We start from the raw sequence: 57,671 nt of genomic DNA on the forward strand, positions 1-57,671 counted from the left end.
CTGTAAAAAATAAGCCCACAGGCGCATCAAAAAGTTGAAAATTATGGAGTTGCTGTTGAGCCATTTTACTTTTTTCATTTTTTTGAATGTTGAGTAATCCATACAGCCCCCAACCATTTTCGCGACGACGGTCAATATAGGGTGAAATCCAGTTTTCAGGATAATAAGCGAAAGTTTCTTGGTATTGTGCTGCTTTTTCAGGATGTTGAAAAAGCTCAAGTTGCGCATGACAAACACGTTCAACTATTTCGTCGCGCTTTTTCCCAGTGACCACATACACTTTCCATGGTTGTGTGTTGGTCCCTGATGGTGCTCGGCTGGCGACGTGTAAAATATCTTTAAGGGTTTGTACCTCAACCATTTGGTTTGTAAAGGCACGAACTGAATGGCGTGAGCGAATTGCTTGATCGACAAGATCGGACATCTGCTGCGTCATAATTATCCTACTTTTTATGCAAAGACCTAGTTTTGACCACTTATTTGGCAGCATGTGGTTATCAATCAAACTAAGACTTTAGTTATAAGAAAAAAATATAGATATCACCGAAAACTCAGTCTATATTTAAGAATATATGAAGAATTGTTACTTAATTATTGCAAAAACATTTTTAAATTGTAATTTCATAATTCAAAGCAGATGAAGTGTGATGCTTATTCCAGTTTAGAAGGTTTCTAATTAGACTTTAGTTGCAAAAGTAATAAAAGATCATATCCAAAAACATCGAAATGTGCGATTTTTCATCTTTATAAGATTGTTCTATACATAAAGAGACCGAAATGGAATGGTTTTTGTATAGTAAATTTTACTGAAATGGAATTTTTGACTTACCACTAACTATGTAATAAAGGAAGCTTGCGTATGCGTTTAGCCCTCACTAAAAAGCCATTTGTCGCTCAAAGCCTAGCACTTAGTGTTGCCGCGTTGATGATGACAACGACTCATGCAGCAACGAAAGAACAACAAGAGCTTGCTCAATTGCGCGCTGAAGTTGCTGAGTTAAAAGCTTTAATGCAACAGCAGCAACAAGTTCAACAACAACAAGCCGTTCAGATTCAACAAGTCAAAGCACAGCCAGCACCACCTGCGAAGCCTGAGTCAGCATTGTCTTCATTTAAATCTAAGTCAGGTGCTGACATTAACCTATATGGTTTTGTTCGTGGCGATGCAAACTACATTATTGAGGGTGCGGATGATGACTTCAATAAAGTGTCTAGTTCAGATGGTCAAACCAAAGACAAGCTTCGCGCAACTGCTAAAACTACGCGTTTAGGTTTGGATTTCAATACCAATGTTGGTGGTGATAATAAGCTTGGCGGTAAGGTTGAAGTTGACTTTGCTGGAACAAATGAAGCACTACGTATTCGCCATGCGTATTTAACCTATAACAACTGGTTATTTGGTCAAACCACTTCTAATTTCCTGTCTAACCATGCACCAGAAATGATTGATTTTGGGACCAACGTGGGTGGGGGTACGGCACGTATTCCACAAGTTCGTTATGGCTTTAATTTAGCGCCTGCAACTAAATTATTCCTTGCTGCTGAAGAAGGTAATAGTTCTGCAACAGCTCGAAATGCGACTAATACAGCAAACGTTACTTCAGATGTAAAATATAGCTTACCTGTATTAACTGCAAAATTAACGCAAGGTTTTGCAGATGGTAAAGCAAATGCATCTGTTCGCGGCTTAGTAGAGCAATATAAGTCTGATGCATCAGGCGATGATAAAACAGGTTGGGGTGTGGCAGCTGGTGTAAATTATCAAGTGATTGACCCGCTAAAACTAAGTGCAGATGTATCTTATGTACAAGGTAATAGTAATTACCTATATGGAAGTAATACAGCATTCTACGTAGATCCAGCAAATGGTAACATCGAGCAAAATGAAGCATTTGGTGTGCAGGTCGGTGGTACATATAAGTTCAACGAAAAATTACGTTCGACTTTAGCTTATGGCGCACTGTTTGCGGATGATGGTACGGATTACGCAACTTTAAATCCAGCAGCAAATGAAGAAGTTTACCAAGCATGGATTAACTTTATCTATTCACCAGTTAAGCCATTGGACTTAGGTGTTGAATATATCAATGGTAAACGCGATACCTTTGCAGGAAATAGCTACAAAGACAACCGTGTTGGTTTTATGGCGAAATATAACTTCTAAAATCGAAAACTGTAGTAACAAAACAGGAGCTTTAAGCTTCTGTTTTGTTTTTTAGAAAGCATAGAAAATTTATATAGGCTAAATAATGAGTGAAAATAGATTTTAGTATTAAGACAGAAAAAGAATAAGGGAAATAGTTAAAAATTATTGTAAAAAAATAAAGATTATCTATAAAAAATCTGCATAATGTCGGTCTTTCACTCGTATTGTGCTTTTATTGGTTAATTTTAAGCCAGTATGGGGCGATTTTTGTGACTTAAGTCAAAAAATCGTATCTGTGTCCAAAAATTATTGGGCATTACGTTCTTTCAGTTTACTCATCGGTAGAGCTGAATATGTTATGCATCAGATCGCTTAGTTGTTACCAATTTACCCATTGCCTGAATTTTCATACGCAAGACTGAGTTTGACTCAGATTTACGAAATCTATCTTGAAGTATCAATGGATTCAGTGGCTTATTTATTAGCCAGATAACAACTCTAAGCATCAGCTTTATGGACAATTGTCATGGAATTTACATTTAACGCATTTTATACCTTGATTGCTGCTGTCATTGTTTTGTTACTTGGTCGCTTCTTGGTTAATAAAATTGATTTCTTGAAACGCTACAACATTCCTGAGCCTGTAGCAGGTGGTTTGGTTGCTGCAATTATCTCTTTGCTTGTACATAGTCTTTGGGGCTATAGCATTACTACAAGTAGCGAATTACAGACCAGTTTTATGCTGATTTTCTTCGCTTCAATTGGTTTAAGTGCAAACTTCTCCAAATTACGTGAAGGTGGGATCGGTCTTATTATTTTCTTAATGGCTGTTGCTTCCTTTATTGTGGTACAAAATTTCGTGGGCATTAGCCTTGCAACCCTATTAGGTATTGATCCATTGATTGGTTTAATTGCGGGTTCAATTACCTTAACTGGTGGTCACGGTACTGCGGGTGCTTGGGGTGAAATTTTAGAAGTTAAGCATGGTATTCAAGGTGCACTTGCATTAGGTATGGCGAGTGCAACTTTTGGTCTAATTATTGGTGGTTTAATTGGTGGCCCCTTAGCAAAACTACTTATTAACCGCTATGAATTAGCGACACCACGTACCAATGAGCAGATTGAAAGAAGTGATAATACGCCTTTACCAGAGATTAGCTCAACGGAATATGTACCATTTGAATATCCGCATCGGGTTCGTCTTATCACAGCTGATAATGCAATTACCACATTAGGTTTGTTCGCAGGCTGTTTGGCTTTTGCTGACTTTATGACAGGTCAGATGAAAGGCACAATGCTTGAGTTGCCAACATTCGTTTGGGCGCTTGCTGGTGGTGTGATTTTACGTAATGTATTGGAAGGGATTTTTAAAGTCCAAATCTTTGATCGCGCGATTGATGTATTTGGTAATGCATCATTATCACTTTACCTTGCGATGGCATTATTATCATTGAAATTATGGCAGTTGGCTGACTTGGCTGGTCCACTGGTTGTTATTTTGGGTGCGCAAACAATTACTATGGCATTGTATGCGGGCTTCGTAACTTTCCGTGTAATGGGGAAAAACTACGATGCTGCTGTATTGTCTGCAGGACACTGTGGTTTTGGTATGGGTGCAACACCAACAGCAGTGGCAAACATGCAAGCCATTACCAACATGTATGGTCCTTCTCATAAGGCATTCTTAATTGTTCCTTTATGTGGCGCCTTCTTTGTAGACTTGATTAACGTTGCTATTATTCAGTCTATTTTGCAGTTTTTTAGCTAATTGAATTTGCGATTTGCCCTAGGAAACTAGGGCTTTTTTGCTTTTTAGTCTTTCACAATAATTAGGAAGTCGAGATGAATGATCAGTTAAATGAAACATTACTCGGGTGGGTGAATACACTGAATGGACCTCTGTGGGACTTTTTAGTGGTTTTTCTGGTTGCCGTTGGTTTGTTTTACACGCTAATTACGGGTGCGGTGCAGGTTCGCTTATTTTTACACAGCATCAAGGTGATGAAATCAAGCCGTAAGGAATGTGATGATGACCATGGTATTACGCCTTTTCAGGCTTTTGTAACGGGGCTTGCAAGCCGTGTTGGTGTGGGTAATGTCGCTGGTGTTGCGATCGCAATTGCGATTGGTGGACCGGGTGCAGTTTTTTGGATGTGGGTGACTGCATTTTTAGGCATGAGCTCAGCTTTTGTTGAATCATCTTTAGCACAATTGTTTAAAGTACGCGACCAAGAGAATAAACAGTTCCGTGGAGGCCCTGCTTATTATATTACTCAAGGTCTGAAGCAAAAGTGGTTGGGCGTAGTTTTTGCTGTAGCATTAATTTCAACCTATGGTTTTGTGTTTAATGCAGTACAAGCCAATGCCATTACTGGTGCAACAGCACATGCATGGGGTTGGGACAAAGCCAATTTGGCTTTTGAACTGGGTGGCATTCATATTGTGGTGTCTTGGGTTGGGCTCGGTTTAGTCTTGCTAACTGCAGTGATTATCTTTGGTGGGATTAAGCGTATTGCGAAGGTTGCTGAAAGCTTTGTTCCATTTATGGCTATATTGTATTTAGTTGTTGCACTTTATATTGCCATTATTAACTATGCTATTTTGCCCGACATCTTTCAGCTTATTTTCTCGAAAGCATTTGAGTTTGAGGCGGCAGCAGGTGGATTCTTCGGTGCGATGGTTTCTATGGCAATGATGATGGGGATTAAACGTGGTTTATTCTCAAATGAAGCAGGTATGGGTTCAGCACCAAATGCGGCAGCTGCATCAGATGTGAAACATCCCGTAAACCAAGGTTTAGTACAAATGCTCGGTGTATTTGTGGATACGTTTGTGGTGTGTTCATGTACAGCAATTATTATTTTGGCGTCTGGTCTGTATCACGATGCTGGGTTTGAAGGTGTTGCATTAACACAAATGGCGCTAGAGAGCCAAATTGGTTCATGGGGTGATGACTTCCTTGCAACGATTTTATTCTTATTCGCTTTTTCATCAGTCATTGGTAACTACGCCTATGCAGAAGGCAATGTGCAATTTATTAACAACAACGCCAAAGTGATGTTTGTGTTCCGTATCTTTGTTTTGATTATGGTCTATCTTGGTTCAGTGATGAGTGTGCCCCTTATTTGGAACACTGCGGATTTGTTCATGGGCATCATGGCCACCATTAACTTGTTTGCCATTTTGTTATTAACACCATTCTTATTGATGTTGTTAAAGGACTATATCGGTCAGCTCAAACAAGGAGTGAAAGAGCCAGTGTTTAAATTAGACAACCATCCTAAATTTAAAGATAAAGTCAAATCAGACATTTGGTAATTCGCCAGAAAGCCTCTACTTAAAGTAGGGGCTTTTTTATGCACTAATAGTCGTACATTAATGAATCTTCAATGGAGTTCGTGCATACGTCGTTTTTTGAGCTCTAGTGAAATTACAATGAAAGTTCTTTCTCTTTTTAAAGGAGAGGGCTAGGGAGAGGATTTATAGGAAGAATCTGCCCTCATTCTAAGCTTTTCACCAAGAGAGAAAGTGACGTTCAATACTTATTTTATTGTCAATGAGTGATCATTTTTTGACTATTTTAAGAGCTCTAATGAGTCAAAATTTATGACCAAACTGAGTCCAATAGGTGACTAGACTACAAAAAGATAGGCACTTTAGGTTTAAATATGTGGATCAGGAGCTGAATACACATACCAGATGATACTAAAAGAGTGAAAAGAATTATAATAAGAGAATGCACGCTTTTACGAAAAACAACAGTCAGACGGCTACGGATTTTCATACACTATGTTGCTTAAAATTTTCTTCTTCCTTAGCGTTGGTGAATTATGTTGAAATTAAAAATTAGCCTGTGGTCGCTTACATTGCTTGTCTTGGTTGGTTGCCAAAGTATGCCAAAAGCAGACCAAGACCTGTCAAATCAGCTTGGTGCAACACATAATAATTCCAACGAAGCTCAGGAAAGAACCGATCGTATTAATTTTAAACAGCTTAAAAAAGAGCAAAATCGGCCAATTATTGCTCTTGTCCTTGGTAGTGGCGGTGCACGTGGTTACGCACATATTGGTGCAATACAAGTACTGGAGCAGTCAGGTATACATCCTGATTTTATCGTGGGAACCAGTGCGGGTAGTATAGTGGGCTCCCTCTATGCCAGTGGTAAAAACGCAAACGAACTGCGTGAAATTGCACTCAATATGAAAGCCAATGATGTACGTGATATTCGTTTGGGTATGAAAGGTTTTTTTGATGGTCAAAAAGTTGAGGACTATGTTAATGAACAGGTCAAAGATGTTCCTCTTCAACGTTTACCAACACCGATGTATGTGGTTGCAACACAACTAAAAGAAGGTAAAAAAGTCGTTTTTAATTATGGAAATACAGGGCAAGCAGTGCGTGCATCGGTGTCCATTCCGAGCATGTTTATCCCGACTAAAATTGGTGAAGATGAGTATGTTGATGGCGGTTTAGTGAGCCCAGTTCCTGTCGATGTAGCGCGTAAATTAGGTGCAGATATTATTATTGCTGTAGATATTTTAGCGCAGCCGATGTATACCGAAACGTCGAATGTATGGGGACTATTTAACCAAAATATCAATATTATGCAAAAGAACCTTGCGCAAATAGAGCTGAAAAATGCCGATATTGTGATTCAGCCAGACTTACGTGAGAAAGTGCATATTTTTGATGTGAGTGGGCGTGAAATGACGATGAAAGCAGGACAGGATGCAACTGTTGCTCAATTGCAACAGATTCAAAAGGTGTTCGCTCAAAAAAATTATAAACAGAAACTGAATATTCAAGCGATTCAGGCACGCATGCAGTAGTAGATATATATTTTGGCAAATGAATAGGTGAAATTAAGGGCTGTGCTCTTGTATATAGCGATGTTCATGCGACTGAATGTGAATTGTACAGTCAAATATATGTGATAGAAAACTGGTTGAAGTACCAAGAAGGCTTATAGATTCAATACCTTAGTCTTCTTTATATATATTTTTTTGAATGATGGGAGAATCGCTATAAATAATAATGATGGTTTTGTTACCAAATTTAGTCTGTAAAACCGATATAATAAGCGCCACATATCCTATTATCTTCCGAATTAGAGAACGCGATGTCCCCATTAGATCAAATTGCTGCGGCTGCAGATGACCAGTCTGAACTCACTATGTCGGTCTTAATGACACCAGATATGGCGAATTTTTCAGGAAATGTGCATGGTGGCACCATTTTGAAACTGTTAGACCAAGTTGCGTATGCGTGTGCAAGTCGTTTTTCTGGCAGTTATGTAGTGACCTTATCGGTGGATAAAGTGAACTTTAAAGAGCCGATTCATGTAGGTGAGTTGGTTACTTTCTTGGCAAGTGTGAACCATGTGGGGCGGACTTCGATGGAAATCGGTATTCGTGTTGAAGCGCAGAATATTCAAAAGCGTACAGTACGTCATACCAACAGTTGTTACTTTACTATGGTGGCGGTCGATGAAAATGGTAAGCCAAAACAAATTCCTGCATTGAACTTGGATAATGACTGGAAGCGTTGTCGTTTTGAAGCGGCTGAGCAACGTAAAGTTGCGCGCTTACAAGAAAACCATCATCCTTCGTGCAGTATTTATAAAAAAACATCGCATAGTTAAATGCATTGAAAAGGTCTCCTATATAGGAGACCTTTTTTTATGTCTAAAATTTATTTATTAAAGAAATTAGCACAAGTGCATTTTTAAGTATAAAATGAAACGATACGTAGCGTATCGTTTTGGTGTGATATGAATGTTGAGAAAGGTTCTAAACGAAAACAATGCATTTTAAATGCTGTACTGGCAGCTTTGTCAGAGGCAGATTATTCACAGTTCACTATAGAAGATATTGCTGCACGTGCAGGGGTTGGAAAATCCACCATTTACCGATGGTGGAAGCACAAATCTGATTTGGTTTTTGAAGCATTTAAATTGCATACCGAATCCGTCTTTGAATTGGATTTTGAGCAGAGTTTAGAGCACAACTTAGTACAACAATTATCTAAACTGGCAGTGGCCTTGAATCATCCAGTGGGGCGAGCACTGTTGGTGGTCATGGCAGAGCATCGCGAAGCTGCAGGGTTATTTTTCCAAGAGTATTTACTGCCACGCCGTGTCCAAACCCGTAAATTAATTCAGTGTGCAATTGAGCGTGGTGAAGTACGCGCAGATTATCCTTTTGAGTTGATGCTCGATACTTTGTATGGACCGATTCACTATCAAATTATTTTTTTTAACCGTATGCCTGATGATGCCTATATTCACAATTTGGTTCGGTTGGTAATTGCACCTGCACAGCGACATGTGCTTTTAGAGGAATAGATAATGCCTCAGCAGTCGCTTTGGAATAGAAATTTTATACTTTGTGTATGTAATAACCTGTTCTTGTTCACGTATTACTTTGCATTACTCACGATCTTGCCCGTTTATATCATGCAAGAACTCGGTGGGACGGTGAAGCAAGCAGGTCTCGCTTTAACCCTATTTTTGGTGTCCTCTATTGCAGTGCGACCGTTTTCAGGGTTGATTGTGGAGCGGCTCGGGAAGGCTTTTTCCTTTCGTGCTTCGGCATCACTTTTTGTCTGCTTTGCCTTTAGCTATCTTTGGGTGGACAGCATGTGGAGCTTGCTTGCTATTCGTTTTATACATGGTATTTGGTTTAGTATTTTAACAACTGTAACTGTACCCATTGCTCATGATTTTATACCCGAACAACGCAAAGGTGAGGGGATGGGTTATTTTGTCATGTCTACCAATTTGGCTGTGGTTTTTGGGCCACTTATTGCTCTGAGCGTTGTGCAGTACAGTAGTTTTAATGATTTATTTGTTCTACTGACTGTGCTGATTAGTCTTGGTTTGATTTTTAGTTGGTTGATTCCAATTACTGAATCTGTTTCTCTTCAAGTGTCCGGAACTAAAGAACGAGTAGGTTTGAGCTGGTATGACATTATTGAACTCAAGGCAGTGCCGATTGGTTTAATTGCATTACTCACGGCCTTTGCATATTCGAGCATTATGAGTTTCATTGCTACATATACTGAGTCCAAAGCTTTATTGGCTTATACCAGTTTATTTTTCGTGGTTTTTGCTGTGTCGATGATTTTGGTACGACCGTGGGTTGGCAAGATTTATGACAGCCGTGGCGCCAGTGCTGTGATTTATCCTTCATTTTTGTGTTTTGCATTGGGTTTAGTGTTGGTCAGCATCGTCAATAGTCCATGGATGTTATGGTTATCTGCTGTATTGATTGGTATGGGATACGGCTCGTTATTTCCTTGTTTTCAAACGGTTGCCATTCAGTCGGTACCGAAACAACGTATGGGACATGCTATTTCGACTTTTTTTACTTTGTTTGATTTGGGAATGGCTGTTGGCTCGGTTGTGATAGGTTTGGTGATTGCGCATTTAGGCTTCCAAACTACATATTTAATCTGTGCAGCCATTGTGCTGCTGACGTTATGTATCTACAAATTTAAAGTGGCTAAAACGACACGACGGGTGTCAGAAGCATAGTTGGAGCGTTTTATGGAATTGCGTCATTTACGTTATTTTGTTGCTGTTGCAGAAGAACTCAATTTTACTAAAGCAGCACAGCGCATGTGTACGGTTCAGCCTTCGCTTAGCCAGCAAATTAAGGATTTGGAACATGAGGTTGGCGCGCAGCTATTGATTCGAACCAATCGTAAGGTCGAACTTACGGAAGAAGGAAAAGCATTTTTAAAACAAGCTTTACTGAGCTTGGAGTATGCAGAAAAGGCAATTTATGATGCACGCCAAATTGCCAATATGAGTAAAGATCACTTACATATTGGCTTTGTACCTGTTGCTGAAATGAAAGTGTTTCCTTACATCATGCCAAACATTCGCGCGCATTTTCCGGACTTAAAAATTAGCTTTCATAGCCTGACAGATTCAGCCCAGCTTGATGCTTTGAAAAAAGGTGAAATTGATATTGCATTTACGCGTTATCCAGATGAGTCTGGAGAGTTTGAGCATGTTCAAGTTTTTCAGGAGCCTTTAGCTCTGATTATGCCGAAAGATTCTCCTTTTGCTGAACAGCGCAGTATTAGCATTAAGCACTTTAATGATCGTTACTTTGTGATCAGTGATGAAACCGCTTCACCACAGTTATATAAGTTGATCCAAGACTTTTTTAAACAGTCGAAACTGAATGTCAATATTGTCCAGCACTCGACCAATATTTTGCTGAATGTGAATTTGGTCGGGATGGGGGTTGGGTGGAGTATTGTACCTGCGTATGTGATTCCACTTTTGGGCGATAAAATTGTAGCGAAGAACACAATTGAACCTTTACCGATGATTGGACTCTATGCGAATTACCGTAAACAGCAGAAAAACCCTGCGATTGATCTCATTTTAAAAATATTAAAAGAGCAATTTTATATGGACATGTTCTGACCAGAATTCTTTTGAATATTGGAGCTTGGGGAAAGGGTCATTAGGTAAATCAACATTTCAAGTGTATGAGGTTTATAAAGATCTGGCTAAAGGGTTGATATAGCAGAACCAGAAGGTATAAATGTTCAAGATGCCTTATTGCGAATACACAGTGCGATTTCTAATTTTGTCTCTTTAACTGAGTCCATGATGATATCGTGGTTTAATTTTCCTGATTTACCATCTATGCCTAAGGCAACACCAAATTGTGTTTAGTTTAAGCATGATGAAAATTTATTTTTATAATGTCGTAAATAATGGTGAGACTAAAAAGGACTTAAAGCATAATAAAAAACACTGATAACACGTCCAAAAAATGTACTCTTGGTAAAGGCAGGAAAGGGATTGGGATAAAACAGTGAATAAAATCAGTCGTATTATTATGTCGTTGTTTTTTTTACTTAAAAATATACACATACAGTTGTGCTGTATGATGTTTAAAACATACTCAAAGCGCCATCTAAGAGGCTCAAAATAATGAAGCTGTATAGCAACGTTCATTCTCGCGGCATTACGGTATTGCCGTTTTTAAAAGAGTTAGATATTGAAGATCAGGTCGAAATTATTCATATCGAATATGCAGATTTAGCGGATGCTGAATATTTGGCTTTGAACCCAATGGGGAAAGTCCCATTTTTAGTGGATCAGGGTTCGGTGATTTCAGAAACTCCTGCTATTTTTGCTTATTTGGCAGATAAATATCTCGAAAAAGGTTTCGCGCCTGCTTTCAATGACCCCAAGCGTGGTGAATATTTGAAATGGTTATTCTTTTGTCATGGACCACTCACTGAGTTTATGGACGTGAAAAGTTTAGGCATTTCTGAACAACAGCTAGAGACTAGAAAAAGAAGTTTGGGTTTTGGTACAGAAGCATCTATTTATCGGTTTATAAAAGTAGGTTTAGCTCAGGCGAAGCCATATTTGTTGGGCAATCAAATTAGTGCCGCAGATTTGTTTTTGGCCTATTGGTTAATCTATGCCATTTCTTTCAAAATTGTCCCATATTTCGATGAATTTAAACCTTTTATCCAGTTGATTCAAAGTCGCGATGCGGTACAGGGAGTTGAATGGGTACAAGCGATTTAAGTCCAATAAACTTAGTACTATAAAACCGTGCCTTAGTGCTCATGCCAGTCTTAAGCAATAGACTGGCATTTTATTTTTAAACGTATGATACTATTTGATGCGCAGAAACGTCACTTGTACTTGCTCAAGGTAAAAATATTTAAAAATAAGGTTTGCGATTTATGAATCAATACAAGGGATTTGGTGACTTGTGTAGTCGGGTGAATGTGCCACAAGCCACTTTTCTTGCGAACTCAATATATATTCTGATGGGGCATTCGGGCTTAACCAAAGTAGTAGTTGAGCTATAAATATTTGATCTAGAGTATAGAAAATTCTGTTTTAAAGAACTAAAAAGTTAAGGAGTTTAGTACAAAACCCCTTAACGGATCAGCATTATGGTTTAGCGTGGTTTTTTATGTTCTGGATTGTGCCAGAACCTTATGATATGGCATTAGCTCACATGCAGTTTGGCAAAGAGCTGTTGGCTAACCGTGTTTAAGGTCTGTGGAATCGCTAATGCTGCAACAAAACGGTCTGGACGAAGTATGACCACAGACTCAGTCGTTTGACCAAACCAACTGCGGATGTCTGTGCCCAGATCGCCTACCGTGATCACCCCGTCATACTTTTGGCGTTTTTCATTGTCCAGTTGCACTGCTGGAATGACTTGAACAAACTTGACGCCCAGTTTTTGCCATTGTTGCATGTGCGCTGGTGTGAGTCCCCACTTTGGATCTACCCCCCAAGCGATGATGGCAAAGTCATTGCTCAGAACCTCATCGAGTAAAACAGTTTTGCCAGATTCAAGTTTAACATGTGGTTGAATGAACATTTTGCCGACAGGTGTGGTTTTACTGCCATCAGTGATTAGTGCACCAGCATGATACTTCGGCATAGGTTTGAAACGCATTTCGAGTAAATACTGTTTAATCGGTTTGATGTAGTTCAATGCATGAGCAATGCCATCACGCACAAAGCCTTGCCATTTTTTCGGTGGTGCCAGTACATGACCTGCCATCACGGAAAGGTCGATCATGGCTTTGGCATGGTCTTTACGTTCAACTTGGTACGAGTCTAATAATTCCGCAGATGCTTTGCCTTGTACAACCAATGCAACTTTCCATGCAAGGTTGAAAGCATCGCGCATGCCACTATTATAACCTTGACCTTGCCATACAGGCATAATGTGGGCGGCATCGCCTGCCAGTAAAATACGGTCGACACGGAATTTTTCTGCAATGCGTGCATTGTGGGTATAAACACGCTGACGAATCACTTCAATACCATCGGTTGTTGGAAGTACTTTGGACAATAGTTTGGCAATATTTTCAGGCTGACTGAGCTCTTCCTGAGTTTCACCAGGCATCACCATAAACTCAAAACGACGAATACCATGTGGAAGTGCTGCCGAAACATAAGGACGTACAGGGTCACAGCATAAGTAAATATGTGGTGTTGCCAGTGGGTCATTTTCAATATCAATCACAATCCACTGGTTTGGTGCTGTTTTACCTGCAAAATCTATATTCAATGTACGACGAATAATGGAATTTCCGCCATCACATGCTATTAAGTATTGTGCTTGAATGATTTCTTCAGTTTGATCTGCGGTTTGTAGCTTTAAAGTGACACCAGTTTGATCTTGGCTAAATTCAATCAATTGGCGGGAAAACAATACATGAGTCTGCTCGTATTGTTTCAGACCTTGTAATAAGACATTGTCTACTTGTGGTTGAATAAAGGCATTCCGACGCGAAAAACCAAACTCACGGGTTAAAGGTTGGATGTCTGCAAAGCAACGTCCTTTTGGCGTTAAAAAACGCATAGCATGATTCGGCGTGGTATGTGGTAAGACCTGTTCGACTAAGCCCAAAGACTGAATCGTCCGTAGAGACTCATCATCAATCCCAATTGCACGCGGGTAATCAATTAAGCTATCTAACTGTTCAATGACTGTGACTTGTACGCCTTGCTTACTTAAATAGTTGGCAATGGTCAAACCGACAGGGCCAGCACCAAGAATTGCGACTTCAGTTGTGTAATTTGCTGTGTTGCGCATTGCGAATGTCCATTTAATTCACTTTTACAGTTATTAACGGTGAAAAAATGAGGCAGAACAAGCTAGTCAATAGTAGGTCATGGGTATAAAGATAATGAGACTTTGTGTTTGGTATGGTTTGTAGTTTATTGTTTATTATTAAAATATTCTGTTTTCTACTATAAGCTTTCACCTTGAAATGATCACTAATTTCTATGATTTAAATCTATCGGCAAAAAAGAAACCAAGACAGGATAAGTCTTGGTTTCTGATTGTGCTAAATAAGAGCTGTAATCATGCTGGAGAGTAGGTCGCTTTATTACAGCAAGTAATAAATTATTTAGCTGCTTTTTCTTGGTTTGGTTGTTCTGCTGAGGCTTCTGAAGCAGGTGCATTTGCACTTAAGTCAGTAGTTTCAGCTGTTTCTTGAGTAGATACAACGACTTTATCTTCCTGTGCAGGAGCTTCCTGAGTTGCTGCAAAAGTTGTAAAGCTCGCAGCAGTTAAAGATGTTGCAATTAATAAGTGTGAAAGTTTCATTGTTTCGGCATCCTTATATTTTATAGAGAAACAGTTCAGATTGTTCATCACATCAATTTGAACTGAGCTTCATGCTAGCGTCTGAATATGCGAGGTTCAATTGAAGCAACAATGTGAAAAATGCACTTTACCTAAAACTACAGATGATGAAAAAATGGTAGGCTTTAAGTAACAAGTAGAAGCTTTTTGTGAGTCAAAAAACTGAAAATGTAGAAAAATTGATCAAAATATTTGAGTGAAAACTCACATAAAATATACAAAGGCGATGGAAATGGAACAAACCGTGCATTTTGACGTTGAATAAAATGTAAATAAAGGTTTCTAAGAGTGAATAAGCCCAGTTTAAATACATACTTTGATATGTTGCGTGTGTAAAGCCGTCGATTTAAAGTGAGAAAATGAGACATTTAAACTAAAATAATCGCTTATTTTATTGTGCTGTTTTTATAGTATTTCAGATTAGGTGGAACAATTTTGAAACTGATGGCGATGCAACAGGCGGTTCCAACGCATATTATTTCAGGTTTTTTGGGTGCCGGTAAAACCACCTTACTGATGCATTTGTTGAGTCAAAAACCTGAACATGAAGTTTGGGCAGTGTTGATGAACGAATTTGGGCAAATTGGTGTCGACCAACAGCTTATGCCACAAAGTGAAGGTTATGCAGTTAAAGAGTTATTAGGCGGGTGTTTATGCTGTAGTAGTCAGCTTCCGATGCAAATTGCATTGTCTCGATTGCTCTCAGAACAAAAGCCTGATCGACTGTTTATTGAACCGACAGGCTTGGGTCACCCTGCACAGTTATTAGAGCAACTGACAGAACCACATTGGCATTCGACTCTGCGTATGCGTGCGCCAGTCACTGTGCTGGATGGTTCACGCTTACATGATCAGACGTGGACGGCACAAAACTTATATCAAGATCAGTTGAAGGCAGCGCAGATCGTCGTTGTTTCGCATTATGCTCAGATGCAAAGTGCAGATTTAAAGGCTCTTGAGCAGCTACAAACTGAATATCAAGCTTATGCTCAGCAGTGGCTTATGGCAGATCAGGGGAATATCCAGCTTGAACAACTTGACTTTGACTATGTTGCGACTAAGCGTCAAAACCAACCTTTACTGAAAGTGCAACAACAATTAAAAGCAAATCAACAGGAATTTCCTGAAATTAAGCAACTGCCTTATCACTATGTAGAATCGGCGCAGGGCTATAGTGTGGCAGGTTGGAAAATGCCAAAACGTTGGGTTTTTGATTTTTATGATTTACTCGATTTGTTGTGTGAGCAGCAGGATTGGCGGAGGATTAAGGGGATTTTCCATACCAATCAGGGTTGGAAAGCATTTAACTTTAATCCCAAGCAATTTAATTATCAGGATGTCGAAGAAGGCATTGATAACCGAATCGAGTTGATTGTACAGAACGAAAGAGATTGGTTGATGTTTGAAACTGCATTATTTGCATGTCGTATTGAGTAATGAGGTAAATTGTTTTAAGCAAAATGAGCTGAAATCTTATATGCTATTCGGCAAATTTGAGGACGGTATTTATGGCGCTTAAAGCTACAATTTATAAGGCAGATTTAAATATTGCCAATATGGACGTTCACCAATATGGTGATTATCAACTTACCTTGGCTCTGCATCCTTCAGAGACGATAGAACGTTTGATGGTTCGTCTTTTGGCTTTTGCACGCTTTGCAGATGAGGCTTTGGAGTTTACCAAAGATCTCTTTGAAACCAATGAACCTGCACTTTGGGAAAAAGACTTAACAGGTCAGTTGGTGAAATGGATTGAAGTGGGAAGCCCTGACGAAGACAAAGTCAAAAAAGCCAGCGCGCGTTGTAAACAAGTTGCTGTTGTGACCTATGGCACTGCTGTTGATGAATGGTACAAACGCAACAGTAAACTAAAGACTTTGAGTAATGTTGAAATTTGGCAACTGTCTGCACAAAGTACAGAAGCGGTTCAGGCCCTTTGTGAACGGACCATGCAACTTCAGTTGAACGTGATGGATGGTGAGTGGACTTTAATTGGTGACAATGCACAAGCTACGATTGAGTGGACTCAATTGCAATAAACAAGCAGTTCAACAAAATTTATTTATAAAGTAATAGTGGAGCGAATAGATGAGCGCTGAATTAGAAATTATTGATTTAGTTGTTGGTGAAGGTAAAGAAGCAGTAAAAGGTGCTTTAATCACCACACATTATACCGGATGGTTAGAAGACGGAACTAAGTTTGACTCATCTTTAGACCGTGGAAACTACTTTGAAACGGTGATCGGAACAGGTCGTGTGATTAAAGGTTGGGATCAAGGCATTATGGGGATGAAAGTGGGCGGCAAGCGTAAACTAATTGTACCGTCACATTTGGCCTATGGTGAGCGTAAGATGGGCAACGTGATTCCAGCCAATTCAAATTTGATTTTTGAAATTGAATTGTATGATGTAAAAACACGAGACTAATCAGAATTATTGATAATGAATCAATTATAAGGATGTATTTGATTCATTTGTAAAAATCACTTGGTTTTTAAGAAAAACATTTGTAGATTAATTCGTAGGCAGAGCGTATTAAAGGGAAGAGTCGCTTTTGTATAGCTCATTAGGCAGACAGCATGTTATCTGGTTTATTCTAAGCTGTTTGTTAATTTTAAGTCTTATACCTTCGACGTGGGCGCAATATGAAGCAGAGCCTGCGCAGTATTATTTACATCAAAAGAATGTCAATAATATTCAATTTACTGAGCAAACAACCAGTTATTTAAATGGAATATGGTCTTATTATGACCATGAACTGATTACTCAGCCCAATCAAAAATTAGCAACAAAAACAACGGAGCTTCCTATTTCCTTTAAGGAGCTAACGGGTAGTAATATTGATTATGGTACCTTTATTGGTCATTTTAAAATTCCTGATGAATTTATTGGTCGACGTTTAGCTATTCAAATCCCCAATCAAAATTCTGCTTATCGAGTTTATCTAAATGGCGACTTTCTCGTTCGTTTAGGAGATGTCGCAGATAATGTAATGCAACAGCAGACAGAAAATGCCCCACGTATTGCCTATTTTGTACCAGACAGCCCTTATTTTACTTTAAGCATACAGGCTTCAAATTTTAATAAGCTACGCGGTGGTCTTGAAAGTCCTATGCATATCGGGGTTGCTAAAACAGTTAATCGGCATTATCAGCAGTTAATGATGAGCATAGCCATGATCTGTGGTGCAGTATTTGGCGTGGGAATGTTCACCACGATGTTTTCTATTTTCCGTGGCTCAAACGAGAGGAATAGCAAAAGTATTTTTGTGTTCGGGATTTTTATTCTGTTTTTAGCCTTACATAATTTGTTCACAGCACCTTATGCCTATACCACTTTTTTAGATATCAATTGGTTGTGGGGCATGCGCTTAGAGTATTTATTTATCTATTTAGCGATCATGTTCTTTTTGAGTTATATGTATTTACTCGATCAGAAATATTTGCACCATTGGATATATACAGCTTCTATGTTGGTGCTGACGTTAAATGTCGTTATAACACTTTTATCCGAACAGGAAGTTTTTGAGCCTCTGGCTTTTTATAGTGCCTTATTGAGCATTGTGATTCTGTGCAATTTTGCCTATGGTTTTTATATTACCTTAAAGACCAAGCAAAAATATTCAAAGCTTAATTTTTGTGCTGTAATTCTATTGTGTTTATCGTTTATCCATGACTTCTTATTAACTCTACATGTTATTGATTCGATTCATTTGTCCTTTATTTCAACGAGCCTTTATGCACTTTTAGTGATGTTTCAGCAATCACGAAACTATGCCTATCAGACCTATCATACCGAGCGCTTGAATAATAATTTGATTGAATTGAATAGCTCTTTAGATATGAAAGTACAACAAAGAACATCACAACTTCATGATTTAAATGAAAAACTAGAATATCAAATTCAAATAGATGCTTTAACGGGGGCCTATAATCGCCGTGCGTTAAATAGTGAAATTCAAAAGCGGTTTATGGAAACACAGCAAAATAGTCATGCAACTTTGGCATTTGCCATGATGGATGTAGACTATTTTAAAAAATATAATGACTACTATGGGCATTTAAAGGGAGATGAAGTACTGCAAAACTTGGTCGCAGTCATTAGCGCAGTACTCCCACATAATGCTTATTTAGCGCGTTATGGCGGGGAGGAGTTTGCAATTGTTTTATATAATGTTCCTATCGTTATTATTCGCCAAATTATGCAAACTGTGTTAGATGCAGTGCGCAGTGAGCATATTGAACATCGTAATCGCTTAGATGAAAAAGGCTATGTAACTTTGAGTATGGGGGTTTCGTGGATGGATCATCAAACATCGTATGCCAATATTCATGACCTCATGAAAGCCGCAGATTTAAAACTCTATGAAGCCAAAGAGGCGGGACGTGATCAAATGAAAATGCCAATCGAATCATCTTTATGACAGTTGTTTAATCATGGGGATCGAGGTTGTATCAGAAGTGTATTGGCTACGAATTTGGAAACCATGTCTTTGGTAAAAGCTTAGCGCAGTTTGCGTGCTTTCAAGGCTAATTTGATGGATCTTTTTGCTTTTAAAATGTTCAATGACTGTGTTCAATAAGGCTTTACCTATACCACGGTGCTGTTCTGCCGATGAGATATAATTAAGAAGAATGCGACCTTGATCGCTCACCATAATAAAACCTACAACTTGCTGATCCATCACATAAACCCAACTGTCATTATAATGCATCCACATAATCAGGTTGGATTGGGTCTTATTTTCTAACCAAACTTGAATTGTACTTTCATGACGATGGTGGTCTTTGATACAAGATCGAATGCTGTCATGCACGACATTTAATATCTCAGGGATGTCCTGAATCTGAGCTGCTCGTATCATGTTTTCTTCTTGGAGCTATATGAACAGCTATTTCATGCTAGAGCACACGATTACTAAATTGAATTATTGTTAGTCGCGATGTAGCTGTGTTGTTTGATTATATTGACTTGATTAAATTTTATAGTCTTTTTGTGAGCTGAAAATTTAATTTTGTGATGCTGTTCGCATTAATATTGTATTTGTTGAATGAAGAGCATTGATCGTACATTTAAAGATTATTTCTGAATAATTAGCGTGATTCGTATGCAATAGCACACGCTAGGGTCAGATGTTTTGATGTTTATTTGAACAAGAATGCTGTATTTTAAAAGAATATATTTGTTACGAGAGCAGGGAATGGCAACTTTTTTATTGATGATTTGCGTACTCATTGCTTTGGTTGCAGCATCTATTATTGTTATCAAAATTCAGAAAAAGCAGCGTTTTTTAAAACGGCAAAAAAAGGAAACTGAGTTGCAAGTTCAATCAGCGCAGATGACAACCCAAATTGAAAGTGATGCTCAAGTTGAACGTGTGATTGAAATTGATGCCTATGAACAAGTGCTGTTTGATGATGTTGCAAGCTTGTTTTTAGATCAAGCGATTTTGTTAAGTGCTGAGGAAGATGCAGAACTGATGCAAAGTACTTTGTTGGTCAAAATGCCTGCAAAAACCCAGACTCAAATCCGTAAAATGGACTTAAACGAATGGTCGATTTTTTGGAGTTTTTACGATCAGTCATTGGAATATTATGTGAGCCGTTATGGTATGTTTTATACACATATTGACCGTAGTGGGCGAGAGCACAAAAAAAGCCATCGGACTCGAGATTAACGATTTTGCTTATGCGCGCTCAATGTTGAGTATCGCCATAGATAACTGTTTGAGAATTCGTTCGGCAACATGGGTCAAATAAAAGTCATCTTGGTTTAAACGTGTCATTAATATCGCCCCTTCATAATCGGCAACACTGATTTTGGCCAAAGAAGCTGCGTTTACCGTAGGCATGACTTGGTGGAAATAGTCAAAAAGTGAGGTTTCCCAGTCTTGAAAAATAGAGCGAATCTTGAGCTGTATTGTTTCAGATAAATGAGGAATTTCTAAAGACAGCATACCCACCAAACAGCCTTGTACACCTGTACTAAAAAAGGTTACGGCTTGTTGATGGAGGTGTTCAAAGCGGCCGCAATACTCGATTTGATTATTTTTTAAAATATTAAAGACTCGATTTTTTAAATACTGTTGGCTAACGTCTAAAATATCCAAAAGTAATGCTTCTTTATTTGGATAATAATAATAAAAAGCGGCTTTACTCAGCCCACAAGATTTTGCCAGCAAATCCATACTGGTGCCTGCATAACCATGTGTTTTAAAAGTTTGCATACAGTGGAGCTGGATTTGCTCTTTACTGAGTTTTTGTGGGCGCATAGGTGTTTGTTATTCCGTTTAGAGTTTCGTAGTGGTGTGTGGTGAAGATGATAGATAGCGATCAAAAGTATTCAGTATGTTATCCCAAATGTTTTCAGCGCCTTGACGGAAATATCCCATGTGTCCAATTTCTTTCAAGCCATATTCACTGGCTTCAATGTTGAGATAGTGCAGATCTGCCTGTCGATAATGTTGCATAAACGCATGCCTTGAGTTGGGTAGAGCCCAGTCATCATCCAGTGCTGAAACAGCATAGATTGGGGTCTTTACCTGAGCATACTGTTCCAGTAAATGCTGTTGTTCAGGGTCTGCAAAAAAGTAGGTCGGATTTTTACACCACTTTCGCCACTGCGTGTAAACATCGACAGGTAAATCTGCCCCCATTTTGAGTATGCTCCAAGGTAAATAACCCTTAAGTGCAACCATGGGTGGGAAAATAATATTCCACATCACATGGACTTTCATCTTCTCACGAAACGGCATGTAGCCATGCCAACCTGCACCTGTACCGAAGCAATACATCGCAGTAACTTGGTCATGATTATCGGTTAAACCTAAGGCTTGGCCACCATAGGAATGCCCAACCACAAAAATGGGTTTACCGTCTTGTGCGACGAAGTCAATTGCACCAGATAAGTCCAATTGTCCCCAGTCTAAATAGGACATACTAAAACCTTTTAACTGCTTCGGTGCAGAAAGCCCCACACCGCGATAATCAAAAGTTAGGACTTGATAACCTAAAGTGACTGCATACTCGGCAAAGCGACGATAGAACTGCTGTGGTACGCCTGTTGCGCTGGCAAGAATTAAGTTTGCTTTGATAGGGCCTTGAGCACGATAGCGTGTTCCCACCAGTGCATAAGCATCCCGTGCGGAAAAATGAATGGTTTGCTTCTCAATTTGATGTGTGTTTAAGCGGGCTGTGGCATGCATAACAGGCTCTTTTAAAGTTGAAAATAAAAATGGCGGTAATTTTGCACTGCTTATTTTCCTGAGAATTGCGCAGGACGTCGTTGTAACATGGCCATGACACCTTCTTGAACATCTTGAGTTTTTAGCAAAGGCGTTAGGTGTTCTTGTAAATGGCTAAAGGCATAGTCTGCGCCGTGTTGTGCTGCCTGTTGTGCAGAAGCAAGCGTGGCTTGAACGGCAAGTGGAGCAGCCTGTGCAATTGACTCGGCAAGGGTAAGTGCTCGGTCTAGTGCAGAATTTGGCGTGGATGTTTCTACAACCTCGGTAATTAAGTTCAGATCGAGAGCTACATGCGCATTGAAGCCATCCCCTGTGAGTAGATAACGCATAGCTTTATTCCAGCCTGCTGCTTGTACAAAACGTACTGTTGCACCGCCAAAGGGTAAAATGCCCCGCTGAACTTCCATTTGGGCAAACTGTGTATTGGCATCTGCAATCACCACATCGGCATTGAGCATCAGCTCAATTCCAGCGGTAAAGCAAAAGCCCTGTACTGCGACCACAACGGGTTTAGTCCGCAGTCTAGAACTGGTGCCCCAAGGATTAATTTGTGACGCAGGAAAGTCGAAAATACCTTGGCTTAATTTTGGCTGTAGTTCAACCAGATCTAAGCCAGCAGTAAAGTGTTCACCATGAGCAAAAATCACCGCACAGCGTAGGGTAGGGTCATCTTCATATTCAGTGAGTGCTAAGGATAAGTCATGAATCATATGGCTATCAAAAGCATTACGTTTAGCTGCACGGTCTAGACCAATTAAAAATAACGAGCCACGAATTTCGCGACTGACACGCCCTTGTTGTTCTGACATTTTGATTATTCCTCTTTCGTTTTATAAGTTTTTAAACGATTGTTAGAAAACTGTCAAAGCGTATCCGTATATATTCTGTGACTCAGCAGTTAGGTCAGACATACACGCAAATAAGTAGAAGGTAAGATTGGACGAAATTATCTTGCCTTTCGTGGAGTTTTTTTCATAATAGCAGCATTATTCTCATGTCAGTTTGACTATGTCCAACCTTGAAATATTTGCCGTCATCATTAGCTTGATTGGGGTGACTTTGACCATTAAGCGCAATATGTGGTGTTGGTGGTTTAACTTTGTTGCGTTCTTGTTATATGCCTATTTGTTTTATACCTATAAGTTATATGGCGAAACCATTTTGCAGTTTTTCTTTGTGGTGGTGAACTTTTATGGATTTTATCACTGGCTCAAAGGTAAACAACAAGATCATGATATTCGCATTGAACCGATTACAGCTCGGCAAGTGATTTTGCAAATGCTACTTGCCGCTACGGCTGGTGCAGTATTTGGTTTGAGCTTAAAGTATTTGACCGATGCTGCTGTACCGCTACTGGATGCACAGCTCGCAGCATTTAGTCTGTTGGCGACCTATTGGACCAGTCGTAAACATATTGCTACATGGGTGCTGTGGGTCTTTGTCGACATTGTTTATGTGGGCATGTTTATTTATAAAGACTTGTTCTTGACCGCAGGCTTATATGCAGGCTTTGTTGGCTTAGCGGCTTTTGGATGGTGGCAATGGACACAGGTACGCCATAAACAACAGTTGAAAAGTACCTAGGTTTGGGCATGTTGATTGATTTTAAACAAACACAATTGGCTCAATTTGAGTCAGTCATCGAACGTTTAAAAGCGAGCCCAAAGGAATACTTGGACTTTACTTCAGTTGCAGACTTTTATCAGGCGACATGGTTAAAAAACCTGCCTAGCAGCGCCAGTTGGGCTGTGACAGGATTGGATGATGGGGCAGAGCATTTTGATATTCGCTTGGCCTGTTTTGAGCGCGTGGTTTTTATTCATATAGCGGAGCATATTGTCATACAGAATGGCACACATTGATATCCAGATCACGGTATAGTCGGTGCTGGATCATCGTCTATGCTTGATCTTTCTACAGAATAACGAGCTCCAATTTTTCAGTCCTGATCTGGGCATGGATGGTTACAAAAACAAAAAATAAAGGATTTAATGCTATGGCACATCAGTTTGTCGTCAATGCCACCATCAACGGTGTTTCATTGGATGATTTCCGTCGACTCGCAGCCGATATCAACTTACATGAAAATGTTTGTCGTCGTATTCCAGGTGAGAAGTTGGAAATTTTGGAATCGAGTAAAGTCGGCGATATTTATACCCTCAAGCGTGCGTATAATTTGGATGTCAATATTCCAGATATTGCGAAGAAATTTTTAAAAGATGCGTTTCGTTTACATCGTACCGATGTAAGTAATTTAACTGCACTGAGTTCAGAAGTGCGCTTAGATCCAAATTTACCTCTTGAAGCGAGTTGCCAACGTAGTGTGTCAGGCAATGATGAACAGATCCATTTTCAAATGGAGTGGACGGTAAAAGTGAAAGTGCCGTTGATTGGTGGCATGTTAGAAAAACATGCTGAAGGTGAAATTCGGAAGTTTAGCCAAATCGAACTCGATATTGTTGCAGATGAACTGCGCCAAAATCTGCACGTAGAAACATTAAGCTAAAGGTTTTGACCTTATGTTTTCAAAGTAGGTTGCATAAAAAGAAAACCCTTCGATTGAAGGGTTTTATCATTTTAGTGTTTTGCCTCGAACTGAGCTCGATAAACCCAAGCTGTGAAGAAGCAAACCAAACAGACCAGCCAAATATAATACATCGCCCCAATCTTGCTATAGAGACTGAGCCATTGAACCAAAGGCAGTGTAATGCCTCCTGCAATGGCATAGGCGACATTGTAGGAAAACGAAATCCCCGAGAAACGGATCGGTGCAGGGAACATCTTGACCATACTATAGGATACAAGTCCAACCGTGCCTGAAAAAAATCCTAACAGCATATACAGCGCAAACACCGTATTTGGACTGACCACACCCAAACTGTGATAGAAAATGGTTGCAATAGTAGCGACACCGAGCGAGCCCAAAATCAAAACCTTGGCTGCACCCAAACGATCTGCCAATGTTCCAGCAAGTATACAACCTAACATTTGCATGATGATTGCAGCACTTTGCATTTGAAAAGCATCACCACGCGCAAAGCCAAAGGCACCCGCTAATAAGTTTGGCATGGCCAAAATCAGGACCACCACGCAAGCGGTTAAGAACCATGTTAGGAGCATGCCAATAACTACCGCTGTTTTATGGTTGGCTAAGACTTGTTTAACAGGCATTTCTTTGGATAGCTCTTTGCGTGCTTGCATGGCTTGGAATACGGGTGTTTCTTTTAAATAACTGCGTAAATACAAGGCCACTAAGCCAAAAATACCCCCCACAATAAACGGGATACGCCAAGCCCAATCATGAATCGCAGCTTCACTAAACTGAAGGGAAATAAACAGCGACATTAAAGCGCCAAGAAGAATGCCAAGTGACAAACCAGCCGTGAGTAAGCCATTGGCAAAACCAATTTTTTCAGCAGGAACATGCTCAGAAACAAATGTCCATGCCGCTGGAATTTCTCCACCAATCGCGATGCCTTGTACCACCCGCATAAGGAGTAAGAGCAGCGGCGCAGCATAACCAATCGTTTCAAAGGTTGGCATGACCCCGATTATGAGGGTGGGTAAAGCCATGAGCAAAATAGATAAGCTAAATAGACGCTTGCGCCCTATGAGGTCACCAAAGTGTGCCATGACTACACCGCCAAGTGGACGGAAGAAGTAACCTGCGGCAAAAATACCGTAAGTATTCAGCATCGCCCAAAATGGGCTGAGTCCTGCGGGGAAGAACAATTCAGAAATAATTTTGGCGTAAAAAACATAAATAACAAAGTCATAGAACTCAAGTGCACCACCCAATGATGATAACCCAAGGGTACGTTTGTCTTCTCGGGTCAGTCGTGGTGTTGCATCCATGTGTGTATTTCCAAAGTTAAATAAAAGTTTGTATTTGATTTTAATAAAGTCTTTTTTGGATGAATAATCAATCTTTCTTTGCTGCATATTAACTAAAAATTATAGATGTGTTCGTGTCCATCATTTTTAGTCATAAAATATAAAGAGTAAAAGTAACTGCAATAAAATAAAAAGCTTATGGTATAAAAAGAAATAAATAGATATAAAAATTTAGGATTTGAGTATGAGTGTCATTTTACCTGTTGCACAACGAGGGGAAGAGGTTTTAAGACTGAAAGCCGCCCGTGTTGCGGATACAGAATTTAATAGTGATTGGCTTATGCAACTGGCGTCAGTCATGTTGGCGACTATGCTTGAACGAAATGGTGTAGGTATTGCAGCACCGCAAGTGTATATTTCAAAGCGGGTCATTATTGTGGCTTCACGTCCAAATTTGCGTTATCCAGATGCGCCTGAAATGGATGCAGTGGTGATGGTCAATCCCGAAATTCTAGAGTTTTCTCAAGCAACGTCCTTGGGGGAAGAGGGCTGTTTAAGCGTGCCGAATGAACGCGGTCAGGTACAGCGTGCGCAAAGTATTAAAGTGGTGTATCACACCTTAACGGGAGAGGTGCTAGAAAGCATTTTTGAGGGGTTCCCTGCGCGGATTGTGCAACATGAAATAGATCATCTCAATGGGATTTTATTTGTCGATCGACTCACCGCTTAAAGTAAAAACAGCTATTCGTCTTTATATTTAAACTGTTGCGGGGTTTGTCCTAAGTGACGTTTAAACATGCTACTAAACGCACTCGGATTGCTATAGCCAAGAGATCTTGCAATTCGCGCAACGGATTCACCACTGGCAATTTTTGTGAGCGCTTGAGCAATATGCATTTGCTGAATCCATGCCCGATAAGACAGTCCCGTTTCCTTTTGAAACATACGCATCAAGGTTCTGGAACTGGTGCCAATTTCATCTGCCCATGCACTTAAATCTTTTAATTGATCGGGTCGACTTAATAGGGCTTGGCAAATATTCATTAAACGCTTGTCTTGTGGCCACGGAATTTGAATGGGCAACAGATTGGCCTTATGAATTTCATCAAAAATTAAAATCTGTAAAGATCGAGACAGTTCATCTGAGCTGATCAGTTCGGAGGGTGGAATGTGTTCAATTGCATTGAGCCGAATCAAGAGTTCATGCAATAACTTACTGACCCGAATAATAAAACATTGTTGTCCCAGCAGTGCAGCCGCATCGGCCTGAACCAATGCCGTATTAAGCTTTACACGGCTTAATGAAATCACACTATGCTCAACATGGGTCGGAATCCATAGCGCGCACATCGGTGGCACGATCCAGACATGATTTGGGGTAAACACTTGAATCATTCCTGTCGAAGCATATAGAAACTGTGCCCGTGAATGGGTATGTGCAGGAGTGATCTCCCGATAAGTGTGTTCAGAAGAAAGTCCAATGACCAGTTCAGACATTTCAGTTTGAATCAGTGAGTTTGGCATGCGTGTTTTAAATTTGTCACTTATACAATGATTATTGGAAGATAGTCTTATGAATGACATTTTACAATCAATATCTGATGAAAAATACACGGAGTTTGTGCGGTATGACGTCTTCAATACAGATGAAAGATGGTATTGGTGAGGCTGTGGTTCATGAACAACCACAAGGCATGATCATTAAAATTGTGGGAGCGGTGGCTGTTGCACATCTACTGAATGACTTGATTCAAGCCGTTTTGCCAGCTATTTACCCGATGCTGAAAACCAATTTCTCCTTAAGCTTTGCACAAGTGGGATTGATTTCATTGGTTTATCAAATCACAGCATCGCTACTGCAACCTTGGATTGGACTCTATACCGATAAACATCCGAAACCTTATCTGCTACCACTCGGTATGGTGGTGACTTTTAGTGGTATTTTGCTGTTGGCATTTTCACCAAATTTTATTGTACTGCTCATGGCTTCGGCGTTGATTGGTGTGGGTTCATCGACCTTTCACCCTGAAGCATCACGTGTAGCGCGTATGGCTTCGGGCGGACGTTTTGGTACAGCCCAATCGACCTTTCAGGTCGGTGGCAATACAGGTACCGCGATTGGGCCTTTATTGGCCGCGCTGATTATTGTGCCTTTCGGACAGCATGCCGTGGCATGGTTAATTGTATTTGCCTTACTTGCGATTTGGGTGTTGTTTGGTGTCAGCCGTTGGAGCATTAGCCACAGTAAAAAACAGTTGGCTGCCAAAGCACATCACGTCCAAAGCAAACTACACGGACGTCAACTCGTCATCGCGTTGTCGACCATTTGCGTGTTGATGTTTGCCAAATTTACGTACATCGCCAGCATCAGTAACTATTTCACTTTTTATTTAATGCATAAGTTTCAGCTCAGTTTACAAAATGCACAGTTACACCTCTTTGCCTTTTTAGCGGCGGTGGCTCTGGGGACATTTGCAGGTGGGCCGATTGGAGACCGAATTGGGCGTAAAGCGGTGATTTGGGTGTCTTTTGTCGGCATGGCACCGTTTGCGTTGATGATGCCACATGCCAATTTATTTTGGACGACCGTACTCTCGATTATCACGGGTTTAGTACTGTCCTCTGCCTTTGCAGCCATGGTGGTCTATGCACAAGAAGCTGTTCCTGGACGAGTTGGGATGATTGCAGGTTTGATGTTTGGTTTAATGTTCGGTGTGAGTGGTATCGCCGCAGCAGGTTTAGGATATTTGGCTGACGTCAAAGGCATTGAATGGGTGTTTGGCGTATGTTCGTTATTGCCGTTACTTGGTTTAGCAACCTTCTTTTTACCGAAGACGCAAGCAAACTAACGAAATACTGCTAACCTTCAGTTTTAATCGCGTTATCTTATCAAACGAAGATGGCGCGATTGCATTTCGGCCTGATGATTATGATCGGTAATAACGGCATTGAATGTATGTGCTTTGACTTTGGAGTATTGAAGCGATGACGGATCTGAATGGTGTACTCAAGTTTTCATTCGGCCTAGATCAACTTTCATTTGAAATGGATGGACAGCATATCCAGCTAGATCAAGGTTTAAGCTTTATACAGTCAAACAGTATGCGCTATGGGTTGCTGGATGAGCTTGCGATTGAGTCGATGATTTATGTGATTGAAGAGCTTTTAGAATCCGTTCAGATGAAGTATGCCCAACCCAAAACTGCCGTGACTTCAGATGGCTTATTCCAAAGGGTCTTAGTGTTGTTTTTTCTAGATCAGCAGCAAATTGACCGTGTGCAACTTGAAAGTGCTTTCAATACCTTTGTTGAGAGCAGGGAGTACTATGTGTCTCAAGTGGCTGATGATAGTCTTTCTAGTTTGATTTACTTTATTGTACTACGAGAGATGATGCATCACTGGAATGTGGTGGAGATTCAATTCGAACAGCTTGATTTTGAGTCACATTAAAAGCGTAAAAAATACGGAACAATAGACAAAATTAAGCCGATACCACCTAGTAATGCGTTACTTTCAATAAAATAAGGGAAAATCATTAAAACTAGACCCACAGTTAAAGGTATGGTCATTTTTTGCTTTTTGCCATACAGGAAATAGCCTAAGCCAATTGAGCTAAAGATCACACCGAGGAAAAGTTGGGTTGCGTTCATGATGATGTTTCGTACATTGTTATTCTTTGCTGAATATTATGCCAAGATTCTTAAAAGAATATTTAAAAACTAAGAGTGTCGTGATGAAACCTTATAACAAGAACTTAAAATTTCCATCGCGTGATTTACGAAGCAATATGACCGATGCAGAGCAATGTTTATGGCACAGATTACGTCGTAAGCAAATTTTAGGATTACAGTTTTATCGACAAAAACCGATTCTCAATCGCATATAAGGTTTTATTTCACCATTTAATTAAAATACCGAATATGATGTATAAATTGGTTTATTTAATAGTTGACATCAATTATTGGTTTTTATAGTATTTATTTTGTTCCGCAAGGGAACGTATATTTTAAGTTAAAAACCATTTTATAGGTGAATGTATGGACTTTAGAAAGTCAGTGGCTGATACAGCAAAATTAATTTTGATTAATGTAAAATTGTATGAACTAGAAAAAGATAAGGAAGTTTCTAGACATCGCATATCTAGAGATACTTTAAAACGAATTTCGCAAAGAAAAGCTATTCAGGAAAGGTTTGTTAAATTGTTAATAGATGAACTATCCGAATTGGGGTGGACTTTAATTAAAGTAGATAATGATTATGCTTTGATTGAAAGTGAAAAGCTAACCTCTTGGATTAAGCTGAGTTCAAAAAGATTACGAGAGGAAGAGATATTAAATTTAGAATCAAATGAACTTTCACAAGTTTTTGAAGAATATTATCCAAATGTTTGGATGGATAGCGAAGATTGATTAAAAAAATCCCCTCAAAAGAGGGGATTTTTTTATTCTAAATTAAACAATCGAATCATCTAAATTCGGTGCTAACCAACGCTTCGCTTCATCCAGTGTCCAACCTTTACGCTTCGCATAATCCTCAAGCTGATCTTGAGAAATCTTGCCTACATTAAAGTATTCACTTTCAGGGTGCGAATAATAGAAACCACTGACAGAAGAAGGTGGCATCATTGCAAAGTGTTCAGTCAACTTCGTACCAATCTTCGCTTCCGAACCTAACCAGTCAAATAACACTGCTTTTTCAGAATGCTCTGGGCAAGCAGGATAACCTGGTGCAGGACGAATACCGACATACTTCTCTTTGATCAATTCTTCATTGCCCAAAGTTTCATCGGCTTTATAGCCCCAGAACTCTTTACGAATACGCTCATGCAAATGCTCGGCAAAAGCTTCGGCAAAACGATCGGCCAAAGACTGAACCAAGATTGCTGAATAATCGTCGCCTTTGGCTTTATATTCATTCGCCAATTCTTCTGCACCAAAGATTGATACCGTGAAACCACCGAGATAGTCAGTATTGTCTTTCGAGGTACTAATAAAGTCGGCTAAAGATAAGTTTGGTTTGCCTGTGACTTTGTCAGACTGCTGACGCAAGTGTTCAAAAGTATGTGTGACATTCTGCGCTGTTTCATCAAACACGCTGACTGTATCTGCACCTGTACGTTGAGCAGGGTATAGACCAAACACGGCACGGGCATCGAAACGATTATTCTCGATTACATCTTTGAGCATGGCTTGTGCTTGATTATACAAATCCGTTGCAGCTTCACCGACAATTTCATCTTCTAAGATTTTCGGGAATTTACCTGCCAAGCTCCAAGAGATAAAGAATGGTGTCCAGTCAAAATACTCCACCAATGTTGCAAGTGGGTAGTTGGTCAGTACATGTGTTCCCATTGTATTTGGAATTGGCGGCACATAATTCGCATCGACTTTAAAGCCATTTTCAATGGATTCGGCATAGCTGAGTTTGGCTGCTTTCGGTTGCTTATTGGCTAAACGTTCACGAATCTTGGCATATTCAGCGCGATGCTCTGCAATAAAGCTACCACGCATTTCTTTTGAGAGTAGGGTGGTTGCCACACCAACTGCACGCGATGCATCGGCGACATAAATCACTGCATCATTTGAATATTGTGGATCAATTTTAACGGCTGTATGCGCTTTCGATGTGGTTGCACCACCAATCAACAGGGGAATATTAAAGCCTTTACGTTGCATTTCTTTGGCAACAAACACCATTTCATCTAAAGATGGCGTGATCAACCCAGATAAGCCGATGATGTCACATTTCTCATCAATCGCGGTTTGCAGAATTTTTTCCGCAGGCACCATCACGCCTAGGTCAACGATGTCATAACCGTTACAACCCAACACTACACCCACGATATTTTTACCAATATCGTGTACATCGCCTTTTACTGTTGCCATCAAAACACGACCTTTAGATTGTGCATTGCCTTTTTCAGCTTCGATGTACGGATTTAACCATGCCACGGCTTGTTTCATCACACGCGCAGATTTCACTACCTGTGGTAAGAACATTTTACCTGAGCCGAACAGGTCACCGACCACGTTCATGCCATCCATCAATGCACCTTCAATCACATCAAGTGGACGGTTGGCTTTCAAACGCGCTTCTTCGGTATCTTCATCAATATAGGTGGTAATCCCTTTGACTAAGGCATATTCAAGACGTTTTTCAACCGTTTCATTCCGCCACTCAAGGTTTTCAGCTTCACGTTGTGCACCACTATGACCACGGAACTTTTCTGCGACTTCAAGTAATTTCTCTGTTGCGTTTTGACCTGATTCACCTTGGTTTTGGTTCAGTACAACATCTTCAACCGCATCTTTAAGTTCTTTTGGAATATCATCATAAATCGCCATTTGACCTGCGTTGACGATCCCCATGGTCATGCCTTGCTTAATGGCATAGTAAAGAAACACAGAGTGAATCGCTTCACGTACAGGTTCATTACCACGGAATGAGAACGATACGTTGGATACACCACCTGAAATCATGGCATGTGGCAAGTTTTGTTTGATCCAACCTGTAGCTTCAATAAAATCGACGCCATAGTTATTATGTTCTTCAATCCCTGTTGCGACTGCAAACACGTTCGGGTCAAAAATAATATCTTCAGCAGGGAAGCCAACCTCATTGACTAACACATCATAAGAACGTTTACAGATTTCACGTTTGCGTGCAGCCGTATCTGCTTGACCCGTTTCATCAAAGGCCATGACAATAATCGCAGCACCATACTGGCGACATAAACGTGCTTTTTCGACAAACTCGTCATAACCTTCTTTTAAGGAAATCGAGTTCACGACAGGTTTACCTTGTACGCATTTTAAGCCTGCTTCGATGATTTCCCACTTCGATGAGTCAATCATGATCGGCACACGTGAGATATCTGGCTCAGATGCAACTAGATTGAGGAAATGTACCATCGCATTTTGCGAATCGAGCATCCCTTCATCCATGTTAATGTCGATAATTTGTGCGCCTGCTTCGACTTGTTGCTGAGCTACTTCTAAAGCCTCAGCAAACTTTTCTTCACGGATCAGACGTAGGAATTTTTTTGAACCTGTAACGTTGGTACGTTCACCGACATTCACGAATAGTGAATCATCATAGATGTTAAATGGTTCTAAACCGCTTAAACGACATGCAGGTTTTGTTTCAGGAATCTGACGTGGTTTTATATCTTTTACTGCATTGTAAATGGCACGGATATGATCAGGCGTTGTACCACAACAGCCACCTGTAATATTGATTAAACCACTTTCAGCAAATTCTTTGATGAACGCTGCTGTTTGTTCAGGCGTTTCGTCATATTCACCAAAAGCATTTGGTAAGCCTGCATTTGGATGGGCAGATACAAAAGTATCAGCAACATCAGCAATCGTTTTTACGTGTGGACGCATCGCATCTGCACCGAGCGCACAGTTAAAACCAATTGAAAGTAAATCACCGTGGCGAACCGAGTTCCAGAAAGCCTCAGCGGTTTGACCCGTTAAGGTACGACCTGATGCATCGGTAATCGTGCCCGAAATCATGAGTGGAAGTTCATGACCAAGTTGTTTGAACACTTCTTTGACTGCAAAGATCGCAGCTTTACAGTTCAAGGTATCGAACACGGTTTCAATCAAGATGATGTCTGCACCACCTTCGATCAAGGCATGAGTGGCTTCGATGTAATTTTCTTTCAGTTCATCGAAAGTAATATTACGAAATGCAGGATCATTTACATTCGGTGAAATTGAACAGGTACGTGAGGTTGGGCCGAGTACACCTGCAACAAAACGTGGTTTATCTGGTGTTGAATATTTGTCACATGCCGCACGTGCTAGGCGCGCTGCTTCACGGTTGATCTCGGGAACGAGGTCTTCCATGTGATAGTCTGACATTGAAACACGTGTGCCATTGAAACTGTTGGTTTCAATGATGTCTGCGCCAGCATCGAGGTAAGCTTCATGAATCCCTTGGATAATCTGTGGCTGAGTCAGCACCAAAAGATCATTGTTGCCTTTGAGGTCTGATGCCCAGTCTGCAAAACGTTCACCACGATAATCTTCTTCTTCGAGCTTATGACGCTGAATCATGGTGCCCATTGCACCGTCAATAATGAGGATGCGTTCGGCAAGAAGTGCTTTTAAGGTGGCAAGTGTAGACATTCAAAACTCACAAACAGGTTTTCAAAACGTGCAATATTTTAGCAGAAAAGCATATTCATTTATGCTTAATTCAAGTGGTATTCGCTATATTGCAAATAAAAAAGGCTGATTTAGCTTTAGTTTTCACGAAAGTGAAATATAGGGCGTCTATGTTAATAGATGAAAATAAATAGAGATGAGGAAAGATTGATTTGAGCAGATTGTTACAGACAACACAGCCAAATGTAAGAAAATAATTCAGCGTAATGAGCACAGAAAAATTAAATTTTAAGCAAGCACAGTGCTTTCAAGGCCTATAGGCGATTTACTGCTGATCTAAAATGAATCAATTATGAAAAAATTGGCTTCATGTGACACGCATTTGTCATATAATTGTCACAATTAAATTGAACAATAGGGGATATTGATATCCTCTTTAGCCGTCTGCATGAATTCTAATATTCCTCCTGTCCAAGATCAGGTGCACGTGACACAAGTCAAGTCGACAAATGTGCACGTACCTACGCCGAAATTTTTTATGCCGGTGTTTTTAACGGTCATTATTTCAACGCTAATTTATATTGGCTTTCAGCTTTCTGCTGACTTATCGCATGTTCCTGCACTGAATCTTTACTCTCTAATCCTTTTAGCGACGGCATTGTTCATTGCGTTGGGCTTTGAGTTTGTAAATGGTTTCCATGACACAGCCAATGCTGTGGCAACGGTGATTTATACCAATGCACTGTCAGCGCCAGTTGCGGTAATGTGGGCAGGTTTCTGTAACTTCCTTGGGGTTATGGTGGCAAGTGGTGCAGTAGCTTACGGTATTATTGCACTTTTGCCTGTCGAGTTGATTATGAATGTCAGCTCAGGTGCAGGGTTTGCCATGGTGTTTGCCATGTTGATTGCTGCGATTTTGTGGAACTTGGGGACATGGTTCTTAGGTATCCCAGCATCAAGTTCACACACTTTGATTGGTTCAATCTTGGGTGTGGGCATTATGAACTACCTGATGCATTCAGGCAGTGGTGCTTCGGGTGTAGACATGGATCAAGTGATCAAAGTCGGCAAGGCTTTATTGTTTTCGCCATTGATTGGTTTTGCCTTTGCAGCGATCGTATTTTTGTTGGTTAAAACAATTTTCAAGCGTCAACTTGAACTATTTCAACCACCTGAAGGTAACAAGCCACCACCACCTCTGATTCGTGCTATTTTGATTTTTACCTGTACGGGTGTAAGTTTTGCACACGGTTCAAATGATGGTCAAAAAGGTATGGGTTTAATCATGCTGATTTTGATTGGTATTGTGCCTTTGGCTTATTCTTTAAATAAGAATTTGGATTCACAGTACATTCAGTCATTTGCACAGCTTTCGAATCAGACAGCAAATGTAATTTATACTCAGCATGAGGATATCGCTGATGAAAAAGCCCGTGCAGTCATTACCCAATATATTCAAACTAAAGAAATGACTCCTGAAGTTGTGCCTGCATTAGCAAGTTTGACTGATCATTTGGGTGAACGTGTTGGACATTATGGTGATTTAAAAGATATTCCAGAGGCAGAAGTTTCTTCTATACGTAATGATATGTACTTAAGTACGACAGCTTTCAAACGTTTAGATAAGGCAGATCAATTACCAGCGATGTCTGATGCGGAGAAAAAGACCGTTAAAGAATATCGTAGTAACCTCGATTCGTTCCTTCAGTATATTCCAAACTGGGTAAAAGTGGCTGTGGCACTTGCACTTGGCTTAGGAACAATGGTGGGGTGGAAGCGTATTGTAGTTACCGTGGGCGAGCGTATTGGTAAGAACCATATGACTTATGGTCAAGGCATGTCAGCAGAGCTGGTGGCGATGACTACGATTGCTGCGGCAGATGGTTTTGGTATGCCTGTATCGACGACCCATGTACTCAACTCTGCGGTTGCAGGGACCATGGTGGCAAATAAGTCAGGTCTGAACTTTGCAACTGTCAGAACCATTCTTTCGGCTTGGGTTTTCACCCTGCCAGCAACAATCTGTTTATCAGGTGGTTTGTTCTGGTTGTTCCTACAGTTTGTTTAATCTGTAATGTAAAGAAAAACGTTATTTGAAGTCATAATGCCAGTCAGTTCATAAACTGACTGGCATTTTCTTTTCAATTCTCGATTTTATTCAATATACGCTAACACTACTCACGATTTGAGCAGAAATAAAAGCATTGCATTTATTCGTAGTGCAAGATGCAGTCATTGGCATTCAAAATGGACTATTTTGTAATGCAAAGTTGTTTCGTATCTATAGATTGAACAGATTTTCTGTGGGGCGCATTGCACCGCAAAATGTTACTTCTACGATGCTTCACTTCTTACTTAGCGAATAAGACCTAAACGTTGCAGGAATAAACGAACGACCAATATTGAGCTTAGGAACACTAAGACCTCACAGTATAGGGTTAAAAAGTTAAGGAGATGAAGAGGAGGCTCCTTAACTGGTTGTCTCTAAGTTGAGGTTGTGTTTTATGTCCGTATGGCTGCCTAAGAGAGTAGCATTTGAGTCTTATTTTTTACGTTTTGCGAACACTTTTTCGAGTGGGAGCTTGTCCGCTGCAAAGCCATATAGTGCTGCAAAGGGTAGAGCAGTTCTTGCCAGATAAGCCACACGCCATAGTCCGCCGTGGTTTGCACCATGCATCATCAGTTCTAGAGGATGCTCAAGTTTGACCTCTGGATTCGCTACAGATTCAGGATTACGCAGGTCATGAACCCATAGAGCAGCCATAATTGCATTGGTTGTTTCAGGCTTAAATGCTTCAACGTCAAATAAGCTTGCACCGTTAAATGCTGCTTTAAGCAATGGATTTTTGGTGACAGAGTGCGTTGTAGTTGAAGGCGCAATATTGATGCTGACGCGTTGGCCTTGTGAGCGTGCCAGTGTTGCGCGCCACTGCTGAATGCGTTTAGCCAAGGCATAGTTAGGTCCTTGCTCAACCACTAAACAATCGGCAATACCGTATTCTTTATTATTGTCTGAGCTCACTAAACCATGTAAGTTTTTCTTAAAGAAGTATTGTCTACTAAGCATTGAAATACTTTTGCTGAGCATTTGTTGCGTTTTAGAGCGGCCATTAAATTTTTGTTCAGATGCTGTGATCACTTCCTCAGGCACTGCATAAACATCGGTTGGTGTACACATATACATCAAACTGGTATCCGCTTTCTGTTCGCTGACATATTGCATAATCGCATCCATTGCCACAGAAACACGAACATGCTTTTCGCCATCCAGATACGCAATGGCAGCCAAGTCTAACTGATGTGGGTTTTGTGCTAACCACTGTGCGATCTCTGGAGTCTGCGTGAGAAGATTTGCGCCGAGCTTTTCCTTTAACACTGAAACAGGCGTATCCGCATTCAATGCTTCAACAGATGGAGCATATAAGGTGGCATTGCCATGTTGAATGGTGTCTAAAATTTTGCCCCATACGCGTGGATTGGGTAGATCTACCGCTACGATATTGGCTTTCCATTGCGATAACCATGTGAGAGGACCTGCTTCAGATGCAGCGCCAAAAAGCACCATGGTCCGATCAGATAAATCGAACCATTCTGGATGTTCAACGCAGGCAATCAGTGCTTGGGCATGACTTGGTTCAATCACCCCAGCCTCTAACCATATTTGGATTTGAGCGAGTAAGCTCTCACCTTTAAGCTGTGTGCCTTTATAAGGCACTGACCACTCAGGCAGAGCAGTGCTTTCACCTTTGAGTTTAATAGTATGCAAGGGTGTTGTTTCAAGCGACATTACATCTTTAACAAGATATTTTTGATTGTCACGATAGAATTCAAAAACATGATGTGCCTTGTTTAATCCATCCTGAGCAATTTGAATAGGAGCTGTTTGATTGGCAATGCCTAACTCAACCAAGGATTTAAAATAGCGCGGATATTGTTTACGCCAGTTTTTCTCGGCCAACACCTCAACAGCAATTTGATGATCGACATTAGCTAGTGCTTCCGCAATAATTTCTTTCCCAGTGCGTGAAGTGCTGGCTTTTTGTGTTTTTGGATGAATTGGAAATTGAAGACCATCTAGGGGATTGGACATGCAAGAAATCTCACTGGCATTTGCTATTTATATACAGTTGTATACATTATCTATGCCAAATTGAATTCTCACTTGGCATTTCATACCAAATTTGTGTAAAAGTATGTGCAATATAAAGCCTTAGATATAGTAGACTTTTGCGTGAATAGTGATCTTTTAGGCTGGGTTACAATCGGCAAAAATCGTCATGACCAGATGGATAATCAAAATGATCAGGCCCGTAGACGATATGCCCTTCAAATGTTTGTATAGCACAGCCGATTAAAGTAAGGAACATCATCAATGTGATAAAGATAGATATGACTTTTATTGCAATCTCTCTCTTTCATGATTGTCCTGATTCTTATCTTAAAAGCGTGGTCCGCCTGTGCTACGAAAATGTTATTGGATTTGTGTTATCGCCTGATTCAAGGTATTTGTAGCCTGTCAACCCAGTTTCAAAATGGGAGCTGAGTCAATTTGCTTAGGAAATGCGGAATTAAACGTGGTTCTAAAATGACAGTCATAATTACGCCATAAGCTGCACCCCAGAGGTGAGCGCTATGATTGATGTTGGAGTTGCCTTTCTTGCCAGACCAGATGCTATAAGCCACATAGAGCACAGCAAAAATAATCGCGGGTACAGGAATAAAAAACACAAAAATCAGCTTCCAAGGCTCAAACAATACATAAGCGAATAGTACCGCAGAGACTGCACCAGAGGCGCCAAGGCTTGCCCAGCGCACATCATTTTTATGTTTTAAATAACTTGGTAAAATGGCGAAAATTAAACCACCCAAATAAAATAAAACGAAGCCTAAGTCATAGAAATATTGGCGGTAAAAACTTTCAATAATGCTACCAAAGAAAAACAGGGTGAACATGTTGAACAAAAGGTGCATACCATCGGCATGAATGAAGCCATGAGTAATGAAACGATCGTATTGTCCACGTTGCATTGCAGGTGGCCAAAAAATCAAACGGTTCATGACATTCTGGTTTGAAAATGCCACCATAGAAATAATGACAGTAATAATAATGATTGTAACTGTATGATTAAAAGGTAAATGCAACATTTCTGAGATGTTCTACAAATGAATAACTTGTAGTCATAATGCCATTAAATTGATTGAAAAGATGAACTTTCACAATAAATCCGACAATTTTGGTTGATTTTTTTTCATTACCCCGCATCTTCAGTTAAAATAGCAGCTTCAGCTTGAGGAAATGATTGTTATGTCGACTGAGAACAGCAGCACTGCAGTTGCAGAGGAAATTCCAAACTTATTGATTACTCCAACTGCACAAGAGTATTTACGTGATTTATTAGAAAAACAAAATACACCTGGTATTGCTGTACGTGTATTTGTTGAAAATCCGGGTACACCACGTGCTGAATGTTGTATGGCATATAGCGCGCCTGAAGAAGTGATCCCAACTGATTATCGTCAAGATTATCCAGACTTTCCTGCATATATCGACACACCGTCTATTCCATATTTGTTGGATGCGGTGATTGATTACAATAAAGACCGTTTTGGTGGGCAATTGACCTTCCGCGCACCGAATTCGAAAGTGCCACGTGTAGGTCCTGATGCATCAATTGAAGAGCGTATTACTTACATTCTTCAGTCTGAAATTAACCCAGGTCTAGCTGGTCATGGCGGTAACTGTGCATTGGTTGAAGTTGTTGAAGATGAAGAGCATGGTTTAACGGCTGTATTGAAATTTGGTGGTGGTTGCCAAGGTTGCTCAGCAATTGATGTCACCTTGAAACAAGGTGTTGAAACGACTCTGCAACAACACATTCCTGAGTTACGTCGTGTTATTGACCAGACGGATCATACGCAGGCAGAAGGCGCGTACTTCAAATAATTTTTAAACCATTTTACCAAATAACCTCCTTAAATTAGGGGGTTATATTTTATCTAAAGGTAAAATGTAACTGAGAATAATTATCAATATTTATTGCAATATGTTTATCATTTGTTAAGATACCCTACGAAATTTACACAATCTCTCCTTCTTTTGTATTTGGGTGTATGCGTTATGGGTAAAAATCTGACGAGATCAACTTTGGCTTTGGCTGTTGTAGGGGCAATGAGTTCATTTGCGATGGCGAATGAATCGCTGACTACTGGGGCAGAAAAAGATACAACACAATTACAAACGATTGTATTAACGGCTGAGGAACAGGTTAAGCAGTCTCTAGGCGCATCTATTATTACGGATAAAGATTTAGAAAAATTACCTGTTGTAAATGATATTTCTGAATATGTACGTCGGATGCCTGGCGTAAATTTAACAGGCAATAGTGCAACGGGACAACGTGGTAATAACCGCCAAATTGATATTCGCGGTATGGGGCCAGAAAATACCTTGATTTTGGTTGATGGTAAGCCTGTGAATTCGAGAAATTCTGTGCGTTATGGCTGGAGAGGGGAACGTGATACCCGCGGTGACTCAAACTGGGTGCCTGCAGATGCGATTGAATCTATTGAAGTATTGCGTGGTCCTGCGGCTGCTCGTTATGGCTCAGGTGCCATGGGTGGTGTTGTTAATATTAAAACTAAAAAAGTCACAAACGAAGTTCATGGTTCGGTTGAGGTATTTACTAACCAACCTGAGAACTCAAAAGAAGGTTCGAGCCATCGAGAAAGTTTTAACTTGAGTGGTCCAATTATTAAGGACGTATTGTCTTATCGTTTATATGGAAATTATAACAAGACAGATGCGGATGCTGCAGATATCAACCCACTGACAGAAAGTGGTAGTCGTGCAGCAGGTCGAGAAGGCGTTGAGAATAAAGATATCTCAGGGCGTTTAGCTTGGCAGATTAATGATCAACAGAGCTTGACTCTTGACACTTCATTTGGTCGTCAAGGGAATGAATATACAGGTGATATTCAAAACAGTAATGCAGATGCAACAAATCCAGATTCTAGCTTTAGTAATATTGCGTACGTCAATGGATTGTTAGGTAAAGAAACTAATACGATGTACCGAGACAGTTATGCTTTAACCCATGAAGGAAAATGGGCATGGGGTGATACAAAATTATTGGCTCAATTTGATAAAACTAAAAATAAGCGTATTCCTGAGTCACTAGCTGGTGGGCCAGAAGGAAGTCCAAATTCATTTGATAAAAAAACGTCGGTGCTAGATACCACACGTTTTAATGCTGAAACCAATATTCCATTGGATATATTTCTTCCTCAAGCACTCACCTTGGGCGCAGAGTGGGTTGAAGATAAGTTTAGTGATGCAACCAGTACAGTACAAGCAGATGCCTCTGGTTTGGTACAGTTGCCATCTGATCGTACTCACATGAAATCACGAATTGCTTCTGCATATATTGAAGATAACTTTAAAGTAACTGATGCAACAGATTTGGTCTTGGGAGTTCGTTTTGATGATCATAGTAAGTCTGGGTCAAACTGGAGTCCAAGTTTAAACATTACCCAAAAACTTGGAGATTACTTCACTTTAAAAGGTGGTATAGCAAGAGCATATAAAGCGCCAAATATGTATCAAAATGCAGAAGGCTACTTACTCTTTACACGCGGGAATGGTTGTCCTGACACCACAGCAACGGCTTCGGGAAGTTGCTATTTAGTTGGAAATGCAGACTTAAAACCTGAGACTTCTATTAACAAGGAAGTGGGTATCCAGTTTGAAAAAGATATTGTGAATGCAAGCTTAACGTGGTTCCGTAATGATTATAAAAACAAAATCACATCAGGTGACGAAGTTGTTGGAACGACAACTGTAGGTTCAACAACATATCATTTATTAGAGTGGACCAATATTCCAAAGGCTTTAATTCAAGGTCTAGAAGGAAGTGTTAGCTTAGATTTTGGTAATATTAATTGGACAAACAACTTTACTTATATGATGGATTCAGTGAATAAAACCACTGGAAATCCTTTGTCAGTTGTACCTAATTACACGATTAATTCGATTTTCAACTATGATATTACAGATCAATTTGATGTGAATTTCGTTTATACCCAATATGGTCGCCAAAAACCACGTCAATTTGCTGAAACGCGTAATACAACGATGAACACGAAAAGTGTGCCAAGCTATGGTATCGCAGGGATTAATGTTGGATACAAATTTACAGATCAATTTAGCGGTCGTTTAGGTGTGAGTAATTTATTTGATGAGCAACTTGTTCGTAATAATGACTTGAACCAAACCTACAACGAACCAGGTCGAGCTTATTATGCGAGCTTGAAGTATGCATTCTAAATTATGAAAGAAAAAAGCCGCATAACGCGGCTTTTTTTATGGCTTTAAAATCGCTTGTGCTTGATCAGAATAATAAAACTGTTCTAAATAATAACGTGCTCGATCACGCAAGTAATGTGATTGGATGAGCTCTTGAATAATAGGATTCAATAAATCTTGAAGTTCATTTTGAATTAAAGCTTCGTCGATATTTAAGTCACGTAGGAGTAAATCAAAAGGACGTTCTTGGTTGCGAATGTACCAAGCATAAACACCATCATGTACCTGTTGCTGCAGATAGTTAGTTTGACGTATATGTTCCCAAATTTCGTGACCCATAGCGACGGTATGAGGCAAGTCTTGCACTTCTACATAATTTTTTAAAACTGATAAAGGCATGTCTTTGATTTTATGCCAAAGATTGGCTTGAAAATGATACAGCTTTTCATCATTAAAATTTTGATTTAACACTTGTTCGCTCATTTGACTGAGTTTTAAGATGTTCTTTTGCAAATAATGACCGATGGTGTCATTTAGGTTTGAGTCCGTGACGGTTTCAAGTACCGACTTGCCCATTTTCATAAAACTAGAGACACCCGGCACACGTTTGGTCATGACGGAGTTGTTTAAATAGTCTTGAATTGAGTGCTGAATGAGCTGAGTAATCATGGCTGAAAAAGCTGGGTTATTTACCACAGTTTTAATCAGGCGTTGACGATGCCCACTTTTACTCGCGACATACTGCGCAATTTTGTCGATGGTGAGTACTGGAATCACATCGGCAATTTTTGTTGATTCATTGATGGGGTGAATCAAAGCAAATTTGATGTGCTCTGCAATTTGTGAAATCAGATGTTCTGTTGCAGGTGTGGCTAGGATTTGTTTTTGCAACAGCGCATTGATGTCTTCAAAGCTCCACAGTTGCTGCAAAGTTTGTTTTCTAAACCAGTGATAAAAGAGGGTGAATTCATTTTGTACGGTACTTGCTTGCGAAAACTCATGATCTAAAAAATTAAGATGAGCTTCAATGAGCTGCTCAATCATCGGGTGTTTCTGCATACGTACTCAACAAAATTAATTTAGTGGAATCAGTTTATCAGCCAATGGGTTTTTTAACTTTTGGGTTTTTGCAAGAAAAGGTAGGTAGTGCTGTGCAACGGCCTGTTCTGCTTCCAAAAGTGGCATATGACCAACATTGTTAAGGATGACAGGAGCTTCAGCACGTTTCAATAAGGATTTAAGTTCATTCGCCACTTCGACATTAATAATTTTGTCCTGCTTACCCCACAAAATGAGGGTGGGCGCTTCAATGTTACGGGTCACTCGGGCAAAAGAGTCGGTCGTATAAATGCGGTTTAAGGTCACCAATTGATCAATCACTTTGCTGTTTTTTTCAGCTTGAGTAATTAACTGTTTTTCTTGGGCGCGTTTTAAATAATAGGGCATTTTGATTGGGGTTTGCATGACACGTTGCATCACATCATCTAAATCGCCCGGTTTACTCACAATCAAGTGCTTTAAATATTGCGGGTCTTTGGCATAGTTGGTGTTGGCGTTTTTATAAATCCCTGCACTGTTCAATAAAAATAAACTTTGCGTGTCAAAAGGGTATTGTGCAGCATACAGGGTTGCAATTGAACCACCGATGGAATGTCCTGCAACATTCAGCTTATCTTGTATATGAATGGCTTCAACAAAACGACGTAAGCGCTCAGTTACATTGGGCATAGAAATATCAAAATCATCTGGGACTTTGGTATCGCCGTTGGTTGGAAGGTCGGGAATAACTACATGATAATAAGGCGTGAGAAACTGTGCTACACGGTTCCAATTGTCCCGATTTCCAGCAAAACCATGAATTAGTAAAATCGTTGGTTTATCGGCTGCTCCGCCTTCATTATATGCCCAGACAATATCATCGACTTTAAGGGTTTTGGATTTTAAGCCAGCAGTAACACGCTCTTGAACAAGATAGCTTTGTAAACTGAGTTTGTCTTTGATGATGGTATTTTCCACCGCATGACTGGCGAAAGAAAAAGACAATGCCCACGTCAGTATGCTGACTTTTAAACAGTATTTTAAGAGGGGGTTTGAGCGCATCATCATGGTTCATCCTTAAACGGAGATGAATGAAAAAACTGACCGAATAAGATAAAAATGCTCTGATTTTGAATAGTTTTTATTTTTATTTAAGGGTCTGTTTGATTCTAATCGCTTTTATGCAAATGTCATTAATTATTTGTTTGAAAGGATATACCGCATTCAGATAAAGTGTGAACTAGATATCTATTCTGCTGAGCTAAAATGCAAATTCAAGAAAAATTAAAAAAATATGCAGCTATGTTTTTTGCAAGTGACAATCAATTTCTCTAAGATTAAACTATTGCGACTTAACAACAATCGGGTGGGAAAAAGGAATGCTAACAGCTCAAGAAGCTTTAAGCCGTCTTAAACAGGGTAACCAACGTTTTGTAGCGGGTGAGACAACCCACCATAAACAACTGTCTCACCATGAACGGGCAGAAATGGCTGAAGATCAAAATCCATTTGCCATTGTACTGGGTTGCTCTGATTCACGCGTACCTGCTGAAATGGTGTTTGACCAAGGTTTGGGTGATCTTTTTGTGATTCGTGTTGCAGGCAACGTGGTTGCACCATCACAAGTTGGCAGCGTGGAGTTTGCTGCCGAACGTTATGACTGTGCGGTCGTTGTGGTACTTGGTCATAGTCACTGCGGTGCGATTCAAGCTACAATTGATACTTTGATGAACCCAGATAGCCCACCTTCTGCAAACCTGATGTCGATTGTAAACCGTGTACGCCCTTCGGTTGAAACTTTGATGCAAACCGAATTGAAACATGACTTATGCAAACTGTCTAAACATGCAGTGCGTTCCAATGTATTTGCCTCTGTAAATCAGTTACGTCATGGTTCAGCTGTGCTTGAGAGTTTGATTGCCAAAGGCAAGTTACAAGTGGTTGGCGCTGAGTACTCACTTGAAAGTGGTGAAGTGGTTTTTTTTGACTTTTGATCAGTGAAGAAGGTCAGATTAAAAGGCGCTTTATAAAGCGCCTTTTATATAGGGATAAGCTAAATTTAATAAAATAGGCTGTGCTTTACCATTTGGATGAACCAAATCTTTTTGCATCAGGCTTTTATTTCCAGCGACACCTTCTAAGAAAAAGGGCAGTAATTTCACTTTGTATTGTTGACTGACCACTTTGTAATTATTTTCAAAAGCCTTGCTATAGGCGGTGCCATAGTTTGGCGGTATTTTCATTCCCAAAACAACCACGGTGGCATGGGCTTTTTGACTCTGTTGGATCAATTGCGCTAAATTTTTTTGAATCATTTGAGGGGGCTGACCACGCAGTCCATCATTCCCGCCAAGCTCAATCACCACAACACTCGGCTTATGCGTTTGCAACAGTTTGGGTAAACGAGCTAAAGCACCACTGGTGGTTTCACCACTCACACTGGCATTGACCACTTTGTGTTGTTTCGGATACTGTTGGTCTAACCGTTTTTGCAGTAAATTTACCCATGCTTGCTGTGGTTCTATGCCATAACCTGCACTAATGCTATCTCCTAAAACCATCACGGTTTTTGCAAAAACCCAAGTGGGGCTCATGCACAGTGCAATCAAAACCAAGTATGAATTTATGCGTTTTTTAAATTTGCGATTTTGCACGAATATTTGCATATAGGGATGTTATGACCCAAGTTCAAAGTAATGTAAACATCATGCCACAAGTGATTATTTCTGCCCAGCAACTGACACAAAAGATTAAACTTCCACAAAAAGAACTCACTATTTTTTCAGATTTGAATCTGAGTATCACAGTAGGTGAACAAGTGGCCATTACAGGGCGTTCAGGTTCAGGAAAGTCCACACTGCTTGGTATATTGGCGACTTTGGATCAGGCCAGCAGTGGTGAGTTAAGTGTTTGTGGTGAAAGTATTTCCAAACTCAATGAAGAGCAGCGCGCAGAAGTTCGCCTAAAGCATATTGGTTTTGTGTTTCAGTCCTTTCAACTTCTACCTCATCTGACCGCGGTTGAAAATGTGATGCTCCCGCTACGGCTTCATCGTTCATTTAACTTTGTCGAAGCTGAACGTCGTGCTTTGAGTTTATTGCAAAAAGTTGGCTTAGAGCGACAGGCCAGCCAAACACCGAAGGTACTTTCGGGTGGGGAGCAGCAGCGGGTTGCGATTGCCCGTGCGCTGATTGCTGAACCAAAAATTATTTTTGCCGATGAACCAACAGGAAATTTGGACAGTCAAACTGCGCGAGAAATTGAGCAACTATTGTTTCAATTGAACCGTGAGTTGGGTACGACCCTGATTTTAGTAACGCATGATCATACGCTTGCTGAGCAGTGCCAACGGCATTTTGAATTACTTGATGGGCAGTTGATCGAACATCCTCGAACGGGAGGATAAAATGAATTCTTTATTTCAACCTTTACTGAAGCAAAGTTTTAAAAGTAGTGGTGTGTATTTATTGATTATTGCGTTGATTCTCGCGATCAGCGCCACGACTGCACTAAAGTTTAGTAATGAACAAATTCAAAACGCCGTAGCGTTGCAAGCCGCTGAGATGTTAGCAGGGGATTTGGTTCTAACGGACAGCGAAAAGCTCGATCCGAAATGGAAAGCACAAGCGACAGCGCTTGATTTAAAACAATCCGAAGTCACTGTCTTTAGTTCGATGGCATATACCAATGATCAGTTTGTTATGGTCAATGTCAAAGCGATTGATCAAGCTTTTCCTCTACGTGGAGAGCTACGCATTCAGCCAATTGCGAAACACATTGCCTCGGGTGAAGTGTGGTTGAGCCGGCGTGCTATGGATTTGCTACAAGTCAAATTAGGTGATCAACTCAATATTGCAGATGGTGTGTTTAAGATTACAGGCTTGATTGAGCATGACTCTAATCAGGAGTTAGGTTTTTCCGGTTTCTCGCCAACGGTGATTATTTCACAAGCGGATATTGCCAAGACCAATGCCATACAAGTCGGTAGTCGCATTGAATATCGTTTACTGATGGCAGGTGCAATACAAGATACCCAGCAGTTTGAAGCAAATTTTAAGCAGCAAAATGTAGCGTCTGAAGAGGTCAGTGCGACAACTCAAAGTCCTAATGCGGAAGAACCACAAAACAGCTTACGCTTACGCAATGCCAGTGAGGGTAATACCCGTTTAATGAAACCGATTGAAAATTTGGACACATTTTTGCAGTTGGCGAATATCTTAACGATTTTACTGTGTGGAATTGCGATTGCTTTGACCAGCCAACGCTTTGTACAACAAAACCAAGATCACATTGCGCTATTACGTTGTATGGGGGCTGCGAAGTCACAAATTCTTTGGGCTTACCTTAGCTTGTTGGGTGTGGTGTTCTTGCTTGCCATGCTGGTCGGGAGTGCCGTGGGTGTCGGGCTAGGTTATGGCTTGTTACAGTTGATGTTACAACTGATACCACACTTAAGTATTGCGTTTTCAGCGTGGGATATGCTGCTCGGGCCGATTCCGATTGCCATGTTGACCAGTGCCGTAGTACTACTGGGTTTTGTCTTACCTAGTTTTTGGGAACTGTTAAATACTCCACCGATCCGTGTCATTCGCAGTCAAGAAAAATCAGTTTCGTCTATGTTTTGGATGTTACTTGCAGGCACGGCAAGTCTGGTATTATTTAGTATTGTTCTGACTGAAAACATGGTACTGACAGCCATGGTGATTGGGGCAATTATTATTCTATGTGCAGTATTATACGTTGTGGTCTGGCTGAGTTTGAAGTTCCTGCGCGGCTTGAAAAATGCGGTTTCTGCCTATGTCCGCACGCCTTATCAAACTGCGTTTCAGATTACAGCTTTGGCTTTAGGACTCAGTTTAATTACGGTTTTAGCCGTGCTACGAACCGATTTGTTAGAACGTTGGCAACAGCAAATCCCTGTAGGAACGCCGAATCAGTTTGTATATGGTTTACCGCCTTTTGACATGCCTGAGTTAAAAGCGAAAATTGAACAAAACCATTGGAACAGTACGCCGCTCTATCCGAATATTCGGGGCAGGCTGATTGCCAAAAATGGACAGCCTTTTGCTACGGATTTGGTGAAGCAAAATAATTCCTTACGTCGCGAGTTAAATTTAACCCAAGCAGACAGTTATCCTAAAGACAATGTAATTGTCTCTGGAGTATCAAAACTGACAGCAAAAGGACAAGTTTCGGTAGAAGCCAATACCGCAACAGAGCTTGGGATAAAAGTGGGGGATCAACTGACCTTTAGCTTACCAGAGGGTGTGATTCATGCCAAAGTGGCAAATTTAAGAAGCGTGGAATGGGAAAGTTTTAGCCCAAACTTCTTCTTTATTTTTGCGCCCCAAACTATGGATGAAAATGCGGGCAGTTATTTGGGCAGTTTCTATGTGCCTGAGTCAGACAAAGCGAAATTGGTCAGTATCATTCAACAATTTTCCAATACCGTTTTTATTGATGTCAGTTTAATTTTAGATGAAATTAAGCGCATCGTGACGGTACTGGTACAGATTGTCACGATCCTTGCAGTTTTAGTGAGCATTTCGGGCATTTTGGTTTTAATTGCTTGCCTGAACTTACTTATGGATGAGCGTAAACGTGAAGTCGCATTGTTGCGCTCATTTGGGGGTTCCAAGCAAAAACTTAAAACTATGCTTAGCTTAGAAATTGGCTTTATTGGTTTTATGGCGGGTGTAGTTTCTTGTTTGTTTGCTGAAGCGATAAGTGCGGTCGCATGTTATCGCATGGGCTTAGCCATTCAGCCACACTGGGAAATCTGGCTCATTTTACCGCTCTTTATGACTGTACTTTGTACATTGATTGGGCGTTATCGCTTGAGTTATCTCAGTGATATTCCACCCTTACAAAGTTTGAGAGAGATCAATCAATCGTGATTGATCTCTTAATGCGTGAAGAGTTAAATCTTAGAAATTGAGCTGTTGGCGCATCATCATTAATACTTCAGACCATAGGGGCTGAATGTGGGTTACCAGGTTTTGGCAGTGTAAGTAAAGCCAATACGAGCCACAGGCCGCCAAAACAAGGCTCAGTGGCATAATCCAACGCTGTTGGTTTTTTTGGGAGAGATACCAAAGTGCCGCCAAAACAGCACCCATCAACATGCCGCCAATATGTGCGGCATTATTAATCCCTGAAATCATAAAGCCCATGGCTAAGTTGATTCCCATCACGATCAGTAAAGTCTTTTTATCTAAAATAAAACGTTGCTGTGGGAGCATCGGTAGTAGGGATAGAACCGTCAGTGCTGAACCCAGTCCCATGACAGCACCTGAAGCCCCTGCACCTACTCGTGGTAACAACTCTGGATTTGCTACGCCAATACGGAGCAGTTCATAACTGTCTTGAATGGCGAGATAGCCACTGAGCAAGCTCCCCATGAGACCAGCAAGGACATATAGTGCAAGAAAATAGACACGTCCAAACATTTGCTCCAGCACACTACCAAAAATATACAGCGCCCACATGTTCAACATCAGGTGAACCAAACCAAAATGAAAGAACATACTGCTCAATAAACGTATCGGTTCAGCCAAGAAAGTGAGCGGTGCATAGTCTGCTCCCCAGCGGATGGCATCAGCCGTGCTTGGATTGCTGACATCCATGCCATGTAGGACTTGCCAAAAAAACAATCCAACATTGATGGTAATAATGAGGGCGGTAATCCACCATAAATGTACGTCGAATTTTGTTTTGATTTGAGGAGGTGTAAGCTCGGTCATGCTATTCTTGCTAAAATTTTGCTATATTGCCCAAGCTTAGCATGAATAAAAATGATTTTTGGAGTAAGCCACTGGCATGAAAGTTTTTATTGTTCGTAGTTTGTTAGTCGTTATCAGCTTCGTGCTTTTGGTACAGTTGTGGATTTTTGCAAGCCTCGCGTGGTGGCGTTACAAGCCAGTGGAAACCACGATGTTTATGCGGATTGATTATTGGTCTGAGCCGTCTAAACCGATTCAACACGAATGGCGTGATTATGATGAGATCAGTGAATACATGAAAAAGGCCATTGTTGCGGCTGAAGATGGCAAATTTATGCAACATCATGGTTTTGACTGGGACGGGATTCAAGCAGCGCTCGAACGTAATAATGACACGGGCAAGGTAGTTGCAGGTGGTTCAACTATTTCGCAGCAGTTGGCAAAAAACTTATTTTTGTATAACAAACGTTCATTCATTCGTAAAGGTCAAGAAGCTGTTGCAACTTGGATGATGGAGCGGATGTGGAGTAAAGAACGCATCTTAGAGGTATATCTGAACTCGGTAGAGTTTGGCGATAATATTTATGGCATTGAAGCGGCAACCCAACATTACTTTGGTAAAAGCTCCCGTAGTCTAAGTCGTGAGCAAGCAGTCTTTTTAGCGGCCATTTTACCTAATCCGAAATATTACCAAGATCATCAAAATGACCGTAAGTTACAAAACCGCGAGCGCATGATCCGAAAGTACATGCGTTATAGCGATATCCCATAATTACTTTGTTGTGAAAAAGCCCAAATTAATGGGCTTTTTTTATGAAATTGTCACAAAATTGAAGCATACTTATCATGATAAAACGCATTCAAATAATCAAAGGTTAGCTATGAATACGGCAGCAAGCACATCTCCTATATTACAACCTGAATATGCATATAACGACCGCTATATTAACCGTGAGTTATCAATATTAGATTTCCATTTACGGGTTTTGGAACAAGCTGTAGATCCTTTACATCCGCTTTTAGAACGGATGAGTTTTTTACTGATTTTTTCACGCAATTTAGATGAGTTCTTTGAAATTCGTGTTGCAGGGGTTTTAGAGCAACTGAGTTTAGGCAATGAAAGCCGTAGCCCTGATGGTTTAACCCCTCGTCAAGTACTCGACCAAATTTCGCAGACTGCACATGCCGCAATTGAACGTCAGTACCGCATTCTGAATGAAGAAATTTTGCCAAAACTGCGTGAAGAAGACATTTGCTTCCTACGCCGTGGGGAATTGACGCCTGCACAGTCGTCATGGGTGAAAAAATATTTTCAGGAACAGGTCGCACCTGTTTTAACTCCGATTAGTTTAGACCCTGCGCACCCGTTCCCGCGTTTAGTCAATAAAAGCCTCAACTTTATTGTGACTTTGGAAGGGAAAGATGCATTTGGTCGTCAGATTGATTTGGCCGTTGTTCCTGCTCCACGTTCATTGCCACGTGTGGTGCGTTTACCTGATGAACTCACAGGTGGAAAAGAACACCATGTGATGCTTTCAGCGATTATTCATGAGCATGTATCTGATTTGTTCCCAGGTATGACTGCGACAGGCTGTTATCAGTTCCGTGTAACACGGAATGCCGACTTGGCACTCAATGAAGATGTGGAAGACTTAGCCAAGGCACTGAAAGGCGAGTTGAGCTCACGTCGTTTTGGTCGTGCAGTACGTCTAGAAGTGACACAAAACTGTCCAGCGCATATTTATAACTACTTGCTTGATGAATTTGATTTACATGAGGAGCAGTTATACAAAGTTGAAGGGCCTGTAAATTTAGCACGTCTATTGTCCAATTTTAAACGTCCGCATCTACGTTATGATGCGCATATTCCAGTTATTCCTAAAGTATTGAAAAAGTCGGAAAGTATGTTTTCTGCCATGCAGAAACAGGACATTTTACTACATCAACCGTTTGAGTCTTTTGCACCTGTGATTAACTTATTGCGTGAGGCGGCTCGTGATCCACAAGTGTTGGCGATTAAACAAACCCTCTACCGCAGTGGTGCAGACTCTGAAATTGTACAGGTCTTAGCTGAAGCCGCACGAAATGGTAAAGAAGTCACCGCAGTGATTGAGCTGCGTGCTCGTTTTGATGAAGAGTCAAATATTGAAGTTGCGAATGTGTTACAAGAAGCGGGTGCAGTAGTTGTTTACGGCATTGTGGGCTATAAAACCCATGCCAAAATGATTCTTGTGGTACGCCGTGAAAATAATAAACTTGTTCGTTATGTGCACTTGGGAACGGGTAACTACCATGCGGGTAATGCGCGAATTTATACCGATTATGGCTTGCTCACCACCGATAAAGAGTTGTGTGAAGATGTACACCGTATTTTCCAAGAGTTAACAGGTATGGGGAAAATGGCGAAGCTGAAAAAGCTACTCCATGCACCTTTTACGCTGCATGCTCAACTGATCAACTTTATTGATGATGAAATTGCCAATGCCAAAGCAGGCAAGAAAGCACAAATTATTGTGAAAGTGAATGCGCTGACCGAGGTGCAACTGATCAATAAACTGTATGAGGCATCGCAGGCAGGTGTGCAAATTGATCTCATTATTCGTTCTATTTGCTGTCTACGTCCGGGTTTGCCAGGACTTTCAGAAAATATTCGTGTACGTTCAATCGTGGGACGTTTCCTAGAACATACGCGCGTTTTCTACTTTAGTAATAATGGCGATGCGCGTATTTATGGGTCGAGTGCCGACTGGATGGATCGAAATTTGTTTAATCGTGTTGAGGCATGTTTCCCAATAGAAGATCCTGCTTTGAAAAAACGTATTTATCAGCAGGGTTTGTTAACTTATTTACAAGATAACCAACAAGCGTGGTTATTACAGGGTGACGGAACATGGATACGTGCGACGCTTGCGGAGGGTGAAACCGAGCATAATGCACAGCGTTATTTGCTGGATGTGATTAAATAATTTTAGGGATTGTGCCTGAATCTGCAAAAGATTCAGGCACAAAAAAAGGAGTCATGTTTGACTCCTTTTTTATGCACTAAAATGAGGTTAGTGCAGATCTTGAGTAATTTTTTGCAGGATTTGTAGTAACACATCAAATTCGCTTTGTAACGGGGTGCTTTTACGTGTTACCAAAGCCAAAGTACGGCTTGGTGCGGCTTCAATTTGCTTAACCAGTAAGTCTGGGTTGGCTTTGATCATATTGGTACGTACTGCAATTTCTGGCAATAAAGTAAAACCAAGATCAGCCGATACCATTTCAACCAATGTCGGTAAAGAGCTTGCTTTTAAGCGATGGTCATTTTTACGTTCACCAATCGGGCAGGCACTGAGCGTATGATCGCGCAGGCAATGACCTTCTTCCAGTAACATTAAACGCGATAAATCTAAGTCATCTAAATTGTTCGCTTGGCTACTTGGGATATCTGCTTTATTGCACACTAAGAATAGGCTTTCTTTTGCAACTTCAGCAACTTTGAGGCCACGTGTATCAAAAGGTAGAGCCAAAACGATCATGTCTAAATTGCCATGTTCGAGTTTTTCTACAATTTTCTCACTTTGTGCTTCGTGCAAATGTAGTTGAATTTTAGGCAGTTGCTTATGCACTTCATCTAACAATTGCGCCAGAATAAATGGTGCAATGGTTGGAATAACACCTAAATGTAAATCACCAGTGAGCGGCTCGCTCATTTCTCGGCTTAAACGCATCAGGTCTTGAGCATCTGCGAGTAGAACACGAGCACGTGCAACAACCTGCTCACCTAGGGGCGTTAAGCGCACATTTTGACGATCACGCTCTACAAGTACGCCACCGAGTAGGCGTTCAAGCTCCATAATCCCACCCGACAAAGTCGATTGGGTTACAAATGAACGGCGTGCAGCTTCAGTAAAATGCAGCGTTTCTGACAGTGTAACGAGATATGACAGCTGTCTTAAGGATGGTAATGCAGCCATAGTGTCCTAATGATTATGATTTAAAATGTTGTGCAAATAATTCGCTAAGATTTGGAATGAAGTGCGGTGGGATATCATGCCCCATTCCATCAATTAATTCAAATTTAGCACCCACAATTGCCTTTGCAACGGCTTTTCCGTGGCTAGGCGGAAGTAAACGATCCCGAGAACCATGCACTACAAGGGTTGGTTGTTGGATCTGTTTGTCCAGTTGCAATAAAGAACCTGTACATAATATTGCTAAAAACTGTTGAAGTACACCCGCTGGGTAATAACTTCGACGATATAATTTGCGAGATGTCTGAATTGCTTCTATTTGGTTGTGATAACCTGGTGAGCCTATGATCTTAAACACTTTTAAAGAGTGGCTGACAATTCCTTCTTCATCGGTTGATTCAGGTCTGCCGATGAGACTAAAGAGTTGTTTTGGGAAAGGCGGAGGAAGTAGAGGTTGATTGTTGCTGGTGAACATCAGCCCCAATTTTTTTACTTTTTGCGGATGACGTGCTGCAAGAATTTGCCCAATCATACCGCCCATGGATGCACCAATCACATAACTTTCATCCAAACCTAAACGGTCTAGAAGCAAAGAAACATCATCCGCCATGTCGTATAAGTCATAGGGTGCACCACGGTTATCTAAACCTAAAGCAAAGCGTCCCATTAGTTTAAGTGTGTTTAAACGTGGCCCTTGATGTTTAATTTTTGAAGATAAGCCAATATCACGGTTGTCAAAGCGAATAATACGAAAACCTTGGTCAATCAGTGATTTACAAAAAAAGTCAGGCCAAAATAGCAGTTGCGCTCCCAAACCCATAATTAAAACAATGGTGGGATGATGATCTTCACCACCGATTTCAACATGGAGTTCAATGCCATTACCTAAGTCGACTTTGGTTTCGCGCATGAAGGAGGTATAGGGGGAAAGATTATATTGGAGTGCGCTATTCATTGTTGTCATCCTCACATAAAGGACATTTATTGTTATAAATGTCCTTTTATTTAAACCTTAAACCTGTGCAGGAATCAAGTCTGGAACCAGTTTTGTCAATGCTAAACGTTGTTTTCCAGCCGTCGCACCCAGTAGTACGAATCCACGAAGTGTACCTTGACTATCTAGGGCTTTGGCAATCATGCCATCGTCTAACTCTTCTGTTTCCCAGTTTACGTCAACACCAATTGGTGCAGGTAAAACGGTCAACGGTGCAGCAGGGGTTTTCACTGCAACAGGCATAGCAGGGTAATGTACGGCAGTTTTTTCACCATTTAAGGTTTTTGCAAGTGCGCGAGCTTGCTGCATGATCGGCATAACATAAGGCAGTAGCAACCCGTTCACTTCTGCACAGTCACCTACGGCATAAATATGAGGTTGATTCGTTTCAAGTTGTGCGTTGGTTAAGATTCCGCGACTGGTTTGGATATCGGCATCCTTTGCAAGGGAAATGCTCGGTTGTAAGCCAATAGCAGATAGCACGACATCTGCCACTAAAGACTGACCGCTGGCTAAAGTTACAACATAGTCGCCATTTTCAATTTTAGACACTTTTTCAACTGTGGTGCCAAGGACAAAATGTATACCCGTTGCTTCAAGGTTTTCCTTAAACGCACTGGAAACATGTGCGGGTAAGAGACGTCCCAATGGTTGATTGGCTAAGTCAATTACTGTGGTTTGATGACCTGTATGTTGTAAGTCGTTGGCAAATTCACAACCAATCAGACCTGCACCTAAAATCACGACACGCTTATCTGCACGCTTTTCAAGTTCAGCCCTGAAAGTTTTGTAGTCATCTAAGTTATTGACTACTTGAATATCTTCACTGCCATCACCGGCAATCGCAAGGCGAATTGGATTTGCACCTACCGCTAAAACCAATTGTGAGTAGGGCTGTGTAGATTCAATACCATCTTTGATTAAGGTCAACTGTTGTTGTTCTGCATGGATTTCTTTGACCCAAGTGTGTGTAGCAATTTGCATTTTGAGCTGAGCTGCCATTTTCTCAGCATCGCCCAAAGCAATTTGTTCAGGTGCTTTATTTGCCACAAAGGCATTGGATAAGGTTGGCTTGGCATAGTTAGTCGCATCATCTGCACAGAGCATGAGCAGTTCTTGTTCAGGGTTGAGCTTACGAAATTCACGTGCTACAGCATAGCCTGCCATACCTGAGCCAATGATGACGATGGGATGCATAAGGTTCTCCAGAGATTATTTTAAGGACGTAAAAAAAGACCATGCTGCATGGTCTTTAACATTAGAAATTAGATTTCAACCATTTCAAAATCAATTTTTGACACACCACAATCTGGGCAAGTCCAATCGTCTGGGATATCGTCCCATTTGGTACCCGCCACGATGCCATCTTGCGGCCAACCTTCTGCTTCGTCATAAATCCATCCACAAACGATGCATTGATACTTCTTCATTTGACTCTCCAAAACGCTGAACAAGAAAGGGTTCAGCAAAATAATCCATTAAGCAAAATGCTATTGATCTGACTTTAGTAGCATACTCATGTAATCTAAATTTTTACGCAGTTCTATTACGAATGTAAAGTAAATATCGGAGTTTAATGATTGAATGTTTGAGCTAAAAGCGACGCTAAGGACAAAACGTATCATTTAAAACCAGATTGTATTTTGAGCGTATGCAGAATATAGACATGAAAATTGCTTAAATGAGGGTATTCGCTTAAGTTTTTATCTCAGTAAAATTCATGCCTTAGACTAAAGTCGGGCTGCATATCTTTCTTTAAATTGCTATTTTATGATTAGATAAATCTATACCTAATATTTAATAAATAAATGATGTAATTAAAAACAATGACTTATAAAACTTTACTAAGTTTCTGTATTGGAATGTCGGGAGTTTTTGGCTGTTTTTCTGCAAGATTTGCTGTAAAATTCATCTATTCTTTTTCAAATTTCATTGATCTCCTATGAGCAACTTGTCTACAACGCTGTGGTCTCACATTCGTACGGTCCAAGATTTCCCAAAACCAGGTATTTGTTTCTTCGATTTAACGCCATTATTCATGAGTAATCTTGAGCCACTTACAGATGCACTGATTGCAAGTATTCCTGCGGAGAAGTTGGCTGAGGTAGACAGTTTTGTTGCTGTAGAAGCGCGTGGTTTTGTACTTGCAAGCTTGCTTGCGCAACGGTTGGGCAAAGGTTTGTTGTTAGTACGCAAGGCGGGTAAACTGCCACCACCAGTTGTAGGCGTTGGCTACAGTTTGGAGTATGGTTTAGATCGCTTAGAAATGGCAGCGAATATAGCATCACAAAAAGTGATAATTGTAGATGATGTTCTAGCAACAGGCGGGACATTAAAAGCAGTGAAGCAGTTGGTGAAAAAATGCCATCATGAAGTATTGGGTGCAAGTATTTTTCTGGATTTACCAGATTTGCATACTGACTTAGGTTTAGAAATTTGGTCTGTACTAGATGACAAATCTAAGCCAGAATCTGTAGCAGCATAATTGCGTTAAAAAAGCCTTGGATGATCCAAGGCTTTTTATTTATACAAATATTGTTGTTCTAGATGTTCAATCAATTGATTGATATTTTCAGGTTTCAGTAATCGGTGGTGTCCACCTTCAACGGCTTGTATCAGCATATAATTTTCTAATATTTCCTGTGCTGCATACATATCAATCAGCTCATCGCCGAGCTCCAAGTAGGCGACTTGGGGAACGTTGTGGTCTAGGTCTGTATCATTAATACTCGGATAATCATCACGGAAATCTGGTGCTAAACGAGGATTGGCAATTACACATGGAATTTGATGTGTCAGTGACATTTTCAACGCCCAATATGCCCCAATGCAATGCCCTACAATAATTTCAGGTTTTATTTTCTCAATAATATCGTCATAAAAACTGGCTACAGTAGAAAAGTTCAGATAGCGATAATCAATGTCGATACAAAACTTTTGTTTTGCATCAATCGCATGGAATTTGGTGGACTCACGGGAAGAGTCTAATCCATGCAAAAACAAAATTTTAGATTCGCATCTGCTCATATATTGTCATTCAATCAAAAATTAAATTATTTTATTGGTGGCGAAAAGTTTACTTTTCCACGATTTATAACATTCATTGTAGAGTGATTCATATTGAAAGGAAGTTAGCTTTTGGTCTAAGAAAAAAG

At 40.4% G+C, this 57,671-nt stretch carries 53 protein-coding genes and 1 pseudogene; 32 read left to right on the forward strand and 22 right to left on the reverse strand.

Annotated elements, in window-relative coordinates; all coding sequences use genetic code 11:
- Positions 1 to 436, reverse strand: a 436-nt coding sequence (locus tag DPG01_RS10680) for a nitroreductase family protein (RefSeq protein ID WP_213065999.1), incomplete at its 3' end; no start/stop codon positions are given.
- A gap of 423 nt (positions 437 to 859) precedes the next feature.
- Between DPG01_RS10680 and DPG01_RS10685 the strand changes: the two genes are divergently transcribed.
- The 10 genes from DPG01_RS10685 to DPG01_RS19020 all read left to right on the forward strand — a co-directional run bounded on the left by DPG01_RS10685 (position 860) and on the right by DPG01_RS19020 (position 12,001).
- Positions 860 to 2,164, forward strand: a complete 1,305-nt coding sequence (locus DPG01_RS10685) for a DcaP family trimeric outer membrane transporter (RefSeq protein WP_110975081.1) — start codon at positions 860 to 862, stop codon at positions 2,162 to 2,164.
- Positions 2,165 to 2,672: 508 nt separating this feature from the next.
- The gene (gene gltS, locus DPG01_RS10690; RefSeq protein WP_110975082.1) at positions 2,673 to 3,914 is read left to right on the forward strand and encodes a sodium/glutamate symporter; all 1,242 of its coding nucleotides are present in this window, start codon (positions 2,673 to 2,675) and stop codon (positions 3,912 to 3,914) included.
- Between the two features lie 74 nt (positions 3,915 to 3,988).
- A complete protein-coding gene (locus tag DPG01_RS10695; RefSeq protein WP_086208500.1) occupies positions 3,989 to 5,464 on the forward strand; it encodes an alanine/glycine:cation symporter family protein in 1,476 nt (491 codons plus the stop codon).
- Between the two features lie 512 nt (positions 5,465 to 5,976).
- On the forward strand, positions 5,977 to 6,975 hold the full coding sequence (locus DPG01_RS10700) for a patatin-like phospholipase family protein (RefSeq protein ID WP_110975083.1): 999 nt from the start codon (positions 5,977 to 5,979) through the stop codon (positions 6,973 to 6,975).
- A gap of 290 nt (positions 6,976 to 7,265) precedes the next feature.
- Positions 7,266 to 7,787 (forward strand): acyl-CoA thioesterase, encoded by a 522-nt coding sequence (locus tag DPG01_RS10705; protein ID WP_058869179.1) that lies wholly within the window; start codon positions 7,266 to 7,268, stop codon positions 7,785 to 7,787.
- 129 nt (positions 7,788 to 7,916) lie between these two features.
- Positions 7,917 to 8,489: a TetR/AcrR family transcriptional regulator gene (locus tag DPG01_RS10710; RefSeq protein ID WP_110975084.1), complete on the forward strand. Its 573-nt coding sequence runs from the start codon at positions 7,917 to 7,919 to the stop codon at positions 8,487 to 8,489.
- Positions 8,490 to 8,492: 3 nt separating this feature from the next.
- Positions 8,493 to 9,680, forward strand: coding sequence for an MFS transporter (locus DPG01_RS10715; protein WP_110975085.1), 1,188 nt, complete (start codon positions 8,493 to 8,495; stop codon positions 9,678 to 9,680).
- A 12-nt stretch (positions 9,681 to 9,692) separates the two neighbouring features.
- Positions 9,693 to 10,586, forward strand: a complete 894-nt coding sequence (locus DPG01_RS10720) for a LysR substrate-binding domain-containing protein (RefSeq protein WP_110975086.1) — start codon at positions 9,693 to 9,695, stop codon at positions 10,584 to 10,586.
- Between the two features lie 516 nt (positions 10,587 to 11,102).
- Complete coding sequence (locus DPG01_RS10725) at positions 11,103 to 11,711, forward strand: glutathione S-transferase family protein (protein WP_110975087.1); 609 nt, start codon at positions 11,103 to 11,105, stop codon at positions 11,709 to 11,711.
- Between the two features lie 161 nt (positions 11,712 to 11,872).
- A complete protein-coding gene (locus DPG01_RS19020; RefSeq protein ID WP_265735890.1) occupies positions 11,873 to 12,001 on the forward strand; it encodes a hypothetical protein in 129 nt (42 codons plus the stop codon).
- 143 nt (positions 12,002 to 12,144) lie between these two features.
- Here the strand turns inward: DPG01_RS19020 and DPG01_RS10730 are convergent, their stop codons facing one another.
- Together DPG01_RS10730 and DPG01_RS10735 are read right to left on the reverse strand one after the other, a co-directional pair.
- A complete protein-coding gene (locus DPG01_RS10730; RefSeq protein ID WP_110975088.1) occupies positions 12,145 to 13,752 on the reverse strand; it encodes a bifunctional 3-(3-hydroxy-phenyl)propionate/3-hydroxycinnamic acid hydroxylase in 1,608 nt (535 codons plus the stop codon).
- Between the two features lie 315 nt (positions 13,753 to 14,067).
- Positions 14,068 to 14,271, reverse strand: coding sequence for a hypothetical protein (locus DPG01_RS10735; RefSeq protein ID WP_086208493.1), 204 nt, complete (start codon positions 14,269 to 14,271; stop codon positions 14,068 to 14,070).
- A gap of 474 nt (positions 14,272 to 14,745) precedes the next feature.
- On the opposite strand from DPG01_RS10735, the gene DPG01_RS10740 reads away from it, so the two are divergent.
- The 4 genes from DPG01_RS10740 to DPG01_RS10755 all read left to right on the forward strand — a co-directional run bounded on the left by DPG01_RS10740 (position 14,746) and on the right by DPG01_RS10755 (position 18,733).
- Positions 14,746 to 15,747: a CobW family GTP-binding protein gene (locus DPG01_RS10740; protein ID WP_213066000.1), complete on the forward strand. Its 1,002-nt coding sequence runs from the start codon at positions 14,746 to 14,748 to the stop codon at positions 15,745 to 15,747.
- A gap of 71 nt (positions 15,748 to 15,818) precedes the next feature.
- On the forward strand, positions 15,819 to 16,349 hold the full coding sequence (locus DPG01_RS10745) for a YaeQ family protein (protein ID WP_110975089.1): 531 nt from the start codon (positions 15,819 to 15,821) through the stop codon (positions 16,347 to 16,349).
- 49 nt (positions 16,350 to 16,398) lie between these two features.
- A complete protein-coding gene (locus DPG01_RS10750; RefSeq protein ID WP_086208491.1) occupies positions 16,399 to 16,737 on the forward strand; it encodes an FKBP-type peptidyl-prolyl cis-trans isomerase in 339 nt (112 codons plus the stop codon).
- A gap of 127 nt (positions 16,738 to 16,864) precedes the next feature.
- On the forward strand, positions 16,865 to 18,733 hold the full coding sequence (locus tag DPG01_RS10755) for a diguanylate cyclase (protein WP_110975090.1): 1,869 nt from the start codon (positions 16,865 to 16,867) through the stop codon (positions 18,731 to 18,733).
- Here DPG01_RS10755 and DPG01_RS10760 read toward each other — a convergent pair.
- On the reverse strand, positions 18,728 to 19,174 hold the full coding sequence (locus tag DPG01_RS10760; RefSeq protein ID WP_086208489.1) for a GNAT family N-acetyltransferase: 447 nt from the start codon (positions 19,172 to 19,174) through the stop codon (positions 18,728 to 18,730). The genes DPG01_RS10755 and DPG01_RS10760 overlap by 6 nt on opposite strands.
- A 336-nt stretch (positions 19,175 to 19,510) precedes the next feature.
- Between DPG01_RS10760 and DPG01_RS10765 the strand changes: the two genes are divergently transcribed.
- Positions 19,511 to 19,987, forward strand: a complete 477-nt coding sequence (locus tag DPG01_RS10765) for a hypothetical protein (protein ID WP_171264413.1) — start codon at positions 19,511 to 19,513, stop codon at positions 19,985 to 19,987.
- 9 nt (positions 19,988 to 19,996) lie between these two features.
- Here DPG01_RS10765 and DPG01_RS10770 read toward each other — a convergent pair whose 3' ends face one another.
- The 3 genes from DPG01_RS10770 to DPG01_RS10780 are packed head-to-tail and all read right to left on the reverse strand — an operon-like array spanning position 19,997 to position 22,362.
- A complete protein-coding gene (locus DPG01_RS10770) occupies positions 19,997 to 20,581 on the reverse strand; it encodes a TetR/AcrR family transcriptional regulator (protein ID WP_110975091.1) in 585 nt (194 codons plus the stop codon).
- Positions 20,582 to 20,599: 18 nt separating this feature from the next.
- Positions 20,600 to 21,514 (reverse strand): alpha/beta fold hydrolase, encoded by a 915-nt coding sequence (locus DPG01_RS10775; RefSeq protein ID WP_110975092.1) that lies wholly within the window; start codon positions 21,512 to 21,514, stop codon positions 20,600 to 20,602.
- A 50-nt stretch (positions 21,515 to 21,564) separates the two neighbouring features.
- Positions 21,565 to 22,362 (reverse strand): crotonase/enoyl-CoA hydratase family protein, encoded by a 798-nt coding sequence (locus tag DPG01_RS10780; protein ID WP_110975093.1) that lies wholly within the window; start codon positions 22,360 to 22,362, stop codon positions 21,565 to 21,567.
- A 199-nt stretch (positions 22,363 to 22,561) separates the two neighbouring features.
- Between DPG01_RS10780 and pnuC the strand changes: the two genes are divergently transcribed.
- From pnuC to DPG01_RS10795, 3 genes are all read left to right on the forward strand, one after another.
- On the forward strand, positions 22,562 to 23,137 hold the full coding sequence (gene pnuC / locus DPG01_RS10785; protein ID WP_110975094.1) for a nicotinamide riboside transporter PnuC: 576 nt from the start codon (positions 22,562 to 22,564) through the stop codon (positions 23,135 to 23,137).
- Between the two features lie 8 nt (positions 23,138 to 23,145).
- Entirely contained in the window at positions 23,146 to 23,415 is a 270-nt protein-coding gene (locus DPG01_RS10790; protein ID WP_110975095.1) for a hypothetical protein, read from the forward strand.
- Positions 23,416 to 23,549: 134 nt separating this feature from the next.
- Positions 23,550 to 24,059, forward strand: a complete 510-nt coding sequence (locus DPG01_RS10795) for a DUF2505 family protein (protein ID WP_110975096.1) — start codon at positions 23,550 to 23,552, stop codon at positions 24,057 to 24,059.
- 71 nt (positions 24,060 to 24,130) lie between these two features.
- On the opposite strand, the gene DPG01_RS10800 is transcribed toward DPG01_RS10795, so the two are convergent.
- Complete coding sequence (locus tag DPG01_RS10800) at positions 24,131 to 25,408, reverse strand: MFS transporter (protein WP_110975121.1); 1,278 nt, start codon at positions 25,406 to 25,408, stop codon at positions 24,131 to 24,133.
- A gap of 223 nt (positions 25,409 to 25,631) precedes the next feature.
- Here DPG01_RS10800 and def point away from each other — a divergent pair, with 223 nt between their 5' ends.
- Complete coding sequence (gene def, locus DPG01_RS10805) at positions 25,632 to 26,117, forward strand: peptide deformylase (protein WP_086208481.1); 486 nt, start codon at positions 25,632 to 25,634, stop codon at positions 26,115 to 26,117.
- Positions 26,118 to 26,128: 11 nt separating this feature from the next.
- Here def and DPG01_RS10810 read toward each other — a convergent pair whose 3' ends face one another.
- Positions 26,129 to 26,911 (reverse strand): AraC family transcriptional regulator, encoded by a 783-nt coding sequence (locus tag DPG01_RS10810; protein WP_086208480.1) that lies wholly within the window; start codon positions 26,909 to 26,911, stop codon positions 26,129 to 26,131.
- 104 nt (positions 26,912 to 27,015) lie between these two features.
- Here DPG01_RS10810 and DPG01_RS10815 point away from each other — a divergent pair, with 104 nt between their 5' ends.
- Positions 27,016 to 28,236, forward strand: coding sequence for an MFS transporter (locus tag DPG01_RS10815; RefSeq protein ID WP_086208479.1), 1,221 nt, complete (start codon positions 27,016 to 27,018; stop codon positions 28,234 to 28,236).
- A 136-nt stretch (positions 28,237 to 28,372) separates the two neighbouring features.
- Positions 28,373 to 28,837, forward strand: a complete 465-nt coding sequence (locus DPG01_RS10820; RefSeq protein ID WP_110975097.1) for a hypothetical protein — start codon at positions 28,373 to 28,375, stop codon at positions 28,835 to 28,837.
- Here the strand turns inward: DPG01_RS10820 and DPG01_RS10825 are convergent.
- Entirely contained in the window at positions 28,834 to 29,037 is a 204-nt protein-coding gene (locus DPG01_RS10825) for an amino acid transport protein (protein WP_110975098.1), read from the reverse strand. The genes DPG01_RS10820 and DPG01_RS10825 overlap by 4 nt on opposite strands.
- 83 nt (positions 29,038 to 29,120) lie before the next feature.
- Here DPG01_RS10825 and DPG01_RS10830 point away from each other — a divergent pair.
- A pseudogene (locus DPG01_RS10830) lies at positions 29,121 to 29,270 on the forward strand (DUF559 domain-containing protein); the annotation flags it as partial.
- 154 nt (positions 29,271 to 29,424) lie between these two features.
- Entirely contained in the window at positions 29,425 to 29,796 is a 372-nt protein-coding gene (locus DPG01_RS10835) for a hypothetical protein (RefSeq protein ID WP_110975099.1), read from the forward strand.
- Between the two features lie 42 nt (positions 29,797 to 29,838).
- On the opposite strand, the gene metH is transcribed toward DPG01_RS10835, so the two are convergent.
- Positions 29,839 to 33,525: a methionine synthase gene (gene metH / locus DPG01_RS10840; protein ID WP_110975100.1), complete on the reverse strand. Its 3,687-nt coding sequence runs from the start codon at positions 33,523 to 33,525 to the stop codon at positions 29,839 to 29,841.
- Between the two features lie 427 nt (positions 33,526 to 33,952).
- Between metH and DPG01_RS10845 the strand changes: the two genes are divergently transcribed.
- The gene (locus DPG01_RS10845; RefSeq protein ID WP_110975101.1) at positions 33,953 to 35,572 is read left to right on the forward strand and encodes an inorganic phosphate transporter; all 1,620 of its coding nucleotides are present in this window, start codon (positions 33,953 to 33,955) and stop codon (positions 35,570 to 35,572) included.
- A gap of 474 nt (positions 35,573 to 36,046) precedes the next feature.
- On the opposite strand, the gene DPG01_RS10850 is transcribed toward DPG01_RS10845, so the two are convergent.
- Both DPG01_RS10850 and DPG01_RS10855 read right to left on the reverse strand, forming a co-directional pair.
- Entirely contained in the window at positions 36,047 to 37,594 is a 1,548-nt protein-coding gene (locus DPG01_RS10850) for a hypothetical protein (RefSeq protein WP_110975102.1), read from the reverse strand.
- A gap of 437 nt (positions 37,595 to 38,031) precedes the next feature.
- Positions 38,032 to 38,649 carry a rhomboid family intramembrane serine protease gene (locus DPG01_RS10855; RefSeq protein ID WP_110975103.1) on the reverse strand — a complete coding sequence of 206 codons (618 nt, stop codon included), beginning with the start codon at positions 38,647 to 38,649 and terminating at the stop codon, positions 38,032 to 38,034.
- 160 nt (positions 38,650 to 38,809) lie between these two features.
- Between DPG01_RS10855 and nfuA the strand changes: the two genes are divergently transcribed.
- Together nfuA and DPG01_RS10865 are read left to right on the forward strand one after the other, a co-directional pair.
- A complete protein-coding gene (nfuA, locus tag DPG01_RS10860) occupies positions 38,810 to 39,448 on the forward strand; it encodes a Fe-S biogenesis protein NfuA (protein WP_004981041.1) in 639 nt (212 codons plus the stop codon).
- Positions 39,449 to 39,622: 174 nt separating this feature from the next.
- Positions 39,623 to 41,827 (forward strand): FepA family TonB-dependent siderophore receptor, encoded by a 2,205-nt coding sequence (locus DPG01_RS10865; protein ID WP_110975104.1) that lies wholly within the window; start codon positions 39,623 to 39,625, stop codon positions 41,825 to 41,827.
- A 36-nt stretch (positions 41,828 to 41,863) separates the two neighbouring features.
- Here DPG01_RS10865 and DPG01_RS10870 read toward each other — a convergent pair whose 3' ends face one another.
- Positions 41,864 to 42,865 (reverse strand): hypothetical protein, encoded by a 1,002-nt coding sequence (locus DPG01_RS10870; protein ID WP_110975105.1) that lies wholly within the window; start codon positions 42,863 to 42,865, stop codon positions 41,864 to 41,866.
- Between the two features lie 15 nt (positions 42,866 to 42,880).
- Positions 42,881 to 43,912 (reverse strand): alpha/beta fold hydrolase, encoded by a 1,032-nt coding sequence (locus tag DPG01_RS10875; protein WP_110975106.1) that lies wholly within the window; start codon positions 43,910 to 43,912, stop codon positions 42,881 to 42,883.
- A 311-nt stretch (positions 43,913 to 44,223) separates the two neighbouring features.
- Here DPG01_RS10875 and DPG01_RS10880 point away from each other — a divergent pair, with 311 nt between their 5' ends.
- Complete coding sequence (locus tag DPG01_RS10880) at positions 44,224 to 44,838, forward strand: carbonic anhydrase (RefSeq protein WP_086208466.1); 615 nt, start codon at positions 44,224 to 44,226, stop codon at positions 44,836 to 44,838.
- Between the two features lie 30 nt (positions 44,839 to 44,868).
- On the opposite strand, the gene DPG01_RS10885 is transcribed toward DPG01_RS10880, so the two are convergent.
- Positions 44,869 to 45,510: an arylesterase gene (locus DPG01_RS10885; RefSeq protein WP_110975107.1), complete on the reverse strand. Its 642-nt coding sequence runs from the start codon at positions 45,508 to 45,510 to the stop codon at positions 44,869 to 44,871.
- Positions 45,511 to 45,521: 11 nt separating this feature from the next.
- Here DPG01_RS10885 and DPG01_RS10890 point away from each other — a divergent pair, with 11 nt between their 5' ends.
- Positions 45,522 to 46,250 (forward strand): ABC transporter ATP-binding protein, encoded by a 729-nt coding sequence (locus DPG01_RS10890; RefSeq protein ID WP_110975108.1) that lies wholly within the window; start codon positions 45,522 to 45,524, stop codon positions 46,248 to 46,250.
- A gap of 1 nt (position 46,251) precedes the next feature.
- On the forward strand, positions 46,252 to 48,741 hold the full coding sequence (locus DPG01_RS10895) for an ABC transporter permease (protein ID WP_110975109.1): 2,490 nt from the start codon (positions 46,252 to 46,254) through the stop codon (positions 48,739 to 48,741).
- Positions 48,742 to 48,771: 30 nt separating this feature from the next.
- Here DPG01_RS10895 and DPG01_RS10900 read toward each other — a convergent pair whose 3' ends face one another.
- Positions 48,772 to 49,587 (reverse strand): rhomboid family intramembrane serine protease, encoded by an 816-nt coding sequence (locus DPG01_RS10900; RefSeq protein ID WP_110975110.1) that lies wholly within the window; start codon positions 49,585 to 49,587, stop codon positions 48,772 to 48,774.
- A 76-nt stretch (positions 49,588 to 49,663) separates the two neighbouring features.
- On the opposite strand from DPG01_RS10900, the gene mtgA reads away from it, so the two are divergent.
- Entirely contained in the window at positions 49,664 to 50,338 is a 675-nt protein-coding gene (gene mtgA, locus DPG01_RS10905) for a monofunctional biosynthetic peptidoglycan transglycosylase (RefSeq protein WP_086208461.1), read from the forward strand.
- Between the two features lie 109 nt (positions 50,339 to 50,447).
- The gene (gene ppk1, locus DPG01_RS10910) at positions 50,448 to 52,532 is read left to right on the forward strand and encodes a polyphosphate kinase 1 (protein ID WP_110975122.1); all 2,085 of its coding nucleotides are present in this window, start codon (positions 50,448 to 50,450) and stop codon (positions 52,530 to 52,532) included.
- Positions 52,533 to 52,619: 87 nt separating this feature from the next.
- Here the strand turns inward: ppk1 and oxyR are convergent, their stop codons facing one another.
- From oxyR to rubA, 4 genes are all read right to left on the reverse strand, one after another.
- Positions 52,620 to 53,525: a LysR family transcriptional regulator OxyR gene (gene oxyR, locus DPG01_RS10915; RefSeq protein ID WP_110975111.1), complete on the reverse strand. Its 906-nt coding sequence runs from the start codon at positions 53,523 to 53,525 to the stop codon at positions 52,620 to 52,622.
- 13 nt (positions 53,526 to 53,538) lie between these two features.
- Positions 53,539 to 54,477 carry an esterase EstB gene (gene estB / locus DPG01_RS10920; RefSeq protein ID WP_086208459.1) on the reverse strand — a complete coding sequence of 313 codons (939 nt, stop codon included), beginning with the start codon at positions 54,475 to 54,477 and terminating at the stop codon, positions 53,539 to 53,541.
- A 57-nt stretch (positions 54,478 to 54,534) separates the two neighbouring features.
- Positions 54,535 to 55,713 (reverse strand): NAD(P)/FAD-dependent oxidoreductase, encoded by a 1,179-nt coding sequence (locus DPG01_RS10925; protein ID WP_086208458.1) that lies wholly within the window; start codon positions 55,711 to 55,713, stop codon positions 54,535 to 54,537.
- 68 nt (positions 55,714 to 55,781) lie between these two features.
- Positions 55,782 to 55,946 carry a rubredoxin RubA gene (gene rubA, locus DPG01_RS10930; RefSeq protein WP_004694381.1) on the reverse strand — a complete coding sequence of 55 codons (165 nt, stop codon included), beginning with the start codon at positions 55,944 to 55,946 and terminating at the stop codon, positions 55,782 to 55,784.
- A 512-nt stretch (positions 55,947 to 56,458) separates the two neighbouring features.
- Here rubA and DPG01_RS10935 point away from each other — a divergent pair.
- Positions 56,459 to 57,001, forward strand: coding sequence for an adenine phosphoribosyltransferase (locus tag DPG01_RS10935; protein WP_110975112.1), 543 nt, complete (start codon positions 56,459 to 56,461; stop codon positions 56,999 to 57,001).
- A 35-nt stretch (positions 57,002 to 57,036) separates the two neighbouring features.
- Here the strand turns inward: DPG01_RS10935 and DPG01_RS10940 are convergent, their stop codons facing one another.
- Positions 57,037 to 57,543, reverse strand: a complete 507-nt coding sequence (locus tag DPG01_RS10940; protein WP_086208456.1) for a YqiA/YcfP family alpha/beta fold hydrolase — start codon at positions 57,541 to 57,543, stop codon at positions 57,037 to 57,039.
- Positions 57,544 to 57,671: the final 128 nt, after the last annotated feature.

The sequence above is a fragment of the Acinetobacter sp. WCHAc060042 genome, from assembly GCF_003231195.1.
Classification (GTDB): domain Bacteria; phylum Pseudomonadota; class Gammaproteobacteria; order Pseudomonadales; family Moraxellaceae; genus Acinetobacter.

What these genes read in the sequence shown, in the direction of transcription:
- DPG01_RS10735 (WP_086208493.1), bottom strand. Translation starts at nt 14,271, where the DNA reads ATGAAACTTTCACACTTATTAATTGCAACATCTTTAACTGCTGCGAGC.
- DPG01_RS10720 (WP_110975086.1), top strand. Translation starts at nt 9,693, where the DNA reads ATGGAATTGCGTCATTTACGTTATTTTGTTGCTGTTGCAGAAGAACTC.
- DPG01_RS10900 (WP_110975110.1), bottom strand. Translation starts at nt 49,587, where the DNA reads ATGACCGAGCTTACACCTCCTCAAATCAAAACAAAATTCGACGTACAT.
- rubA (WP_004694381.1), bottom strand. Translation starts at nt 55,946, where the DNA reads ATGAAGAAGTATCAATGCATCGTTTGTGGATGGATTTATGACGAAGCA.
- DPG01_RS10700 (WP_110975083.1), top strand. Translation starts at nt 5,977, where the DNA reads ATGTTGAAATTAAAAATTAGCCTGTGGTCGCTTACATTGCTTGTCTTG.
- DPG01_RS10800 (WP_110975121.1), bottom strand. Translation starts at nt 25,408, where the DNA reads ATGGATGCAACACCACGACTGACCCGAGAAGACAAACGTACCCTTGGG.
- gltS (WP_110975082.1), top strand. Translation starts at nt 2,673, where the DNA reads ATGGAATTTACATTTAACGCATTTTATACCTTGATTGCTGCTGTCATT.
- DPG01_RS10730 (WP_110975088.1), bottom strand. Translation starts at nt 13,752, where the DNA reads ATGCGCAACACAGCAAATTACACAACTGAAGTCGCAATTCTTGGTGCT.
- DPG01_RS10685 (WP_110975081.1), top strand. Translation starts at nt 860, where the DNA reads ATGCGTTTAGCCCTCACTAAAAAGCCATTTGTCGCTCAAAGCCTAGCA.
- DPG01_RS10705 (WP_058869179.1), top strand. Translation starts at nt 7,266, where the DNA reads ATGTCCCCATTAGATCAAATTGCTGCGGCTGCAGATGACCAGTCTGAA.
- DPG01_RS10765 (WP_171264413.1), top strand. Translation starts at nt 19,511, where the DNA reads ATGGCAACTTTTTTATTGATGATTTGCGTACTCATTGCTTTGGTTGCA.
- DPG01_RS10845 (WP_110975101.1), top strand. Translation starts at nt 33,953, where the DNA reads ATGAATTCTAATATTCCTCCTGTCCAAGATCAGGTGCACGTGACACAA.
- DPG01_RS10880 (WP_086208466.1), top strand. Translation starts at nt 44,224, where the DNA reads ATGCTAACAGCTCAAGAAGCTTTAAGCCGTCTTAAACAGGGTAACCAA.
- DPG01_RS10715 (WP_110975085.1), top strand. Translation starts at nt 8,493, where the DNA reads ATGCCTCAGCAGTCGCTTTGGAATAGAAATTTTATACTTTGTGTATGT.
- DPG01_RS10925 (WP_086208458.1), bottom strand. Translation starts at nt 55,713, where the DNA reads ATGCATCCCATCGTCATCATTGGCTCAGGTATGGCAGGCTATGCTGTA.
- DPG01_RS10695 (WP_086208500.1), top strand. Translation starts at nt 3,989, where the DNA reads ATGAATGATCAGTTAAATGAAACATTACTCGGGTGGGTGAATACACTG.
- DPG01_RS10770 (WP_110975091.1), bottom strand. Translation starts at nt 20,581, where the DNA reads ATGCGCCCACAAAAACTCAGTAAAGAGCAAATCCAGCTCCACTGTATG.
- DPG01_RS10810 (WP_086208480.1), bottom strand. Translation starts at nt 26,911, where the DNA reads ATGCCAAACTCACTGATTCAAACTGAAATGTCTGAACTGGTCATTGGA.
- ppk1 (WP_110975122.1), top strand. Translation starts at nt 50,448, where the DNA reads ATGAATACGGCAGCAAGCACATCTCCTATATTACAACCTGAATATGCA.
- estB (WP_086208459.1), bottom strand. Translation starts at nt 54,477, where the DNA reads ATGAATAGCGCACTCCAATATAATCTTTCCCCCTATACCTCCTTCATG.
- DPG01_RS10750 (WP_086208491.1), top strand. Translation starts at nt 16,399, where the DNA reads ATGAGCGCTGAATTAGAAATTATTGATTTAGTTGTTGGTGAAGGTAAA.
- DPG01_RS10865 (WP_110975104.1), top strand. Translation starts at nt 39,623, where the DNA reads ATGGGTAAAAATCTGACGAGATCAACTTTGGCTTTGGCTGTTGTAGGG.
- pnuC (WP_110975094.1), top strand. Translation starts at nt 22,562, where the DNA reads ATGTCCAACCTTGAAATATTTGCCGTCATCATTAGCTTGATTGGGGTG.
- DPG01_RS19020 (WP_265735890.1), top strand. Translation starts at nt 11,873, where the DNA reads ATGAATCAATACAAGGGATTTGGTGACTTGTGTAGTCGGGTGAATGTG.
- DPG01_RS10940 (WP_086208456.1), bottom strand. Translation starts at nt 57,543, where the DNA reads ATGAGCAGATGCGAATCTAAAATTTTGTTTTTGCATGGATTAGACTCT.
- DPG01_RS10890 (WP_110975108.1), top strand. Translation starts at nt 45,522, where the DNA reads ATGACCCAAGTTCAAAGTAATGTAAACATCATGCCACAAGTGATTATT.
- metH (WP_110975100.1), bottom strand. Translation starts at nt 33,525, where the DNA reads ATGTCTACACTTGCCACCTTAAAAGCACTTCTTGCCGAACGCATCCTC.
- DPG01_RS10795 (WP_110975096.1), top strand. Translation starts at nt 23,550, where the DNA reads ATGGCACATCAGTTTGTCGTCAATGCCACCATCAACGGTGTTTCATTG.
- DPG01_RS10870 (WP_110975105.1), bottom strand. Translation starts at nt 42,865, where the DNA reads ATGCAGAAACACCCGATGATTGAGCAGCTCATTGAAGCTCATCTTAAT.
- nfuA (WP_004981041.1), top strand. Translation starts at nt 38,810, where the DNA reads ATGTCGACTGAGAACAGCAGCACTGCAGTTGCAGAGGAAATTCCAAAC.
- mtgA (WP_086208461.1), top strand. Translation starts at nt 49,664, where the DNA reads ATGAAAGTTTTTATTGTTCGTAGTTTGTTAGTCGTTATCAGCTTCGTG.
- DPG01_RS10895 (WP_110975109.1), top strand. Translation starts at nt 46,252, where the DNA reads ATGAATTCTTTATTTCAACCTTTACTGAAGCAAAGTTTTAAAAGTAGT.
- DPG01_RS10825 (WP_110975098.1), bottom strand. Translation starts at nt 29,037, where the DNA reads ATGAACGCAACCCAACTTTTCCTCGGTGTGATCTTTAGCTCAATTGGC.
- def (WP_086208481.1), top strand. Translation starts at nt 25,632, where the DNA reads ATGAGTGTCATTTTACCTGTTGCACAACGAGGGGAAGAGGTTTTAAGA.
- DPG01_RS10875 (WP_110975106.1), bottom strand. Translation starts at nt 43,912, where the DNA reads ATGATGATGCGCTCAAACCCCCTCTTAAAATACTGTTTAAAAGTCAGC.
- DPG01_RS10790 (WP_110975095.1), top strand. Translation starts at nt 23,146, where the DNA reads ATGTTGATTGATTTTAAACAAACACAATTGGCTCAATTTGAGTCAGTC.
- DPG01_RS10935 (WP_110975112.1), top strand. Translation starts at nt 56,459, where the DNA reads ATGAGCAACTTGTCTACAACGCTGTGGTCTCACATTCGTACGGTCCAA.
- DPG01_RS10855 (WP_110975103.1), bottom strand. Translation starts at nt 38,649, where the DNA reads ATGTTGCATTTACCTTTTAATCATACAGTTACAATCATTATTATTACT.
- DPG01_RS10885 (WP_110975107.1), bottom strand. Translation starts at nt 45,510, where the DNA reads ATGCAAATATTCGTGCAAAATCGCAAATTTAAAAAACGCATAAATTCA.
- DPG01_RS10850 (WP_110975102.1), bottom strand. Translation starts at nt 37,594, where the DNA reads ATGTCCAATCCCCTAGATGGTCTTCAATTTCCAATTCATCCAAAAACA.
- DPG01_RS10725 (WP_110975087.1), top strand. Translation starts at nt 11,103, where the DNA reads ATGAAGCTGTATAGCAACGTTCATTCTCGCGGCATTACGGTATTGCCG.
- oxyR (WP_110975111.1), bottom strand. Translation starts at nt 53,525, where the DNA reads ATGGCTGCATTACCATCCTTAAGACAGCTGTCATATCTCGTTACACTG.
- DPG01_RS10710 (WP_110975084.1), top strand. Translation starts at nt 7,917, where the DNA reads ATGAATGTTGAGAAAGGTTCTAAACGAAAACAATGCATTTTAAATGCT.
- DPG01_RS10835 (WP_110975099.1), top strand. Translation starts at nt 29,425, where the DNA reads ATGGACTTTAGAAAGTCAGTGGCTGATACAGCAAAATTAATTTTGATT.
- DPG01_RS10760 (WP_086208489.1), bottom strand. Translation starts at nt 19,174, where the DNA reads ATGATACGAGCAGCTCAGATTCAGGACATCCCTGAGATATTAAATGTC.
- DPG01_RS10745 (WP_110975089.1), top strand. Translation starts at nt 15,819, where the DNA reads ATGGCGCTTAAAGCTACAATTTATAAGGCAGATTTAAATATTGCCAAT.
- DPG01_RS10775 (WP_110975092.1), bottom strand. Translation starts at nt 21,514, where the DNA reads ATGCATGCCACAGCCCGCTTAAACACACATCAAATTGAGAAGCAAACC.
- DPG01_RS10815 (WP_086208479.1), top strand. Translation starts at nt 27,016, where the DNA reads ATGACGTCTTCAATACAGATGAAAGATGGTATTGGTGAGGCTGTGGTT.
- DPG01_RS10780 (WP_110975093.1), bottom strand. Translation starts at nt 22,362, where the DNA reads ATGTCAGAACAACAAGGGCGTGTCAGTCGCGAAATTCGTGGCTCGTTA.
- DPG01_RS10820 (WP_110975097.1), top strand. Translation starts at nt 28,373, where the DNA reads ATGACGGATCTGAATGGTGTACTCAAGTTTTCATTCGGCCTAGATCAA.